Annotated in this window: 53 protein-coding genes (1 of these 53 only partly in view); 33 read left to right on the top strand and 20 right to left on the bottom strand. The window is 72.4% G+C overall.

What is annotated here, in order from left to right; genetic code table 11:
* On the top strand, positions 1 to 628 hold the 3' portion of the coding sequence (locus ACFXAE_RS01935) for an ArsR family transcriptional regulator (protein ID WP_384706648.1). It extends 404 nt beyond the left edge of the window; only the last 628 of its 1,032 coding nucleotides appear in the window; its start codon lies off the left edge, out of view; it ends in the stop codon at positions 626 to 628.
* A gap of 125 nt (positions 629 to 753) precedes the next feature.
* Here the strand turns inward: ACFXAE_RS01935 and ACFXAE_RS01930 are convergent, their stop codons facing one another.
* Complete coding sequence (locus tag ACFXAE_RS01930; RefSeq protein WP_384706646.1) at positions 754 to 1,317, bottom strand: hypothetical protein; 564 nt, start codon at positions 1,315 to 1,317, stop codon at positions 754 to 756.
* A gap of 283 nt (positions 1,318 to 1,600) precedes the next feature.
* On the opposite strand from ACFXAE_RS01930, the gene ACFXAE_RS01925 reads away from it, so the two are divergent.
* From ACFXAE_RS01925 to ACFXAE_RS01870, 12 genes are all read left to right on the top strand, one after another.
* Positions 1,601 to 2,455 (top strand): bifunctional methylenetetrahydrofolate dehydrogenase/methenyltetrahydrofolate cyclohydrolase, encoded by an 855-nt coding sequence (locus tag ACFXAE_RS01925; protein WP_384706644.1) that lies wholly within the window; start codon positions 1,601 to 1,603, stop codon positions 2,453 to 2,455.
* Positions 2,445 to 2,951: a DUF3017 domain-containing protein gene (locus tag ACFXAE_RS01920; RefSeq protein ID WP_384706642.1), complete on the top strand. Its 507-nt coding sequence runs from the start codon at positions 2,445 to 2,447 to the stop codon at positions 2,949 to 2,951. Before ACFXAE_RS01925 ends, ACFXAE_RS01920 begins: the two co-directional genes overlap by 11 nt.
* Positions 2,952 to 3,470: 519 nt before the next feature.
* Positions 3,471 to 4,652, top strand: coding sequence for a DUF2690 domain-containing protein (locus tag ACFXAE_RS01915; protein WP_384706640.1), 1,182 nt, complete (start codon positions 3,471 to 3,473; stop codon positions 4,650 to 4,652).
* A gap of 434 nt (positions 4,653 to 5,086) precedes the next feature.
* A complete protein-coding gene (locus ACFXAE_RS01910; RefSeq protein WP_085572355.1) occupies positions 5,087 to 6,076 on the top strand; it encodes a malate dehydrogenase in 990 nt (329 codons plus the stop codon).
* A 182-nt stretch (positions 6,077 to 6,258) separates the two neighbouring features.
* A complete protein-coding gene (locus tag ACFXAE_RS01905; RefSeq protein WP_384706638.1) occupies positions 6,259 to 7,980 on the top strand; it encodes a hypothetical protein in 1,722 nt (573 codons plus the stop codon).
* Between the two features lie 2 nt (positions 7,981 to 7,982).
* Positions 7,983 to 8,336, top strand: a complete 354-nt coding sequence (locus ACFXAE_RS01900) for a hypothetical protein (RefSeq protein WP_384706636.1) — start codon at positions 7,983 to 7,985, stop codon at positions 8,334 to 8,336.
* Positions 8,337 to 8,346: 10 nt separating this feature from the next.
* Positions 8,347 to 9,363 (top strand): hypothetical protein, encoded by a 1,017-nt coding sequence (locus ACFXAE_RS01895; protein ID WP_384706634.1) that lies wholly within the window; start codon positions 8,347 to 8,349, stop codon positions 9,361 to 9,363.
* 191 nt (positions 9,364 to 9,554) lie between these two features.
* Positions 9,555 to 11,075 (top strand): aldehyde dehydrogenase family protein, encoded by a 1,521-nt coding sequence (locus ACFXAE_RS01890; protein ID WP_384706632.1) that lies wholly within the window; start codon positions 9,555 to 9,557, stop codon positions 11,073 to 11,075.
* Positions 11,076 to 11,168: 93 nt separating this feature from the next.
* Positions 11,169 to 12,722, top strand: a complete 1,554-nt coding sequence (locus tag ACFXAE_RS01885; RefSeq protein ID WP_384706630.1) for a GMC family oxidoreductase — start codon at positions 11,169 to 11,171, stop codon at positions 12,720 to 12,722.
* Entirely contained in the window at positions 12,722 to 13,960 is a 1,239-nt protein-coding gene (locus tag ACFXAE_RS01880; protein WP_384706628.1) for a glycine betaine/L-proline ABC transporter ATP-binding protein, read from the top strand. Before ACFXAE_RS01885 ends, ACFXAE_RS01880 begins: the two co-directional genes overlap by 1 nt.
* Entirely contained in the window at positions 13,960 to 15,909 is a 1,950-nt protein-coding gene (locus ACFXAE_RS01875; RefSeq protein WP_384706626.1) for an ABC transporter permease, read from the top strand. Before ACFXAE_RS01880 ends, ACFXAE_RS01875 begins: the two co-directional genes overlap by 1 nt.
* Position 15,910: 1 nt before the next feature.
* Positions 15,911 to 16,861 (top strand): ABC transporter substrate-binding protein, encoded by a 951-nt coding sequence (locus ACFXAE_RS01870; protein WP_384706624.1) that lies wholly within the window; start codon positions 15,911 to 15,913, stop codon positions 16,859 to 16,861.
* 184 nt (positions 16,862 to 17,045) lie between these two features.
* On the opposite strand, the gene ACFXAE_RS01865 is transcribed toward ACFXAE_RS01870, so the two are convergent.
* Positions 17,046 to 17,546 carry a carboxymuconolactone decarboxylase family protein gene (locus ACFXAE_RS01865; protein WP_384706622.1) on the bottom strand — a complete coding sequence of 167 codons (501 nt, stop codon included), beginning with the start codon at positions 17,544 to 17,546 and terminating at the stop codon, positions 17,046 to 17,048.
* Between the two features lie 46 nt (positions 17,547 to 17,592).
* Between ACFXAE_RS01865 and ACFXAE_RS01860 the strand changes: the two genes are divergently transcribed.
* The 4 genes from ACFXAE_RS01860 (at position 17,593) to ACFXAE_RS01845 (ending at position 22,515) form a co-directional block, all read left to right on the top strand.
* Positions 17,593 to 18,978 (top strand): PLP-dependent aminotransferase family protein, encoded by a 1,386-nt coding sequence (locus ACFXAE_RS01860; protein WP_384706620.1) that lies wholly within the window; start codon positions 17,593 to 17,595, stop codon positions 18,976 to 18,978.
* Positions 18,979 to 19,242: 264 nt separating this feature from the next.
* A complete protein-coding gene (locus ACFXAE_RS01855; protein WP_384706618.1) occupies positions 19,243 to 19,590 on the top strand; it encodes a hypothetical protein in 348 nt (115 codons plus the stop codon).
* Positions 19,591 to 19,597: 7 nt separating this feature from the next.
* Entirely contained in the window at positions 19,598 to 20,782 is a 1,185-nt protein-coding gene (locus tag ACFXAE_RS01850; RefSeq protein WP_384706616.1) for a glutathionylspermidine synthase family protein, read from the top strand.
* A gap of 281 nt (positions 20,783 to 21,063) precedes the next feature.
* Positions 21,064 to 22,515, top strand: coding sequence for a glycine hydroxymethyltransferase (locus tag ACFXAE_RS01845; RefSeq protein WP_384706614.1), 1,452 nt, complete (start codon positions 21,064 to 21,066; stop codon positions 22,513 to 22,515).
* 69 nt (positions 22,516 to 22,584) lie between these two features.
* Here ACFXAE_RS01845 and ACFXAE_RS01840 read toward each other — a convergent pair whose 3' ends face one another.
* The 3 genes from ACFXAE_RS01840 to ACFXAE_RS01830 form a co-directional block, all read right to left on the bottom strand.
* The gene (locus ACFXAE_RS01840; protein ID WP_384706612.1) at positions 22,585 to 23,295 is read right to left on the bottom strand and encodes a hypothetical protein; all 711 of its coding nucleotides are present in this window, start codon (positions 23,293 to 23,295) and stop codon (positions 22,585 to 22,587) included.
* 185 nt (positions 23,296 to 23,480) lie between these two features.
* Positions 23,481 to 24,353 (bottom strand): hypothetical protein, encoded by an 873-nt coding sequence (locus ACFXAE_RS01835; RefSeq protein ID WP_384706610.1) that lies wholly within the window; start codon positions 24,351 to 24,353, stop codon positions 23,481 to 23,483.
* On the bottom strand, positions 24,346 to 24,906 hold the full coding sequence (locus ACFXAE_RS01830) for an RNA polymerase sigma factor (protein ID WP_384706608.1): 561 nt from the start codon (positions 24,904 to 24,906) through the stop codon (positions 24,346 to 24,348). Before ACFXAE_RS01830 ends, ACFXAE_RS01835 begins: the two co-directional genes overlap by 8 nt.
* Positions 24,907 to 25,037: 131 nt before the next feature.
* Between ACFXAE_RS01830 and trpS the strand changes: the two genes are divergently transcribed.
* A complete protein-coding gene (gene trpS / locus ACFXAE_RS01825; protein WP_384706606.1) occupies positions 25,038 to 26,051 on the top strand; it encodes a tryptophan--tRNA ligase in 1,014 nt (337 codons plus the stop codon).
* Positions 26,052 to 26,268: 217 nt separating this feature from the next.
* Complete coding sequence (locus tag ACFXAE_RS01820) at positions 26,269 to 26,847, top strand: 2'-5' RNA ligase family protein (RefSeq protein ID WP_384706604.1); 579 nt, start codon at positions 26,269 to 26,271, stop codon at positions 26,845 to 26,847.
* A 17-nt stretch (positions 26,848 to 26,864) separates the two neighbouring features.
* Here the strand turns inward: ACFXAE_RS01820 and ACFXAE_RS01815 are convergent, their stop codons facing one another.
* Both ACFXAE_RS01815 and ACFXAE_RS01810 read right to left on the bottom strand, forming a co-directional pair.
* Positions 26,865 to 27,620: a decaprenylphospho-beta-D-erythro-pentofuranosid-2-ulose 2-reductase gene (locus tag ACFXAE_RS01815; protein ID WP_384706602.1), complete on the bottom strand. Its 756-nt coding sequence runs from the start codon at positions 27,618 to 27,620 to the stop codon at positions 26,865 to 26,867.
* A 19-nt stretch (positions 27,621 to 27,639) separates the two neighbouring features.
* Positions 27,640 to 28,995 (bottom strand): FAD-binding protein, encoded by a 1,356-nt coding sequence (locus ACFXAE_RS01810; protein WP_384706600.1) that lies wholly within the window; start codon positions 28,993 to 28,995, stop codon positions 27,640 to 27,642.
* A 134-nt stretch (positions 28,996 to 29,129) separates the two neighbouring features.
* On the opposite strand from ACFXAE_RS01810, the gene ACFXAE_RS01805 reads away from it, so the two are divergent.
* From ACFXAE_RS01805 to ACFXAE_RS01795, 3 genes are all read left to right on the top strand, one after another.
* Positions 29,130 to 29,663 (top strand): phosphatase PAP2 family protein, encoded by a 534-nt coding sequence (locus ACFXAE_RS01805; protein WP_384706598.1) that lies wholly within the window; start codon positions 29,130 to 29,132, stop codon positions 29,661 to 29,663.
* Positions 29,660 to 30,595, top strand: a complete 936-nt coding sequence (locus ACFXAE_RS01800; protein ID WP_384706596.1) for a decaprenyl-phosphate phosphoribosyltransferase — start codon at positions 29,660 to 29,662, stop codon at positions 30,593 to 30,595. The genes ACFXAE_RS01805 and ACFXAE_RS01800 overlap by 4 nt, the downstream gene beginning before the upstream one ends.
* Positions 30,596 to 30,682: 87 nt before the next feature.
* Complete coding sequence (locus tag ACFXAE_RS01795; RefSeq protein WP_384706594.1) at positions 30,683 to 31,600, top strand: YihY/virulence factor BrkB family protein; 918 nt, start codon at positions 30,683 to 30,685, stop codon at positions 31,598 to 31,600.
* Here the strand turns inward: ACFXAE_RS01795 and ACFXAE_RS01790 are convergent.
* Positions 31,548 to 32,837: a D-alanyl-D-alanine carboxypeptidase family protein gene (locus tag ACFXAE_RS01790; RefSeq protein WP_384706592.1), complete on the bottom strand. Its 1,290-nt coding sequence runs from the start codon at positions 32,835 to 32,837 to the stop codon at positions 31,548 to 31,550. The two genes, ACFXAE_RS01795 and ACFXAE_RS01790, sit on opposite strands and share 53 nt — an antisense overlap.
* 172 nt (positions 32,838 to 33,009) lie before the next feature.
* Between ACFXAE_RS01790 and ACFXAE_RS01785 the strand changes: the two genes are divergently transcribed.
* From ACFXAE_RS01785 to ACFXAE_RS01775, 3 genes are all read left to right on the top strand, one after another.
* Positions 33,010 to 33,258: an SCO4848 family membrane protein gene (locus ACFXAE_RS01785; RefSeq protein ID WP_030829790.1), complete on the top strand. Its 249-nt coding sequence runs from the start codon at positions 33,010 to 33,012 to the stop codon at positions 33,256 to 33,258.
* A 24-nt stretch (positions 33,259 to 33,282) separates the two neighbouring features.
* On the top strand, positions 33,283 to 34,638 hold the full coding sequence (locus tag ACFXAE_RS01780; protein WP_384706590.1) for a metallophosphoesterase: 1,356 nt from the start codon (positions 33,283 to 33,285) through the stop codon (positions 34,636 to 34,638).
* An 86-nt stretch (positions 34,639 to 34,724) separates the two neighbouring features.
* Positions 34,725 to 35,192, top strand: coding sequence for a cysteine hydrolase family protein (locus ACFXAE_RS01775; RefSeq protein WP_384706588.1), 468 nt, complete (start codon positions 34,725 to 34,727; stop codon positions 35,190 to 35,192).
* Between the two features lie 7 nt (positions 35,193 to 35,199).
* Here the strand turns inward: ACFXAE_RS01775 and ACFXAE_RS01770 are convergent, their stop codons facing one another.
* On the bottom strand, positions 35,200 to 36,720 hold the full coding sequence (locus ACFXAE_RS01770) for a sensor histidine kinase (protein ID WP_384706586.1): 1,521 nt from the start codon (positions 36,718 to 36,720) through the stop codon (positions 35,200 to 35,202).
* Positions 36,720 to 37,445, bottom strand: a complete 726-nt coding sequence (locus tag ACFXAE_RS01765; RefSeq protein ID WP_384706584.1) for a response regulator transcription factor — start codon at positions 37,443 to 37,445, stop codon at positions 36,720 to 36,722. The genes ACFXAE_RS01770 and ACFXAE_RS01765 overlap by 1 nt, the downstream gene beginning before the upstream one ends.
* A 162-nt stretch (positions 37,446 to 37,607) precedes the next feature.
* Between ACFXAE_RS01765 and ACFXAE_RS01760 the strand changes: the two genes are divergently transcribed.
* Complete coding sequence (locus ACFXAE_RS01760; RefSeq protein WP_384706879.1) at positions 37,608 to 40,022, top strand: MMPL family transporter; 2,415 nt, start codon at positions 37,608 to 37,610, stop codon at positions 40,020 to 40,022.
* Here ACFXAE_RS01760 and ACFXAE_RS01755 read toward each other — a convergent pair.
* The 9 genes from ACFXAE_RS01755 to ACFXAE_RS01715 form a co-directional block, all read right to left on the bottom strand.
* Positions 40,015 to 40,788, bottom strand: coding sequence for a TetR/AcrR family transcriptional regulator (locus tag ACFXAE_RS01755; protein ID WP_384706582.1), 774 nt, complete (start codon positions 40,786 to 40,788; stop codon positions 40,015 to 40,017). The genes ACFXAE_RS01760 and ACFXAE_RS01755 overlap by 8 nt on opposite strands.
* A gap of 31 nt (positions 40,789 to 40,819) precedes the next feature.
* Positions 40,820 to 41,314: a thiol-disulfide oxidoreductase DCC family protein gene (locus tag ACFXAE_RS01750; protein ID WP_384706580.1), complete on the bottom strand. Its 495-nt coding sequence runs from the start codon at positions 41,312 to 41,314 to the stop codon at positions 40,820 to 40,822.
* A gap of 5 nt (positions 41,315 to 41,319) precedes the next feature.
* Entirely contained in the window at positions 41,320 to 41,727 is a 408-nt protein-coding gene (locus tag ACFXAE_RS01745) for a hypothetical protein (RefSeq protein ID WP_384706578.1), read from the bottom strand.
* Between the two features lie 126 nt (positions 41,728 to 41,853).
* Entirely contained in the window at positions 41,854 to 42,480 is a 627-nt protein-coding gene (locus ACFXAE_RS01740) for a Uma2 family endonuclease (RefSeq protein ID WP_384706576.1), read from the bottom strand.
* 155 nt (positions 42,481 to 42,635) lie between these two features.
* Positions 42,636 to 43,415 (bottom strand): succinate dehydrogenase iron-sulfur subunit, encoded by a 780-nt coding sequence (locus ACFXAE_RS01735; protein ID WP_384706574.1) that lies wholly within the window; start codon positions 43,413 to 43,415, stop codon positions 42,636 to 42,638.
* Complete coding sequence (sdhA, locus tag ACFXAE_RS01730; RefSeq protein ID WP_384706572.1) at positions 43,415 to 45,169, bottom strand: succinate dehydrogenase flavoprotein subunit; 1,755 nt, start codon at positions 45,167 to 45,169, stop codon at positions 43,415 to 43,417. The genes ACFXAE_RS01735 and sdhA overlap by 1 nt, the downstream gene beginning before the upstream one ends.
* 19 nt (positions 45,170 to 45,188) lie before the next feature.
* Positions 45,189 to 45,671, bottom strand: coding sequence for a succinate dehydrogenase hydrophobic membrane anchor subunit (locus tag ACFXAE_RS01725; RefSeq protein WP_217128035.1), 483 nt, complete (start codon positions 45,669 to 45,671; stop codon positions 45,189 to 45,191).
* 5 nt (positions 45,672 to 45,676) lie between these two features.
* Positions 45,677 to 46,057: a succinate dehydrogenase, cytochrome b556 subunit gene (sdhC, locus tag ACFXAE_RS01720; RefSeq protein ID WP_078903214.1), complete on the bottom strand. Its 381-nt coding sequence runs from the start codon at positions 46,055 to 46,057 to the stop codon at positions 45,677 to 45,679.
* 158 nt (positions 46,058 to 46,215) lie between these two features.
* Positions 46,216 to 46,851 carry a 2-oxo-4-hydroxy-4-carboxy-5-ureidoimidazoline decarboxylase gene (locus ACFXAE_RS01715; protein ID WP_384706877.1) on the bottom strand — a complete coding sequence of 212 codons (636 nt, stop codon included), beginning with the start codon at positions 46,849 to 46,851 and terminating at the stop codon, positions 46,216 to 46,218.
* Between the two features lie 287 nt (positions 46,852 to 47,138).
* On the opposite strand from ACFXAE_RS01715, the gene ACFXAE_RS01710 reads away from it, so the two are divergent.
* From ACFXAE_RS01710 to ACFXAE_RS01695, 4 genes are all read left to right on the top strand, one after another.
* Positions 47,139 to 48,719, top strand: coding sequence for a glycoside hydrolase family 20 protein (locus ACFXAE_RS01710; protein WP_384706875.1), 1,581 nt, complete (start codon positions 47,139 to 47,141; stop codon positions 48,717 to 48,719).
* Between the two features lie 111 nt (positions 48,720 to 48,830).
* Positions 48,831 to 49,337 (top strand): hypothetical protein, encoded by a 507-nt coding sequence (locus ACFXAE_RS01705; protein ID WP_384706570.1) that lies wholly within the window; start codon positions 48,831 to 48,833, stop codon positions 49,335 to 49,337.
* A gap of 106 nt (positions 49,338 to 49,443) precedes the next feature.
* Positions 49,444 to 50,004: a hypothetical protein gene (locus ACFXAE_RS01700; protein ID WP_384706568.1), complete on the top strand. Its 561-nt coding sequence runs from the start codon at positions 49,444 to 49,446 to the stop codon at positions 50,002 to 50,004.
* Positions 50,005 to 50,080: 76 nt separating this feature from the next.
* Positions 50,081 to 50,473, top strand: coding sequence for a hypothetical protein (locus ACFXAE_RS01695; protein ID WP_384706566.1), 393 nt, complete (start codon positions 50,081 to 50,083; stop codon positions 50,471 to 50,473).
* A gap of 125 nt (positions 50,474 to 50,598) precedes the next feature.
* On the opposite strand, the gene ACFXAE_RS01690 is transcribed toward ACFXAE_RS01695, so the two are convergent.
* A complete protein-coding gene (locus ACFXAE_RS01690; RefSeq protein ID WP_384706564.1) occupies positions 50,599 to 53,325 on the bottom strand; it encodes an FG-GAP-like repeat-containing protein in 2,727 nt (908 codons plus the stop codon).
* A 286-nt stretch (positions 53,326 to 53,611) separates the two neighbouring features.
* On the opposite strand from ACFXAE_RS01690, the gene ACFXAE_RS01685 reads away from it, so the two are divergent.
* From ACFXAE_RS01685 to ACFXAE_RS01675, 3 genes are all read left to right on the top strand, one after another.
* Complete coding sequence (locus ACFXAE_RS01685) at positions 53,612 to 54,040, top strand: hypothetical protein (protein ID WP_384706562.1); 429 nt, start codon at positions 53,612 to 53,614, stop codon at positions 54,038 to 54,040.
* Positions 54,041 to 54,393: 353 nt separating this feature from the next.
* Positions 54,394 to 55,011: an RNA polymerase sigma factor gene (locus ACFXAE_RS01680; protein WP_384706560.1), complete on the top strand. Its 618-nt coding sequence runs from the start codon at positions 54,394 to 54,396 to the stop codon at positions 55,009 to 55,011.
* Positions 55,012 to 55,246: 235 nt separating this feature from the next.
* Entirely contained in the window at positions 55,247 to 56,203 is a 957-nt protein-coding gene (locus tag ACFXAE_RS01675) for a hypothetical protein (RefSeq protein WP_384706558.1), read from the top strand.
* Positions 56,204 to 56,377 lie beyond the last annotated feature (174 nt).

The following is a 56,377-nucleotide window of genomic DNA, read 5'->3' as shown; positions in this document are numbered from 1 at the left end:
GATGCTCCACGCGTACTGCGAGGCTGTCGTCGTCCCGTACAAGGAGCAGGTGCAGGCCCGTATCGAGGGTGAGCGGGCAGTGCGCCGCCGCGGGCTGCTGGACGGAGGTGTGGAAGGCATGCTCGCCGGCCTCGGGCCGATGATGCGCTGGCGTCCTCCCGTCCTGGAGGTCAGGTATCCCAAGCAGGCGGCAGACCGCGACCTGTACCTGAACGGCCGTGGGATCACGCTCGTCCCCTCCTACTTCAACTGGGGAGAGCCGGTCGCCTTCGCGGATCCCGAGCTGCCGCCGGTGCTCCGGTACTCGCTGCTCCATGAACCGGCCGGGCCAGACGGTCCCGGTGACGCCGGCGGTCCGGGGCGGTCCCTGAGCAACCTGCTCGGGCGCGCTCGTGCGATCGCCCTGCACGCCGCGTCGACCGGTGCGACGACCGGTGAGATCGCGCGCGCCGCCGGCGTCTCGGCGTCCGCCGCGAGCAGACACGCCACCGCCCTGCGCGACGCGGGCCTCGTCACCACCGTCCGGAACGGGCCGTCCGTGCTGCACACCCTCACTCCGACGGGTGCCTCCGTGCTGCGCGCCGCGCTGCGGAAGGCGAACGAGGACACCACGGGCACTCCGGCCTGAGCCGGAGACGACCGTCATGCCGCTTTCGCCGTTCCCGGATCCGCTCGCCCCGGACGCACCAGGGCCGTGTCCCCCCGGATGGGTGGGACACGGCCCTGGTGGTGGTGTGCTCGGAGCGGTCGCCCTCAGTAGCGCGGGCGGTTGAACCAGGCGCTGCCCGCGGCGTTGCCGACGAACACGGCGATCAGGATCGCCAGCACCGTGTGGATCAGGCCCACGAGGATGAAGGGGTAGATGCCGAGGATGGCGGTGATGATGCCGAAGATCAGCGCGGTGATGCGGACGCCGTTGCCACCCTTGCCGAACTTGACGGCCAGCACGAGCGCGAACACGCCCCACGCCAGCGCGAACAGGGTCAGACCCCAGAGCAGGCCGGACGAGTAGTCGGCGAGCTGCTCGAACGCGGGATCCTCACTCAGCGTCGGGTCGTCCTTCGCGGCCTCCACGCCTACGGCACTGATCGCGAACAGCGCCACGCCGACGAGCTGCAGGGCCACGATGACCCACAGCAGCACGCGTGCCGTGCTCACCGTTCCCGGCATGGACGTCGGCACCGGGGCGCCGGGGTAGGCACCCACCGGCGGCGCCGCCGGGTAGCCGTACCCCTGCTGGGGCTGCTGCGGGTGGCCGTAGCCGGGCGGCTGACCCTGCGGGGCACCATAGGGGTTGTTCGGGTCGCCGAAACTCATGGCGGTTCTTCCTCCGTTGCGCTTGCGGGTGCGGGGACGACGCGAGACTCGGCGCGGAGGACGTTCTACAGATGCGGTTCGTCCCCCCGGTTCTGCCCGCGGCACTGTGCCCTCATCGTTCTTGACCGTTCCTTTCCTTGTCCAGGCGTAAGCCGTATGTGTTGTGCAAGTGCAACATCACGATCTTGGCCGGAAACGGGTGATACGTGATCCGAGGGCGCCGTGGCCGCCCGGAATGCGGGCGGATTGGAACCAGGGCCCGGTCATCCGCGAGGATGGGGCCATGACCGCCCAGATTCTCGATGGCAAGGCCACCGCAGCCGAGATCAAGTCCGATCTGACCGCCCGCGTGGCGGCGCTGAAGGAGAAGGGCGTCACGCCCGGCCTCGGCACCATCCTCGTCGGGGAGGACCCCGGCAGCCAGAAGTACGTCGCCGGGAAGCACCGCGACTGCGCCCAGGTGGGCATCGCCTCCATCCAGCGGGAACTGCCGGGTACGGCCACGCAGGAGGAGATCGAGGCGGTCGTCCGCGAGCTGAACGGGGACCCCGCCTGCACCGGTTACATCGTCCAGCTGCCGCTGCCCAAGGGCATCGACGAGAACCGCATCCTCGAACTGATGGACCCGGGCAAGGACGCCGACGGCCTCCACCCGATGAACCTCGGCCGTCTCGTGCTCAACGAGCCGGCCCCCCTGCCCTGCACCCCCAACGGCATCATCACCCTGCTGCGCCGCCACGGCGTGGAGATCAAGGGCGCCGAGGTCGTGGTCGTCGGGCGCGGCGTGACCATCGGGCGCCCGATGCCCCTGCTGCTGACCCGGCGCAGCGAGAACGCCACGGTGACCCAGTGCCACACCGGCACCCGCGACCTGGCGGCCCACCTCCGGCGCGCGGACATCATCGTGGCCGCCGCGGGCAGCGCCCATCTGATCCGCCCCGAGGACGTCAAGCCCGGTGCGGCCGTCCTCGACGTCGGTGTCTCCCGCAACGCCGAGGGCAAGATCATGGGCGACGTCCACCCGGGTGTGGCCGAGGTGGCCGGCTGGGTCGCCCCGAACCCCGGCGGCGTCGGTCCGATGACCCGGGCCCAGCTGCTGGTCAACGTGGTCGAGGCGGCGGAGCGCAGTGTCGGCTGAGCGCGGTACCCCGGACGTCCCGGACACCTCCGAGGAGCGGGAGCGGGCCGGGGAGATCACGGTCCGCGACCCCGTCAGCGCGCCCGACGCCGACGGCAGGCCGCGCCGCACCACCCGCCGGTTCCCCCTGTTCACCAGGGACACCGCGCGCCCCGAGGGCGGGGGCAGGGCGGCCCCCGGCGACGCCCCCGCGCCCGCCCGTCAGTGGCCGATCCTCTGCGTGCTGCTCACGGTCGGACTGGGGCTGCTGCTGACCGCGCTGGACCAGTTCCGGCTGGGCACGCTGCTGGTCGGCGTGGCCCTGCTGGCCGGGTCCGTGCTGCGCTGGCTGGTGCCGGACGTCGGCATGCTCGCGGTGCGCTCCCGCTTCACGGACATCGTCACGTACGGCGGGCTGGGCCTGGTGATCGTGCTGCTGGCGCTGATGATGCAGCCGAAGCCGCTGCTGGAGATCCCGTTCCTGAAGGACACACTGCACTTCACGGTCGACAGTTAGCCGGAGGCGACCCCGCGCGAACGGCGGCCCGTCCTCACCCCCGTGAGAGGACGGGCCGCCGCCGTGCACACACTCCTGCACGGCGAAGGGCCTGTTCAACGGCTGTCCGGCCGCTGTGGCACGGAAGTGACCGTTCCGCTACGCTCCCCGGAATCCCCGCACAGCCTTGCGACGCTTCCGTATGTGACCGACCGGTGTCGATGTATTGACAAACATGCGGTTGTACGACGAAGTGGTGGGACAGTGGACCGGCGTGAACAAACGGGACGGTCCGGGTGTCCCGCGTGCGGGTGCCCGGTTCCGTTCGGCCGAGGGGGGCGACCGATGGGACACTGGACCGCGAGTGAGCGGGCGTGCGACGGTGCCTGCCCGCGGCCCTGATGCTCCCGTGCGCCCCCGCCCCGGGAACTGAGACCCTGCCCGGCGGCATCCTCGTGGGTAGCCACAACGGGGACTCGGCAAGGGGCACCATGCACGAGGGAACAACCAGTACCAACCGGGGGGAAGAGGGGGGAAGCAATGCCTCGTTGGAAGGCCTTGCCGGATGAACTCGATCCGCAGATCAGGGAGTTCACGAGCCAGCTCAGGAGGGTCGTGGACCGTAGCGGCCTGAGCGTCGCGTCGGTCTCCGACCGCACGGGCTACAGCAAGACGTCCTGGGAGCGGTATCTGAACGGCCGGCTGCTCGCGCCCAAGGGCGCGATCGTGGCCCTGGCCGAGGTCACCGGGACCAATCCGATGCACCTCACCACCATGTGGGAGCTCGCCGAGCGTGCCTGGAGCCGCTCGGAGATGCGTCACGACATGACGATGGAGGCGATCCGGATCTCGCAGGCGCGCGCCGCGCTCAGCGAGGTCGCCGGCCCGTCCGCCGGCTCGGGCGGCAGACCCGCCCGCAAGGGCGGGGCCGCGGTCCGGCCGGGCGTCGCGGGGCCGGCCGGGGTCGTGCCGGGCGTGCCGCCGCAGCCGACCGCCTCGGACGTGCGCGACGCCACCGGTGGCGTGCGGGAGGACAGCGCGCGGGACGGTTCGTCCGGGACGAACTCCTGGGGGGTCGCCGCCCCCGCCGGGTCGCCGCAGCCGGGCCGTCGCGGTTCCGGGGTCGCGCCGCCTTTCGTGGGCGAGCGCACGCCGGGCGCGTACGGCGCGCCGCCCCCGGGTGCGTCCGGTCACGGACGCCCGGGCGGCTCCGGCCGTTCCGGCGGCAAGCGGCGGACGTCGACGTTCATCGCCGGAGCGGTGGGAGCGCTGGTGGTGATCGCCGCCGCGTTCTACGTCACCGGCACCGAGGGCGACAAGAAGGAGGACGAGGCCCGGAAGTCCCCCTCGCCCACCGCCACCGCCAGTGTCGACCTGCCCCCCGGCGTGAAGTGCAGCGGTGACAGTTGCGCGGGCAAGGACGCCGAGGCCATGGGGTGCAGCGGCGACCTGGTGACCACGACCCGGACCGCGACGGTCGGCGCCACCACGGTGGAGGTCCGTTACAGCGAGACCTGCGCCGCGGCCTGGGGACGCATCACGCAGGGTGCGCAGGGGGACGAGGTCGAGATCAGCGCGGGCACGGCGAAGAAGCAGAGCGACGGCATCACCGCCGCCGGTGACACGGTGGCGTACACCCCGATGATGCCGGTGGAGAACGCGACGGACGCGAAGGCCTGCGTGGTACTGGCCGCCACCGGTGAGAAGGGCTGCACCGAGTAGCGTCCCGCACATGGCCCGACACGCCACATGTATGGGTCCATATGGACTCATGCATGTGGGGAAAATGTGGGGATGCGCATGGTGCGGCAAAAGGCGGGCACGCGGAGAGTACCCCCACGGGAATCCGGCACGGTCGGTCCCCGACGGCGGCCGCCCCGCCCCCACCTCTCCCGGGCGGAGCGGCCGCCCTTCCTGTGTCCGCCCGGGCGCCCGCGTACCCGGGCCGTCACTCTGTGGGACGGGCCACAGGGAGCCCGGCGGTCCGCGCCCGTGGATGCGCGATAGCCTGACCGCTGGATCTCTCTTGACGCCAAGAGATCGATCATTCGAACCGATGATCGATCACCGTGGTGGACGCCGGTCACGAGCCGGAGCGGGATCCCGCACCCCGGGGCAGGGACCGCCCCACCGCCAGCTGTCATACGGAGAACGCCATGACCCGCACTCCCGTGAACGTCACCGTCACCGGCGCGGCCGGCCAGATCGGTTACGCCCTGCTCTTCCGCATCGCCTCCGGCCAGCTGCTCGGCGCGGACGTGCCGGTCAAGCTGCGCCTGCTGGAGATCACCCCGGCGCTCAAGGCCGCCGAGGGCACGGCCATGGAGCTGGACGACTGCGCGTTCCCGCTCCTGCAGGGCATCGACATCACGGACGACCCGAACGTGGCCTTCGACGGCGCCAACGTCGGCCTCCTCGTGGGCGCCCGCCCGCGCACCAAGGGCATGGAGCGCGGTGACCTCCTCGAGGCCAACGGCGGCATCTTCAAGCCGCAGGGCCAGGCCATCAACGCCCACGCCGCGGACGACATCAAGGTCCTGGTCGTTGGCAACCCGGCCAACACCAACGCCCTGATCGCCCAGGCCGCCGCCCCGGACGTACCCGCCGAGCGGTTCACCGCCATGACCCGCCTGGACCACAACCGCGCGCTGACCCAGCTCTCGAAGAAGACCGGCGTCCCGGTCTCCGAGATCAGGAAGCTGACGATCTGGGGCAACCACTCCGCCACCCAGTACCCCGACATCTTCCACGCCACGGTCGCCGGCAAGAACGCCGCCGAGGTCGTGAACGACGAGAAGTGGCTGGCCGAGGACTTCATCCCGACCGTCGCCAAGCGCGGTGCCGCGATCATCGAGGCCCGTGGCGCCTCCTCGGCCGCCTCCGCCGCCAACGCCGCCATCGACCACGTGTACACCTGGGTCAACGGCACCGCCGACGGCGACTGGGCCTCCATGGGCATCCCGTCGGACGGCTCCTACGGTGTCCCGGAGGGCCTGATCTCCTCCTTCCCGGTCACCGTGAAGGACGGGAAGTACGAGATCGTCCAGGGCCTGGAGATCAACGAGTTCTCCCGCGCCCGCATCGACGCCTCCGTCAAGGAGCTCGAGGAGGAGCGCGAGGCGGTCCGCGGCCTCGGCCTCATCTGATCGGGCCCGAGGCCTCCGCAGGGCCCCGCGCCGGTTCGTCCGGCGCGGGGCCCTGCGCGTGCCCGGGGCCCCGTACGTGACCCCACTCGGCAATCCGGTTCGCCGGGACGCCCGCTTCCCCTATGCTGATCCCCCGTCACTTTGAGTGTCAGCCGCGCCGATTCGCGCATCGGGGGATTCGCGTGAGCACTGCCCATGTGCCGAAGCAACCACAGCACACCGGCGCACCGGCGCCGTCCGACCCACCGCCCGCACCACCGCACGCCAGCGAGGCGTCCCGCCTGCTGTGCGCGGGCGTCTACCTGGACTCCGGCTACCGCGACCAGGTCATCGAGCAGCTGTACCTCAACGAGCAGCGCGTCGTCGCGCCCTCGCTCGGCTTCGACGCCGCCCGCGTCCTCGCGCACGCGCTGCGCGCCCGGCGCCAGGAGCTGCTGTGGGCGGCGGCCGTCCTCGGACTGTGGGTGGTGGGCGGACCGCTCAGCGGCGGCCTGCTCGCCTTCTTCCTGTGGCCCAGCCTGCTGCTCGCCGCCGCACCCCTGCTCCGCGGGCGGGCCGAGCAGCCGCCCTGGTACCGCTGGCTCGCCGCGTTCCTGGCGCGCTGGAGCGGCCGTGTGCTCACCGGGCTCGCCCTGCTGACGCTGGGGACGGTCGCCTTCGGCGGCGGCGCGGACGACGACTCCGGGTACGGATCCTCGTACGGGTCCGGCGGGGACGACGTGCTGGAATCGTTCACCGACACCTTCGCGACCCTGGCCGAACCGTGGCAGGCCTGGCTCGGGATCGGTGTGCTCGTCTGCATCGGCCTGTGCACGGCGGCCCAGCGCAACCAGTTCGCCCGCGCCCTCGCCGCCGAACTGTCCCCGCGGCGTTTCCCGGACGCCGCCGGCGACCCCGCCGAGCAGGCCGACGGACAGCGGTTCCGGCGGCTGATGCACCGCATCCGGCTGGAACAGCACACGCCGCTGGTCATGTACCACGAGGCGCGGCCGTTCTGCGGGGCGGGCGCGGCGTACGACACCTGGGTGCTCGCCGTGGAACTGCGGCCGGACGAGGAGAGCGAGCAGCAGCCGCTCAGCAACCGCGCGATCCTCGACCGGATCCGGCCCCTGCTGGAGCAGCTGCGCGTGCCCGCCGAGTACGCGGGCCCCGGAGTACGGGACCGGCTGCGCCGTCTGGAGATCGACGAGTGCGTGTTCCTGCCCGTCGAAGGACTCCTCGGCCGCGACCAGGCGCCCTACGGCCCGGTGGAGTTCGAGCAGCACCGGGGGCGGGCCGTCGAGGAGGGCGGCGAGAAGCGCCGGCACTTCCTGCGCATCCGCGTCGGCGGCTGGGAGGAGGAACTGGTCGTCACGGTCTTCGTGCGCGTCCACACGCAGGGCCGGATGCTCATGCTGGAGATCGCCCCGCACGTGCTGACACCGGTCCGCGCGGACTTCAAGGACGCCGACCGCACCTCGCACCGGTTCCGCAACGACAACCCGCTCGGCCGGACCGCCGGTGCCGCCGTCCTGGTGCCCGGCTCCGTGGGCCGCTCGCTGGTGACGCTCGGCCGGGGCGCGGTGTACGTGTGGCGGCTGCTGACCGGCGGATACGCGCACGCGCTGCCCGACGGTCCGGCCCTCTCGGTGCGGGAGCTGGCCTCGGCGCCCGCCGGTTCCACCTTCCAGGAGATGGACGTCGCCCGGTACCTCAGGAGTGTCCAGGACCGCATCGGGCGCGGGGTGCGGCTGGCCCTGGCCGAGGCCGGCTACGAGACCGGCGAGTTCGTGCAGAAGATCGTCAACATCAGCAACGGCGCGGTGCACATCGGCCGCGCCGACAACTCCTCGTTCGCCTTCGGTGACCACGCGCGCGCCGAGACCACGACCGGCGGCTCGCAGCCGCAGAAGGGATCCGATTAGCGATGGCACCCAACGAGCCGAACGTCAGCATCGGCCGCGCCGACAACTCCTCGTTCGCCTTCGGCGACCACGCCCGGGCCGAGACCCGCAACGCCGCCCCCGCGGTGCGCGACGAGTCCGCCGAGCAACTGCTGGCGGCCGTGCGGGAACTCCGCGGCGACCTGGCCCGGCTGCGGGAGAACGAGCAGGCCGCCCGGCTGGACGAGACCCTCGCCGAGACCGAGGAGGAGATCACCCGGACCGGAACGGCCGGTGAGGGCCGCCTCGGGCGGCTGCGGGAGGTGCTCACGGACGCGCAGAACATCGTGGCGCTGTTCGCGTCGGCGGGGGCCGTCGCCGGAATGCTGGGAATGTGAGAGGGACGCGATGAGCGGGGGACAGCGGTACTGGAACGAGGACACCCAGCGCTGGGAGGACGGCGGCGACGGCGCCGCACCGGTCACCCCGCCGCCCCCGCCGCGTCCGGAGTTCCTGCCGGCCGCTCCGGCCGCGCCGACGAGCGCGGCGCCCGCGCCGGACGACGTGTCGACGGGCGGTGTGCCGGCGGGCGGCGTACCGGGTCCTACCGCGGGTCACGGAGCCTGGTCCAGCCCCGAGCTGCCGCACGGCGCCGCCTGGCCGCCCGCCGAGCCGGTGCAGCCCGTCGGCCGGGGTCCCGGCCGACGGCTCCTGTGGGGCGTGCTGGGCGGGGCCGCCGCGGTCGGGGTCGCCGCGGCGCTGCTGCTGACGCTGGTCGTCGGGGACGACGCGGCGGACGGCGGGCCCGGCTCCCGCGACGACCACGCGGCCGGCTCCGGCCCGACACCGACCGGCGACGTGCCCCCCGGCCCGTCGGACGTGGGCACGGCCGCCGCCGAACCCACCGAGGGCGTCACGGACTCCCCCTCCGGCCAGGCGTCCGGACTCCCGGCCGACTACGAGCTCCACACCGACGCCGAGGGCTTCACCGTCGCCCGCCCGCTGGGCTGGACGCGCGAGGCCGTGCCCTCCCAGCACGGCCTGGACGTCGTCAACTACCGCAGCGCCGACGGTTACCGCCGCCTCCAGGTGTACGAGGTCGCGGAGTCCTCGCCCGAGGAGTCCTTCGACCTGTTCCTGTCCGACAGCACGCCGAAGGCCGACGGCTTCGAGAAGGTCGCCCTGGAGCCGGTCGACGAGGGCGGCGTCTCCGGGTTGCGGCTGGAGTACCGGGCCGACTCCCTGCGGGGCGAGCCGGACGTCGGCAGCTGGCACGTCCAGGACGTGCGCTTCCGCGCGCCGGGCGACGGCAAGGTGTACGCGATCGCCGCGTACGGCCCGCCCACCGACGGCATCGACCCCGAACTGCACCTGGCGCTGACGGCCGCCGCCCACTTCTGCCCCCCGAACACCACCTGCCAGTAGGCCCGAACCGGGGTTTCCCAACCGAACCCAAGCCTTTTGCCCCGTTTCACCCCCATGTTCCGTGACCCAGAGCACTTCCGGCCGTCGATTGCGCATGCACCGGTGGCCGAAGGGCAGGCGCACCCGGTCCCGTGGATGACATCCGTGTGATCCACGGGTGCTGAACAGGAACGGAAGGCGGAAGACCGATCATGGCGGACAGTACGGAACTCCAGGCGCGGGACACCATCCACGCGGGGGGCGAGTGGCGGGCGGCCGTCTCGGGGGCCACGCGCGAGATCCTCGACCCCGCGGACGCCCTGCCGTTCGCCGTGGTCGCGGAGGGCGACGAGCAGGACGCCGACCTCGCGGTGGCCGCCGCCCGCCGTGCCTTCGACGAGGGTCCGTGGCCGCACGCCCCCGTCGCCGAACGGGCCGCGCTGCTGCGCCGCGTCGCGGGCCTGCTTCTGCGGGACCGGGAGGAACTCGGCCTGCTGGAGAGCCGGGACGCGGGCAAGACCGTCGAGGAGGGGCGCGTCGACATCGACTGTGTCGCCGACGCCTTCCGCTACTTCGCCGACCTGGTCGCCGGAGAGGCGCCCGGACGCGTCGTCGACGCGGGCTCACCCGACGTCCACAGCGTCGTCGTGCACGAGCCGGTCGGCGTCTGCGCGCTGATCACGCCCTGGAACTACCCCCTGCTCCAGGCCAGTTGGAAGATCGCCCCCGCGCTCGCGGCCGGCAACACCTTCGTGGTCAAGCCCAGCGAGATCACCCCGCTCACCACGGTCGCCCTCATCGACCTGCTGACCGAGGCCGGACTGCCGGCCGGGGCCGCCAACATCGTCACCGGCCCCGGTCACACCGTCGGCGCCCGGCTCGCCGAGCACCCCGACGTCGACCTGGTCTCCTTCACCGGCGGCCTGATCAGCGGCACGAAGGTAGCCCAGGCAGCCGCTCCGGGCGTGAAGAAGGTCGCCCTCGAACTCGGCGGCAAGAACCCCAACGTCGTCTTCGCCGACGCCTGCGCCACCGACGAGGGCTTCGACACCGCCGTCGACCAGGCCCTCAACGCCGCCTTCATCCACAGCGGCCAGGTCTGCTCGGCGGGCGCCCGGCTCATCGTCGAGGAGTCGGTCCGGGACCGCTTCGTCACCGAACTCGCCCGCCGTGCCGGGAAGATCAGGCTCGGCCGGGGCACCGAGGACGGCGTCGAGTGCGGACCGCTGGTCTCCGAGCAGCAGCGCGCGAAGGTCGAGGCGTACGTCGAGTCCGCGCTCGAGGAGGGCGCGGTGCTGCGCTCCGGCGGCAAGCGTCCCGCACCGTCCGCCGAACGCCCCGAGCACGGCTACTTCTACGAGCCGACCGTCCTCGACCGCTGCCACCGCGAGATGAAGGTCGTACGCGAGGAGGTCTTCGGCCCGGTCCTCACCGTCGAGACCTTCCGCACCGAGGACGAGGCCGTCGCCCTCGCCAACGACACCGAGTACGGGCTGGCCGGCGCCGTATGGACCGCCGACGCGGGCCGCGCCCGCCGCGTGGCCGGACGGCTGCGCCACGGCACCGTGTGGATCAACGACTTCCACCCCTACCTCCCCCAGGCGGAGTGGGGCGGCTTCGGCAGGAGCGGAGTGGGCCGCGAACTCGGCCCGGCCGGTCTCGCCGAGTACCGCGAGACCAAGCACGTCTACCAGAACCTGGCGCCGAAGCCGGTGCGCTGGTTCGCGGGCTGAACCACGGACCGCCGGGCGGCGCCCCCTGCGCCGCCCTTCCCCGAAGTCGCCCTTCCCCCACCTGTCCCGAGTCCCCGGAGGAGTACCACCCAGATGCCCCCTCACACCCACGAACACGACCAGGAACACGATCACGCATACGACTACGTCGTCATAGGCGGCGGCACCGCGGGCTCCGTCATCGCCTCCCGGCTGACCGAGAACCCGGACGTCACCGTCGCCGTCATCGAGGGCGGCCCCAGCGACGTCGGCCGCGACGACGTGCTGACCCTGCGCCGCTGGATGGGCCTGCTCGGCGGCGAGCTGGACTACGACTACCCGACCACCGAACAGCCGCGCGGCAACTCGCACATCCGGCACAGCCGCGCCCGCGTCCTGGGCGGCTGCTCCTCCCACAACACGCTCATCGCCTTCAAACCGCTGCCGTCCGACTGGGACGAGTGGGAGCGGGCGGGGGCCAAGGGCTGGGGCGCGGTGTCCATGGAGGCGTACTACGCCCGGCTCAAGAACAACATCGTCCCGGTCGACGAGAAGGACCGGAACGCCATCGCCCGTGACTTCGTCGACGCGGCGCGGACCGCGCTCGGCGTGCCGCGCGTGGAGGGCTTCAACAAGAAGCCGTTCAGCGAGGGCGTCGGCTTCTTCGACCTCGCCTACCACCCGGAGAACAACAAGCGTTCGTCGGCGTCGGTGGCGTACCTGCACCCGGTGATGGACGAGCGCCCCAACCTGACGCTGATGCTGGAGACCTGGGCGTACCGGCTCGAACTGAACGGCACCCGCGCCGAGGGCGTCCACGTGCGCACCAAGGACGGCGAGGAGATCCTCGTCAGGGCACGCGACGAGGTCGTGCTGTGCGCCGGCGCCGTCGACTCCCCGCGGCTGCTCCTGCACTCCGGCATCGGTCCGCGTGAGGACCTCGAAGCACTCGGCATACCCGTGGCGCACGACCTGCCGGGTGTCGGCGAGAACCTGCTCGACCATCCCGAGTCGGTGATCGTCTGGGAGACGAACGGCCCCATCCCGGAGAACTCCGCGATGGACTCCGACGCCGGCCTGTTCGTGCGCCGCGACCCCGAACAGGCAGGCCCCGACCTGATGTTCCACTTCTACCAGATCCCGTTCACGGACCACCCGGAGCGACTGGGGTACGAACGGCCGCCGTACGGCGTGTCGATGACCCCGAACATCCCCAAGCCGAGGAGCCGGGGCCGGCTGTACCTCACCAGCGCCGATCCGTCCGTGAAACCGGCCCTGGACTTCCGGTACTTCACCGACGAGGACGACTACGACGGCCGTACCCTCGTCGACGGCATCCGCATCGCCCGCGAGATCGCGAAGACCGAACCGCTCGCCCACTGGCTCGAGCGCGAGGTGGCCCCGGGACCGGACGTCACCGGCGACGAGGAGCTCGGCGAGTACGCCCGCAAGGTCGCGCACACCGTCTACCACCCGGCGGGCACCTGCCGCATGGGCGCCGTGAACGACGAACAGGCCGTCGTCGACCCCGAGTTGAAGGTGCGCGGTCTGGAGGGCATCCGGATCGCGGACGCCTCCGTCTTCCCGACCATGACCGCCGTGAACCCGATGATCGGGGTCCTGATGGTCGGTGAGCGCGCCGTCGACCTGATCGGTGGTGGTGCGTGATGAGTACCGTGAGCACCGCTCCCGTCTTCTCCGTCGACGGACTGTGGAAGGTCTTCGGGCCGAAGGCCGACCGCGTCCCCGGCGACCCGGACCTCACCGCCCTCGACCCGGCCGAGCTGCGCTCCCGCACCGGTTGCACGGCCGCCGTCCGGGACGTCTCCTTCGACGTGCGCAAGGGCGAGGTCTTCGTCGTCATGGGTCTGTCCGGCTCGGGCAAGTCCACACTGGTGCGCTGTCTGACCCGGCTGATCGAGCCGACCGCCGGCACCATCGCCATCGACGGCGAGGACGTCCGCGCCATGGACAGGGCCCGGCTGCGCGCACTGCGCCGGCACCGTGCCGCCATGGTCTTCCAGCACTTCGGCCTGCTGCCGCACCGCACCGTCCTCGACAACGTCGCCTACGGCCTGGAGATCCAGGGCGTGGGGAAGGCGGAACGCCGGGAGCGGGCCGCCGAGGTGGTCGCCAAGGTCGGCCTGGAGGGCATGGAGCAGCGCAGACCCGCCCAGCTCTCCGGCGGCCAGCGCCAGCGTGTCGGCCTTGCCCGCGCGCTCGCCGTCGACCCCGAGGTCCTCCTCTTCGACGAGCCGTTCAGCGCGCTGGACCCGCTCATCCGGCGGGACATGCAGGAGGAGGTGGTGCGGCTGCACCGCGAGGAGGGCCGCACGATGGTCTTCATCACCCACGACCTCCAGGAAGCACTGAAGCTCGGCGACCGCATCGCCCTGATGCGCGACGGCCGCGTGGTCCAGCTCGGCACCCCCGAGGAGATCGTCGGCTCACCCGCCGACGACTACGTCCGCGCCTTCGTCCGCGACGTCCCCCGCGAACAGGTCCTGACGGTCCGCACGGCGATGCGCCCCGTCACCTCGGCGGAAGAGGCCGGCACGGGCCCGGCACTCCGCCCGGATGCCACGGTCTCGGAGGCCATCGAGGCAGTGGCCAGGGCAGGCACCCCGGCCCGGGTCATGGACGACGGCAGGTGCGTGGGGGTGGTGGACGCGGGCGCGCTGCTGGACGTGGTGGCAGGTGCCACAGTCGCGGGCGGTCGCGCCGACGCGGCTGCGGGCAACCGTGCCTCCCCCAGAGCCCGAAAGGGCCTGGGAGGTGCCCCCAGGGCGACGGGGGTCCCCCCGCTCGAGCGAAGCCGAGAGTGGGGGAGGGCGGGCGCAGCGGCACCGGCAAAGCGCCGCGAGCAAACAGCCACCCCCGCCACCACCGGCGAGGAGCCGGTGTGATGGCAACGCTCACCGCGACACCCCGGAAGGCGTCCCCGCCGGGCATCCTCACCCACCCGGCCGTACGCAAACTCGCCGCCCTCGCCCTGATCGCCGCGGTCCTCGTCCCCCTCGCCGCCGCCCGCTGGGCGAACGGCACCTGGCCCGAGGCCCTGACCGTCGACGTCTCCGGACCTCTCGCCGGAACCAGCGACTGGATCATCGACAACAGGGACACCCACCCCCTGTTCCTCCACTTCCTCGGCCACGTCAGCAACACCGTCGTCATCGCCGTACGCGCCGCCTACCTCGCCCTCCTCGCCGTCGGCTGGGCGGGAGTGACCGCCGTGTCCGCCCTGGTCGCCTGGCGCGTCGCCGGTCTCCGCCTGGCCCTCGGCACCGCCACCGCGTTCCTCGCCTGCGGCCTGCTCGGCATGTGGGTACCGACCATGCAGACGCTCGCGCTCATGGTCGTGGCGGTCGCCGCGTCCGTCCTCCTCGGCGCGCTGCTCGGCCTCGCCGCCGGCCTCTCCGACCGCATGGACCGCGTCCTGCGCCCGGTCCTCGACACCATGCAGGTCCTCCCGGCCTTCGCCTACCTCCTCCCCGTCGTCCTGGTCTTCGGCATCGGCGTTCCCGCGGCCGTCCTGGCCACCGTCGTCTACGCCGCCCCGCCCATGGCGCGCCTCACCGCGCTCGGTCTGCGCGGCGCCGACAAGGAGGTGCTGGAGGCGGTCGAGTCGCTCGGGACCACCGCACGCCAGCGCCTGCTGACCGCCCGCATCCCGCTGGCCCGCAGGGAACTCCTCCTCGGCCTCAACCAGACGATCATGATGGCGCTGTCCATGGCCGTCATCGCCTCCGTGATCGGCGCCGGCGGTCTCGGCGACCGGGTCTACCAGGCGCTGGCCTCGGTCGACGTCGGCGCCGCGCTCGCGGCCGGCATCCCGATCGTGCTGCTCGCCGTCGTCCTCGACCGGGTGACCGGCGCGGCCGGCGCGCGACTCGGACAGCCGCCCGCGCCGCACGCCCGCGCGCTGTGGGCGTACGCCCTGGTCGCCGCCGTGGCCGTCGCGGTCGCCGGACGTCTCGCGGACCGTCTGGAGTGGCCCGACGGATGGGCCGTCGGCATCGCCGAGCCGGTCAACCGGGCCGTCGACTGGATGACCGGCCACCTCTACTCCGGAGTCCCCGTCATCGGCGGCACCGCCGACTGGGCGGGCCACTTCACCACCTGGGTCCTCGACCCGCTCCGGGACGGCCTGCAGGGGCTGCCCTGGTGGTCGGTGCTCCTGATCGTCGCCGCCCCGGCCTGGCTGATCGGCACCTGGCGCACCGCGCTCACCGCCGTCCTGGCCATGACCGCGATCGGGGTGCTCGGCGTGTGGAAGCCGTCGCTGGACACGCTGTCGCAGGTTCTCGCCGCCGTCGCCGTGACGCTCGTCATCGGCTTCACGGCCGGCATCGCCGCCGCCCGCAGCGACCGCGTCGAGCGCCTGCTGCGTCCCGTCCTGGACGTGTTCCAGACGATGCCGCAGTTCGTGTACCTGATCCCGGTCGTCGCCCTGTTCGGCGTCGGCCGCGCCCCGGCCGTCGCCGCCGCGATCGTCTACGCGCTGCCCGCCGTCGTCCGCATCACCACCCAGGGTCTGCGCCAGGTCGACCCGGCCGCCCTGGAATCCGCCCGCTCGCTCGGCGCGACCAGCGCCCAGCAGCTGCGCCAGGTCCAGCTCCCGCTGGCCCGCCCCGCGCTGCTGCTCGCCGTCAACCAGGGCGTGGTCCTGGTCCTCGCCGTCGTCATCATCGGCGGCCTGGTCGGCGGCGGAGCGCTCGGCTACGACGTCGTCTTCGGCCTCGCCCAGGGCGACCTGGCGACCGGCCTGGTCGCCGGGGCCGCGATCGTCTGCCTGGGCCTGATGCTCGACCGGGTGACCCAGCCGACCGAACGCCGTACGGCGAAGGGAGCCTGAGATGACCCGCACGCGTGTGACGGCGGCCGTCGCCGTGCTGGCGCTGGCCACCGGCTGCGGCGCAGCCGACATGACCGAACAGGCGCACCCCTTCGCGAACGCCCGGGGCGCCAGGACGGTCACCCTGTCCGTGCAGTCCTGGGTCGGCGCGCAGGCCAACGTGGCCGTCGCCCAGTACCTGCTGGAGCACGAGCTCGGCTACCGCGTCGACACCGTCCAGGTCGACGAGGTGCCCGCGTGGGACGCGCTCAGCCAGGGCCGCGTCGACGCCATCCTGGAGGACTGGGGGCACCCCGAACAGGAGCAGCGGTACGTCGACGACAAGAAGACGATCGTGAACGGCGGCGACCTCGGTGTCACCGGGCACATCGGCTGGTTCGTGCCGACGTACTTCGCCGAGCAGCACCCCGACGTCACGGACTGGAAGAACCTCAACAAGTACGCCGAGCGGTTCCGCACCCCGGAGAGCGGCGGCAAGGGCCAGCTGATGGACGGCTCACCGTCCTACGTCACCAACGACAAGGCGCTGGTGAAGAACCTGAAGCTGGACTACCGGGTGGTGTTCGCCGGCTCCGAGGCCGCGCAGATCACCCAGATCAAGCAGTTCGCCAAGGAGAAGAAGCCCTTCCTGACCTACTGGTACACACCCCAGTGGCTGTCCGAGAAGGTGCCGATGACCGAGGTGGAGCTGCCCGCGTACGAGGAGGGCTGCGACGCCGACCCGGCGGAGGTCGCCTGCGCCTACCCGGTGACCCCGCTGCAGAAGTACCTCAACGCGGACTTCGCGCGGCACGGCGGCGAGGCGGCGGACTTCCTGAAGAAGTTCACGTGGACGACCGAGGACCAGAACGAGGTCTCCCTGATGATCGCCGAGCAGAAGCTGTCACCGCGGGAGGCGGCCGGGAAGTGGGTGGACAGCCACGCGTCCACATGGCGGAAGTGGCTGTCCTGACCTCCCGGTCCACCACTCGGCGGAGCCCGGGGGGAGCCGCCGGCCGGCCATCGGCCGGTTCCGGCCGTCGACGACGGTGATCAGCGCGACGAGGTGGGCGAGCCGGACGGCGTCGAAGTGCCCGGCCGCCCGCTCGTACACCTCCTCGGGCACGAACCGGCGCCGAGGCGGGGCGCACGAGCCGTCACCCGTGCTGTCCCGGCGTGTGGTGGCCCGGAGTCATCCGGCAGGTCACACCGAACCGGTTCCAGGCGTTGATCACCGTGATCGCGGCGATCAGCTGCGCCAGCTCCGGCTCCTCGAACCGCTTGGCGGCCCGCTCGTACACCTCGTCCGGCACGAAGCCGTCCGTCAGCACGGTGACGGCCTCGGTCAGCTCGATCGCCGCGAGCTCCTTCTCCGTGTAGAAGTGCCGCGACTCCTCCCACGCGCCGAGCTGGATGATCCGCTCGACGCTCTCGCCCGCCGCGAGCGCGTCCTTGGTGTGCATGTCCAGGCAGAACGCGCAGTGGTTGAGCTGGGAGGCGCGGATCTTGACCAGTTCGTACAGCTTGGTGTCGAGGCCCTTCCTGGCCGCGGAGTCCAGCCGGATCATCGCCTTGTACACCTCGGGGGCGTGCCGGGCCCACTCCAGCCGGACGGGCAGCTCGGCGGCGTACGTCGGGTTCGTTTCGGTGTTCGTCATGCCTCGACCCTAGGAGCAGAGCAGCCCAGGAGTATGGTCCATTTCCATGGCGGATCACTGGGCCACTTCCGGCATCGACCTCCACCTCGAACCGGCCGGCCCCGGCCTGCGCCGCGGCCTGACCGACGCCCTGCGCGAGGCCGTCCGCACCGGCCGGCTCACTCCCGGCACCCGGCTGCCCTCCTCCCGCTCCCTCGCCGCCGACCTGGGCATCGCCCGCAACACCGTCGCCGACGCCTACGCCGACCTGATCGCCGAGGGCTGGCTCACCGCACGGCAGGGCTCCGGCACCCGCGTCGCCGACCGCGCGGCCCCCACCCCGCCGACCCGCCGCCCCTCCCCGCGCCGAGCCCCCGGCCGGCTCCCGTACGACCTCGTCCCGGGCACCCCCGACCTCTCCTCCTTCCCCCGTGCCGAATGGCTCAGGGCCACCCGCCGCGCCCTCGCCGCCGCCCCGCACGACGCCCTCGGCTACGGCGACCCGCGTGGCCGCCCCGAACTGCGCACGGCCCTCGCGGACTACCTCGCCCGGGTGCGCGGCGTACGAACCGATCCCGACCGGATCGTCGTCTGCTCCGGCTTCGCCCACGGCCTCCGCCTCCTCTGCGAGGTCCTGCGCGCCCGCGGCGCCCGCACCCTCGCCGTGGAGTCCTACGGCCTGGACGTCCACTGGGACCTGGCCGTCCGCGCCGGCCTGACCACCACCCCGCTCCCCTTCGACTCCCTCGGCACCCGCGCACAGGACCCGGGCGACGCCGACGCGGTCCTGCTCAGCCCGGCCCACCAGTTCCCGCTGGGCGGCGCCCTGCGCCCCGAGCGGCGCACCGCCGTCGTCGACTGGGCGCGCCGCACCGGCGGACTGATCCTGGAGGACGACTACGACGGCGAGTTCCGCTACGACCGCCAGGCCGTCGGCGCGCTCCAGAACCTCGGCCCCGACCACGTGGCCTACCTCGGCACGGCCAGCAAGTCCCTCGCCCCCGGACTCCGCCTGGGCTGGATGGTCCTGCCCCCGTCCCTGGTCCCGGAGGTCGTGGCCCACGGCGGCGGCAGCTCCGTCAGCGCCCTCGAACAGCTCACCCTCGCCGAGTTCCTCACCTCCGGCGCCTACGACCGCCACGTCCGCGCCGCCCGCCTGCGCTACCGCCGCCGCCGCGACTCCCTGGTCGAGTCCCTCGCCGTCCGGGCCCCCGACGTCCGGATCACCGGCATCGCGGCCGGCCTGCACGCCGTCCTCCGACTACCGCCCGGCACCGAACGGTCCGTGGTCCAGGCCGCCACCTGGCAGAACCTCGCCGTCCTCGGCCTCTCCCGCTTCCGCCACCCCGCCACCGCCGCCGCGGCGGGCGACGCCCTGGTGGTCGGCTACGCCACCCCACCGGACCACGCCTGGGCGAGCACCCTGGACGCCCTGTGCAGGGCGTTGCCGTGACGCACCGGACGCGTGCGGGTGCCGTCGGCGGAGGGGACGCGGCCGGTGGCTTCCCGTCGGGGCCGCCCGGGGCGGACGGGTACAGGCCGTGCGGGGGCGCATGACGAGCCACGGAACCGGCCCATGCATGCAAAAGAGGGCGAAACGGCGGCGAGGGGAGGGGCGGAAGCGGGGGCTCCTACGCGGGCCGTCCAGGCGGTCTCTAGGCTGTCCGCCGCGAGCCGGGGAAGGTGACCCGGGGGAGTGCGAGGGGGAGTGAAGGGCATGGCGGAGTCACGGCGGCGGTTGCGGTCCAGCACGGTGGTGCTCGGCGGTATGGGCGTCCTTGCGGCGGCGCTGACCTCGTGCGGGTCGGATCCGGACCGGCGCTGCGTGGACCGGGACAGCTACGACTACACCAACGGCTACAAGGTCGTCGCCGACAAGAACTGCACGACCTCCGGGACGACCTCCGGTTCCCGCGGCAAGGGCGGCAAGTCCCGTGCCGACGCCGACTGGTACTACGACGCCGACGTCAGCGGCGGCTACGCCGACTACGGCACCTTCAGCCGCAGCGAGGCCGTCGACCGGGGCGGCTTCGGCTGCTCGGGCTCCGGCAGCAGCGGCGGCTGAGCGGGTCATGGAACGGCGTACGACCGAGCCCCGCCCCGGCTGGCAGGAGACCGTCGAGGAGCAGGGGCTGATCTATCCGCTCACCCGGTACCCGGACGGCTCCCTGCGACCCTACTGGGACGAGAGCGCCTACTACGTCTTCGGCCTGGGCGAGGTCGAGACGCTGGAGGAGGTCGTCGAGGAACTGCACGGCATGTGCCTCGCCGCCGCCGAGCACATCGTCACCACCGACCGCTTCGCCGACCTCGGCATCACCGACCCGCGCATCGCCCGCCTGGTCGCCGAGGCCTGGCACCGGCGTGCCGAACTCCCCTCCGTCTACGGGCGCTTCGACCTCCGTTACGACGGGACAGGTCCCGCGAAGCTGCTGGAGTACAACGCCGACACCCCGACCTCCCTGGTGGAGGCCGCCTCCCCCCAGTGGTTCTGGATGGAGGAGCGCTTCCCCGGCGCCGACCAGTGGAACTCCCTCCACGAACGCCTCGTCGACGCCTGGAAGAAGCAGGCCGCCCTCCTCCCGCCGGGCAGCCCCCTGTACTTCGCCCACTCCTCCGCCGACGAGTACGGCGAGGACCTCATGACCGTCGCCTACCTCAAGGAGACCGCCGAACAGGCCGGCCTCGACACCGAGTGGATCTCCATGGAGGAGATCGGCTGGGACCGCCTCTCCGGCCGCTTCGTCGACAACGGCCTCCGGTTCATCCGCAGCATCTTCAAGTTGTATCCCTGGGAGTGGCTCACCACCGACCGCTTCTCCGGTCATGTTCTCGCCACGCTCGACAACGGCGGTGGCACCGGCTCCACCCTGTGGATCGAGCCCGCCTGGAAGATGTTGCTGAGCAACAAGGCCCTCCTGGCGATCCTCTGGGAGCTCTACCCCGACCACCCCAACCTCCTCCCCGCCTACCTGGACGGCCCGAGGGAGCTGGCCGACACCACGGGCTGGGTCGCCAAGCCGCTGCTCGGCCGCGAGGGCGCCGGCGTGACCCTCCACGAGCCCGGCTCCGACCCCGTCCTGCGCGACGAACCCTGCTGCTACCAGCAGCTGGCCCCGCTGCCCACTTTCGACGGCAACCACGTCGTCCTGGGTACCTGGGTGGTCGAGAACGAGTCCGCGGGCCTGGGCATCAGGGAATCCTCCGGCTTGGTGACGGACGAATACGCCCGCTTCCTGCCCCACGTGATCCTGTAGTGCCCCACAGGGACGCGGGACCGTGACGTGTGCGGCTCCGCCGCGTGGGCGCGACCGGCCATGACGCACCCGCGGAGAGCCGCTGCGGCAACCCGCTCGCATGATGGACGTCGGACCACGGCACCCCGTGCCGTTGGGTAATGTGGCCGAGAGGCCGTGACTGGCGTGCTGGGATGGGACCGACCATCGGGAAGCGGCCCCCGGACCCCCGCGGGTCCGGAACATGTGCCGTGCGCCTGGGCCGTACCGTGAACGCCGAACGCCACGTCCGGAGGTCCCCCATGTCAGCCGAGCAGTCCCTCTCCACCGCTTCCACCGCCTTCCGCTCCGCCCTCGACGTGATCCGCGCCGTCGAGCCGCGCGTCGCCGACGCCATCGGCCAGGAGGTCGCCGACCAGCGCGAGATGCTCAAGCTGATCGCCTCCGAGAACTACGCCTCCCCGGCCACCCTCCTGGCGATGGGCAACTGGTTCAGCGACAAGTACGCCGAGGGCACCATCGGCCGCCGCTTCTACGCCGGCTGCCGCAACGTCGACACCGTCGAGTCGCTCGCCGCCGAGCACGCCAAGGAGCTCTTCGGCGCCCGCCACGCCTACGTCCAGCCGCACTCCGGCATCGACGCCAACCTCGTCGCCTTCTGGTCCGTCCTCGCCGACCGCGTCGAGGCCCCCTTCCTGGAGAAGACCGGCGCCCGCCAGGTCAACGACCTCTCCGAGGCCGACTGGGCCGAGCTCCGCCAGGCCTTCGGCAACCAGCGCATGCTCGGCATGTCCCTGGACGCCGGCGGCCACCTCACCCACGGCTTCCGCCCGAACATCTCCGGCAAGATGTTCGACCAGCGCTCCTACGGCACCGACCCGGCCACCGGCCTCATCGACTACGAGGCCCTGCGCGCCTCCGCCCGCGAGTTCAAGCCGCTGATCATCGTCGCCGGCTACTCCGCCTACCCCCGTCTCGTGAACTTCCGGATCATGCGGGAGATCGCCGACGAGGTCGGCGCCACGCTCATGGTCGACATGGCCCACTTCGCCGGTCTGGTCGCCGGCAAGGTCCTCACCGGCGACTTCGACCCGGTCCCGCACGCCCAGATCGTCACCACCACCACCCACAAGTCGCTGCGCGGCCCGCGCGGCGGCATGGTGCTGTGCGACGACTCCCTCAAGGACCAGGTCGACCGCGGCTGCCCGATGGTCCTCGGCGGCCCGCTCCCGCACGTCATGGCCGCCAAGGCCGTCGCCCTCGCCGAGGCCCGGCAGCCCGCCTTCCAGGACTACGCCCAGCGCATCGTCGACAACTCCCGCGCCCTCGCCGAAGGCCTGATGCGCCGCGGCGCCACCCTGGTCACCGGCGGTACCGACAACCACCTCAACCTGATCGACGTCGCCACCTCCTACGGCCTCACCGGCCGTCAGGCCGAGGCCGCCCTGCTCGACTCGGGCATCGTCACCAACCGCAACGCCATCCCGGCCGACCCCAACGGCGCCTGGTACACCTCCGGCATCCGCATCGGCACTCCCGCGCTGACCACGCGCGGTCTCGGCACGGCGGAGATGGACGAGGTCGCGGGCCTGATCGACCGGGTCCTGACGACGACCGAGCCCGGCACCACCAAGTCCGGCGCCCCTTCCAAGGCGGCCCACGTCCTCGACGCGAAGGTCGCCGACGAGATCTCCCGCCGCGCCACCGACCTCGTGGCCGGCTTCCCGCTCTACCCGGAGATCGACCTCGGCTGAGGCAGCCCGGTCCTGTTCGACGCGCCCTGCGGCGGTCCGGTCATGTACCGGGCCGCCGCGCGCCCGTTCTCAGGTGTCCAGCAGCTCCTGCCTCGGTCCCGGGTCGTCCTTCCGTCGGCGGATCAGCGGCAACCGCGTCACATACGGGCGCAGCACCAGGGCCAGCGCCGCTCCGGCCACGACCCCCGGTACTGCCCACCACCACCCCGTGCCGTCGCCCGCACCTGATGTGGCCCGTGCCGTCGAGTCCGCCGCCGCGCCCTGCTCCGTACCGGAGCCCGATGTGCCGGATCCGGCGGTGGAGTCGGCGGCCTCCGTCTCCCAGGGCGCCGGATAGATGTTGGAGGCCGAGCCCGTCCCTTTCATATGGCCCATCACGCCCAGCTCGTACAGCAGCTTGTGCAGGTCGGACGGGTGCTCGGCGCGGTGCCAGACGCCGTTCGGCGTCTCTGGGAGGTTTGCTGCTGTGTGTATCCACACATCCTTTTCGATGCTCCCGAGGAAGATCCGGTCCACACGCCAGGGCGCCACGTCGTGCACCATCCACGACACGTTGACCAACCGGACCGCGGCCGGGCCGGCCTCCGGCGGCTTGTTCCGGGTGCCCTTGTCGGGCGGGCCGAGCAGCCGCTCCAGCTCGCCGTACTCCGCGTCGGAGTAGTACAGGGAGGCGGTCTCCCGGCTCTCCGGCGAGACCACCAGCACGCTCGTCGGGCCCCCGGCGAGGGCCGGCGACGCTCCCCACATCATCAGGGCCAGCGCCGCTGCCAATGCGCCCACCCCCGCTGTCAGTTGTCGAACCCTGCCCTTCCACCCGCGCATCCGGACCCCCACTCGGCCGGTCGATCCCCGTGCGGCCCGACCATGAGCCGCCTGTCACTTCTGGTACACCGCCCGACCCGCCGGGGTTCCCCGTCGGGCCCTCCCGATTCCGAGGCCCTCCGCGGCCCTCCGAAGCCCGGCCGCTACCGGCCCACCTCCTCGACCTCCCCCGCGATCTCCAGCGCCCGCACCTTCGACGCCACCCCCTCCAGCCGCAGCGTCACCCCGTCCGCGGCCTCCCCCGAGGCGGCCCCACCGCCGTGCGGCCACAGCAGGGTCGGCCCCGCCGTACGCTCCTCCCGGGTGAACCGGTGACCGTCCGTGTCCACCAGCCAGAAGCCCAGCACATGCGGTCGCGGGAACCACAGGGCCGGATCCGGAACACCGCCCTCATGGCTTCCTCCGCCCAGCGACAGCCGCTCCGGCTGCTCACGCACGCTCTTGAGGAAGGTGATGTCCAGGCGGCCCGGGAACTCGTCCAGCCGGATCGTCCGCCCCTCCTCCCGCCAGCACAGGCTCACCAGGGACCGCCCTCGCGGCAGCCCGCTCACCGTCACCGCGTCCGGAGCGCCCAGCGCCTTCGGCACCAACGGCGTGAACCCGGCCCGCCGCTCCGCCTCACCGAGCGAGACCGACCTCCCGCAGCCCGGCACCTCCGCGCCCGGCGAGGGCACCGCCGACGGGTCGTACCGCACCTCGACCCCGCCGAAGTCGAACCAGTCGATCACCGCCGCCCGCACCGGAGGCGTCAGCGTCAGCACCGTCAGCAGTCCGCACAGGGCCGCGACCAGTGACCGCCACCGCGCCCGCGTCCAGCGCCGCGCCGCCCGCAGCCGCTCGCCGGCCCTCGTCGGCTCGACAGCCGGGACCGGCAGTTCCTCGGCGAGTATCTGCCCCAGCACCCGCTCGACCATCGACTCGGACCCTGCCGCCGAGTCCGCCCCGTCCAGCGCCCGCCCCAGCGCCCGCAACTCCTCCCGCAGCCGGGCGGCCTCACCGTCGTACCGCTCACTCACGCCTCTCACCCCCTTCCCCGGGCCGGAAGTCCGGCAGCAGGCGCTCCAGCTTGCGCAGGGCGCGGTTCAACCGCGATTTCACCGTGCCCCGGGGCCAGCCCAGGGCCTGGGCGGTCTCCCGCTCGTCCATCTCGAGCAGATAGCGGTAGGTGACGACCAGCCGATGCTCCTCGCCCAGCTTCTCCAGGGCGGCCACCAGTGCCCCGCGGCGCTCGGTCTCCAGCGTCGCGACCGCCGGATCGGCCGACTCCGGTATCACCGGTTCCACCTCCACGAACGCCGCCTCCCGGTCGGCGAGGGTGTTCCGGCGCACGGCGGCGCGCACTGTGTTCCTCGTCTCATTGGCCACGATCGACAGCAGCCACGGCCGGAACGCCATGCCGTCCCGGAACCGGCCCAGCGCGCAGTACGCCTTCACGAAGGCCTGCTGCACCACGTCCTCCGCGTCCGCCCCCGCCCCGAGCGCGGCGGCCGCCCTGAGCGCGATGCCCGTATGGGCCCGCACCAGCTCCGCGTACGCCTCTGGCTCTCCGGCGCGTACGCGTGCGATCACCGCGGCCTCATCGACGATGCGGCCCCCCTCCCGCGTCCTCACACTCTTGTTACACCGCCGGGGACGGATCGGTTCCCACCTGTTCCCGGTCCGTTCCGGACCGCCCCGCGGGACCTGAGAGAATGGTGGGCATGGCGACTGACCGACCCCGCGTGCTCTCCGGAATCCAGCCCACCGCAGGCTCGTTCCACCTCGGCAACTACCTCGGCGCCGTCCGCCAGTGGGTGGCCCTGCAGGAGACCCACGACGCGTTCTACATGGTCGTCGACCTGCACGCGATCACGGTTCCGCAGGACCCGAAGGAGCTGCGTGCCAACACCCGGCTGGCCGTCGCCCAGCTGCTGGCCGCCGGTCTCGACCCCGACCGCTGCACGCTCTTCGTGCAGAGTCACGTCCCCGAGCACGCCCAGCTCGCCTGGATCATGAACTGCCTCACCGGTTTCGGCGAGGCCTCCCGCATGACCCAGTTCAAGGACAAGTCCGCCAAGCAGGGCGCCGACCGCGCCTCGGTCGGCCTGTTCACGTACCCGGTCCTGCAGGTCGCGGACATCCTGCTCTACCAGGCCGACGAGGTGCCGGTGGGCGAGGACCAGCGCCAGCACATCGAGCTCACCCGCGACCTCGCCGAGCGGTTCAACGGCCGGTTCGGCGAGACGTTCACGATGCCGAAGCCGTACATCCTCAAGGAGACGGCGAAGATCTACGACCTCCAGGACCCGGCGGTCAAGATGAGCAAGTCGGCGTCCACGCCGAAGGGCCTCATCAACCTCCTGGACGAGCCGAAGGCCACCGCCAAGAAGGTGAAGAGCGCGGTCACCGACACCGACACGGTGGTCCGCTACGACGTCGTGGAGAAGCCCGGGGTGAGCAATCTCCTCACGATCTACTCGACCCTCACCGGAGCGGACGTCCCCGAGCTGGAGCAGAAGTACGAGGGCAAGGGCTACGGTGCGCTCAAGACGGACCTCGCCGAGGTCATGGTCGAGTTCGTGACCCCGTTCAAGGAGCGCACCCAGCAGTACCTGGACGACCCCGAGACGCTCGACTCGATCCTGGCCAAGGGTGCGGAGAAGGCGCGTGCCGTCGCAGCGGAGACCCTCTCCCAGGCGTACGACCGGGTCGGCTTCCTGCCCGCCAAGCACTGAACCGCCGAGCGCTGAACCGCCGAGCGCTGAACCGGCGCTGAACCGGCCCGCGGCCGCGATCCGCACCACCGCACAGCGCTGCACATCACTCCGGTTGCGCCTGCCCGCATCCGAGTCGTGGTCGTACAGTCGATAACCGGGTGACCGTTTCGGCGGTCACCCGGTGCTCACCGCAGCTTCACCGTCACGCTTCACCACCACAACGACAGGAGACGACGTGGGGACCGTAACGATCGGCGTGTCGATCGCGGTCCCGGAGCCTCACGGCAGCCGGCTTCAGCAGCTGCGCGCGGGCTTCGGCGACGCCGCGGCTCACGGTATTCCCACACACATCACCCTGCTGCCGCCGACGGAGGTCGGCGACACCGACCTGGCGGCCGTCGAGGCGCACCTCGGCGAGATCGCCGCGGCCGCCCGCCCGTTCCCCATGCGGCTGTCGGGCACCGGCACCTTCCGGCCGCTGACGCCGGTGGTGTACGTCCAGGTCGTCGAGGGCGGCGCGGCGTGCGGCTGGCTGCAGAAGCAGGTCCGCGACGCCTCCGGACCCGTCCCCCGCGAGCTGCAGTTCCCGTACCACCCGCATGTCACCGTGGCGCACGGGATCGACGAGGCGGCCATGGACCGCGCCTACGCCGACCTCGCCGACTACGAGGCCGAGTGGCCCTGCACCGGCTTCGCGCTCTACGAACAGGGCGCCGACGGGGTGTGGCGCAAGCTGCGCGAGTTCCCCTTCGGCTCCACGGTGGTGCCCCCGCAGCCCGGGAGCGTGGACAGGGGATCCGTCTCCGCCCGCTGAGCAGCCCCGGACGGCCCTCAGACCGGCAGCCGGCGGAACACCCCGCGCGGCAGATGCCGTAGCGCCGACATCACCATCCGCAGGGCGCCCGGCACCCACACGGTCTCCGCGCGGCGCCGCAGCCCCAGCTCGACGGCCGCCGCGACCGCCTCCGGCGTGGTGGCCAGCGGCGCCTCGGGAAGTCCGGCGGTCATCCGCGTACGGACGAAACCGGGGCGTACGACCATGACGTGCACCCCCGTGCCGTACAGGGCGTCGCCGAGGCCCTGGGCGAAGGCGTCCAGGCCGGCCTTGCTGGAGCCGTAGATGAAGTTCGCGCGGCGGGCCCGCTCGCCCGCCACGGAGGACAGCACCACCAGCGAGCCGTGGCCCTGCGCCTGGAGGGCGCTCGCGCACACCAGGCCCGCCGAGACCGCGCCGGTGTAGTTGGTCTGTGCGACCCGCACCGCGGCCTGCGGGTCCCGCTCGTCGTGCGCCTGGTCGCCCAGGGTGCCGAAGGCGAGCAGCACCATGTCGACGTCGCCCTCGGCGAAGACCTTGCCGAGCGCGTCCTCGTGGGCGGCGGGGTCGAGCGCGTCGAAGGCGACCGTGCGCACCTCGGCGCCGAGGCCGCGCAGCTGCCCGGCGGCCTCGTCCAGGCCGGGGGAGGGACGGCCGGCCAGCCACACCGTGCGGGTGCGGCGGGCGATCAGCCGCCGCGCGGTGGCCAGCGCGATCTCGGACGTACCGCCGAGGACGAGCAGGGACTGGGGGAGACCGAAGGCGTCCTTCATGACAGCTCCTAGAGGTTGCCTAGAGGTGGAGGCGGCGGGCCAGGTCGGAGACGAACACCCCGCGCGGGTCCAGTTCGGCGCGCAGCGCGCGGAAGTCGTCCAGGCGGGGGTACATGGCCGCGAGCAGCTCCGGGCGCAGCCGGGAGTCCTTGGCGAGGTAGACGCGCCCGCCGGCGCCGGCGACCTCCTCGTCGAGTTCGTCGAGGAAGCCGCCGAGACCGGGCAGTGACGCCGGGATGTCCAGGGCCAGGGTCCACCCCGGCACCGGGAAGGACAGCCAGCCCGGGTCGGCCTCCCCGAAGCGCTTGAGGACGGCGAGGAAGGACGGGCAGCGGCGCTCGGAGATCCGGCGCACGATCCGGCGCAGGGCGTCCTCCCGGCCGTGCCCGACGACGAACTGGTACTGCACGAAGCCGCCCCGGCCGTAGACGCGGTTCCAGTGCGGCACGCCGTCCAGGGGGTGGAAGAACGCGGGGATGCGCTGGAGTTGCCCCATCCGCGCGCGGGGGGCCTTGCGGTACCAGAGCTCGTTGAACAGGCCCACGGTGGTGCGGCTGAGCAGACCCTCGGGGACGAAGGGCGGGGCGGCCGGGAGCCGGGAGGTACGGAAGGAAAGCGGCTCCCCGCGCGCGCGTGAGCCCCGGGGCAGCGCGTCCAGGGGGGCGTGGTCACCGCGCGTGAGCACCGCGCGGCCGGTGGCCCGGCCGCGGGCCAGCAGATCGATCCAGGCGACCGAGTAGCGGTAGCGGTGGTCGGTGTCGGCGAGGCGGGCCATCAGGTCGTCGAGGTCGTCCGCGCGCTCGGTGTCGACGCGCATCAGCGAGGTCTCGACCGGCTGGAGCCGGACCGTCGCGGTGAGGATCACCCCGGTCAGGCCCATGCCGCCCGCGGTCGCCCCGAACAGCGGCGTGCCCGGCACGACCGTACGGATCCGCCCGTCGGCGGTGAGCAGTTCCAAGGACAGCACGTGGCGGGAGAAGGAGCCGGAGACATGGTGGTTCTTGCCGTGGATGTCGGCGCCGATCGCCCCGCCGACGGTCACATAGCGCGTGCCCGGCGTCACCGGCACGAACCAGCCGAGCGGCAGCAGCACCTCCATCAGCCGGTGCAGGGAGACGCCCGCGTCGCACAGCACGGTGCCGCCGTCGGCGTCGACCGCGTGCACGCGGTCCAGACCCGTCATGTCGAGCACGGCGCCGCCCGCGTTCTGCGCCGCGTCCCCGTACGCCCGTCCCAGCCCCCGCGCGATGCCCCCGCGCGACCCGCACTCGCGGACGGCCAGGGCGGCCTCCTCGTACGTCCGTGGGCGGATCAGCCGGGCGGCGGAGGGGGCGGTGCGGCCCCACCCCGTGACGGGAACGGTCTCGGCAGGCATGACGGTGACCGTATCGTCCCTATGTGACTTTTTAGTTTTGAAACGTCATTCCCGTCCCTGAAACGGGTGATTAATGGGATGTCGCTCCCTGAGGACGGGAATTCCGGCCCGCCGGGCGTGAACAGTGAGTCCCCATGGACGACCTCCACGATCTCCTCCGCCCCCTCGGTCTCCACGGCATGGACCACCGGATCGTCTCGGCCTTCAGAGCGTGCGGCGCGGACCCGCGCGTCGCCGGGGCCGCGCGAGCCCTGTCCCGGGCGGGGGAACACGGGGCGGTGTGGTTCGCCGCGGGGCTCGCCGGAGCCGTCGTCGACCGCCCCCGGCGCGGCGCCTGGCTGCGCGGCACCGCGCTCACCGCGGGCGCCCACGCCGCCGGCTCGGTCGTGAAGCGGGTCGTGCGCCGTCCGCGCCCCGCGCATGTCGAACCCCTGGTCGGCACGGTCGGCCGGTACTCCTTCCCCAGCTCGCACGCCACGTCCGCGGCGGCCGCCGCCGTCGCCTTCGGCGCGCTGGGCGCCCGCGCGGTGCCCCCGCTCGCCGCCGCCGTCTGTGTGTCCCGCCTGGTGGCCGGCGTCCACTACCCGTCGGACGTGGCGGCCGGCGCCGCCCTCGGAGCGCTCACGGCCCGCCTCGGCGCCCGCTGGATGACGGGAGGCCCCGCGTGACCCTCCTGCGCGAGCGCTCCGACCGCCGGCAGACCGTACCGTCCGACAGGGGCGGCCTGCTCAAGGGCCTGCTGCTGACCGCGCGGCCCAAACAGTGGGTCAAGAACGTCCTGGTGATCGCCGCCCCGGCCGCCGCCGGTGAGCTGTTCTCCGTCCGCGCCCTGACCCGGCTCGCCCTGGTCTTCGTCCTGTTCACCGCCTGCGCCGCCGCCGTCTACCTCGTCAACGACGCGCGTGACGCCGACGCCGACCGCGCCCACCCCGTCAAGTGCCGCCGCCCGGTCGCGGCCGGCCGGGTCCCCGTGCCGGCCGCCTACGCCGCCGGAATCGCCCTCGGCGTCCTCGCGCCCGCCGTCGCGGCCCGGCTGTGTCCCCCGGAGGCCGCCGCGCTGCTGACCGCCTACCTCGCCATGCAACTGGCGTACTGCGTCAGCCTCAAGCACGTCCTGGTCGTCGACCTCGTCGTCGTCACCACCGGCTTCGTGATGCGCGCGGTGATCGGCGGCCTCGCCCTCGGCATCCCCCTGTCCCGCTGGTTCCTCATCACCACCGGGTTCGGCGCGCTGTTCATGGTCGCCGCCAAGCGCTACTCCGAAGCCGTGCAGATGACCGGAAAAGCGGGCGCCACGCGCGCGTTGCTCACCGAATACACCACCGGCTACCTCCGCTTCGTCTGGCAGCTCGCCGCGGGCGTCGCCGTCCTCGGCTACTGCCTGTGGGCCCTGGAGGAGGGCGGCGTGCCGCACGCCAGCGTGCTGCCCTGGCGGCAGCTGTCCGTGGTCGCCTTCGTCCTCGCCGTCCTCAGATACGCCGTCTTCGCCGACCGCGGGACCGCCGGCGAACCCGAGGAGGTGGTGCTGGGCGACCGCGCGCTCGCCGTCATCGGCCTGGTCTGGGCGGTGATGTACGCCCTGGCGGTGGCCGACTGGTGAGAGCCCGTCCGGCACGGCACCGGCCACGGAGGCCCGGTTCCGGGGTATCAGGACATGGGGCTCTCACGAGGGGGACGGAGTCGGATCATGGACTGGCTGAAAAGGCTTCCGGTCGTCGGGCCGTGGGCGGCCCGGCTGATGCTCACGCACGCGTGGCGGTCGTACGAGCGCCTGGACCGGGTGCACTGGACGCGGCTGGCCGCCGCGATGACGTTCACCAGCTTCGTCGCGCTGTTCCCGCTGCTCACCGTGGCCGCCTCGATCGGCGCCGCCACACTCGGCCAGGAACAGCGGGACACCCTCCAGGACAGGATCGCCGACCAGGTGCCCGGCATCTCCGACCAGCTGAACATCGGGGGCCTGGTGGAGAACGCCGGCACCGTCGGGCTCATCGCCGGCGCCGCGCTGCTGTTCACCGGCATCAGCTGGGCCGGCTCCACGCGCGAATGCCTCCGCGCGGTGTGGGAGCTGCCCGACGAGGAGGAGAACCCCGTCCTGCGCAAGGGCAAGGACCTGGGCGTCCTCGGCGGCCTCGGCGGCGCGGTCCTGATCACCCTGGTCGCCTCCACCGTCGCCTCCGCGATGGTCGGCCGGATCAGCGACGCCATCGGGCTCGAGAAGGGCGGCTGGGGCGGGATCGTCCTGCACGTCGCGGCGTTCGCCGTCGCCGTCGGCGCCGACTTCCTGCTCCTGCTGTACGTCCTCACCCTGCTGCCCGGCGTCGAACCCGCCCGGCACCGTCTGATCGTCGCCGCGTTCACCGGCGCGGTCGGCTTCGAACTGCTGAAACTGCTGCTCAGCGGCTATATGCAGGGCGTGGCCACGAAGAGCATGTACGGCGCGTTCGGCGTCCCGGTGGCCTTGCTGCTGTGGATCAACTTCACCTCGAAACTGGTCCTGTTCTGCGCCGCCTGGACGGCGACGCGGAGCAAAGAGGACGAGGTGCCCGGACTCACGGACGCGAGCGGCGGCGCACCAGGTCCGGCAGCGGCCAGCGCCGGTTGACCAGGAAGGCGCCGCCCGCGAGCAGCACGACCACTCCGCCGGCGATGCCCAGCGCGACCCCGATGCCGTCGGTGCCGCCGCCCGCCGCGGCACTCGCCACCGGCTTCGCACCGGCCGCGACGGCACCGTCCCCGGTGCCCCCGGCCTCACCCGGGGAGGCGGACGAGCCCGGCTGGGGGCCGGCCTGCGTCGCGCTCTTCGGCCGCACCAGCTCACCCACCGGCTCGACCTTGCCGGCCGCCTTGAAGCCCCAGTCGAGGAGCCTCGCGGTCTCCTTGTAGACCCCGTTGCTCACGTTCTTCCGCGGGTTCATCACGGTGACCAGCAGCACCTTGCCGTCCCGCTCGGCGACACCGGTGAAGGTGGCACCGGCGTTGGTGGTGTTGCCGTTCTTCACACCGGCTATGCCCTGGTAGACCGGCACGTCGGTGTCGCCGGCCAGCAGCCGGTTGGTGTTCTGGATCTCGAAGGACCCGCGGACCTTCTTGCCCTTCTTGTTCTTCTTCGTCTCACCGGGGAACTGCGCCCTGACCGTCGAGGAGTACTCCCGGAAGTCCTTCTTCTGCAGCCCGGAACGGGCGATCAGCGTCAGGTCGTACGCGGAGGAGACCTGCTTCGGGGCGTCGTACCCGTCGGGGCTGACCACGTACGTGTCGAGCGCCTGGAGCTCCGCGGCGTGCGCGTTCATCTCCTCGACGGTGTCGTCGACACCGCCGTTCATCGCCGACAGCACGTGCACGGCGTCGTTGCCGGACATCAGGAAGACGCCACGCCACAGGTCCTCGACCGTGTACGTCTCGCCCTCCTTCACCCCGACCATGCTGGAGCCCGCACCGACCCCGGCCAGGTCGGAGACCTCCACCTTGTGCTCCGTCGTCTTCGGCCACTTCGGCAGCAGCGTGTCGGCGAACAGCATCTTCAGCGTGCTCGCCGGAGCCAGCCGCCAGTGCGCGTTGTGGGCGGCGAGCACGTCGCCGGTCTCGGCGTCGGCGACGATCCAGGAGCGGGCCGACAGCTCCTTCGGCAGCACCGGCACCCCGCTCGCGAGGTTGACCTGCGTCCCCGGCTGCCCCAGCCGGACGCCGCCCACCGTGGACGTCTTCGCCGGGGGCGTGGCCGACGGACTCGTCGACGGCTTCGGGGCCGCGAGCGCGACGGGCGCGGTCAGCGCGGCGGACAACAGGACGGCGGAGGCGACCAGCAGCGATCGCCGGACGGTGTTCTCGGGTGCGGGCACGACCGGAAACGTACATGCCATACCTGACGAAGTCCCGGGCAGGTCCCCACCCCGGGCAAGGATCCGGACACCGCCCGGCGATACTGGACGGACGCCGTGCTCTTCCGGGGGACAACCCCCGGACCCCCGGCCGACCGAGGGTGCCCGGCGCCGTGAGGAAAGGTCTCTTCTGGTGAAGCTCAGCCGCCCCGTTTCCTGGTTCCTGCTCGCCTTCGGGGTGTGGAGCTGGGTCATTTGGGTCACTTTCGTCAAGAACCTGGTCAAGGACAGCAGCGGACTCGCGTTCGAGGACGGGCACCCGACGGCGTACTTCTTCGTTCATCTGACGCTCGCCGTCGTCTCCTTCGTACTGGGGACGGTCATCGGGGGCATCGGGTTGCGCGGACTGCGCGCACTGAGCCGGACGTCACGCACGTCCTGACCGGGAACAGGGGAACTCCGCCTCGTGGCCATCGTTTTCGTACTTATCGCGCTACTGGTCGTGGCCGTCCTGGTGACGGGCAACTGGTACGTGTGGCGGCGTCTGTTCCGGGACACCACGAAGGGCCCGGGCGCGGTGCGCCGCGCGGGCGCCGTGGTGATCGTCGGCGGCTGGGCGCTGACCGTCGGGGCCTTCGTCGCCGGGCGCGGCGGGGCCCCCTTCTGGCTCAAGCAGGTCCTGGCCTGGCCCGGCTACCTGTGGCTGGCCCTGGCCCTGTACCTGCTGCTGGCGGTGCTCGCGGGCGAGCTGGTGCGCCCGGTGCTGCGGCGGATCCTGGAACGGCGGGCGAGGACGTCCCGGGCGTCGGCGCCCGTACCGGCGCGGCCGGAGCCGATAGCGGCGGGGCGGGGCGCGGGGCGCGGCCCGAACGGTGCGGCGGGTGCCGGCACGCCCGTGGACGGCCCGGCGGCCGACAGCGCCGCGTCCGGCCCGCAGGACTCACAGGACCCGCAGGACTCACAGGACCCGCAGGACTCACAGGGAGCGTCCGTCGGCCCCTCCCGGCGTCTGTTCGTCTCCCGTGTCGTCGGCGGAGCCGCCGCCGCGGCGGCTGTGGGGACCGTCGGCTACGGGACGTACGGCGTGCTGCGCGGGCCGCGCGTGAAGCGGGTCACCGTGCCGCTCGCCAAGCTTCCCCGCGCGGCGCACGGTTACCGCATCGCGGTGGTCAGCGACATCCACCTCGGGCCGGTGCTCGGGCGGGGCTTCGCGCAGACGGTCGTCGACACGATCAACTCGACCCAGCCGGACCTGATCGCGGTCGTCGGTGACCTGGTGGACGGGAGCGTGAAGGACCTCGGTCCGGCAGCTGCTCCGCTGGCGCAGCTGAGGGCACGTCACGGCTCGTTCTTCGTCACCGGAAACCACGAGTACTTCTCCGGTGCCGAGCAGTGGGTCGAGGAGGTGCAAAGGCTCGGGATGAACCCGTTGGAGAACGCCCGCACGGAGCTGCCGCACTTCGATCTGGCGGGGGTCAACGACGTGGCCGGCGAGGACGAGGGCCAGGGCCCGGACTACGCGAAGGCGCTCGGTGACCGGGACCGGGCGCGGGCGTGTGTCCTCCTCGCCCACCAGCCGGTGCAGATCCACGACGCCGTCGACCACGGTGTCGACCTCCAGCTCTCCGGCCACACCCACGGCGGTCAGCTCTTCCCCGGCAACCTGGTCGCCGGCCTCGCCAATCCCACCCTCGCGGGCCTCGACCGCTACGGCGACACCCAGCTCTACGTCAGCCGGGGCGCGGGGGCGTGGGGGCCGCCCACGCGGGTGGGCGCGCCGTCGGACATCACGGTGATCGAGCTGGCGTCGAGACAGGCCTGAAGGCCGCGCCACGGGCCCTCGGCCACCGTTCCCGGAGGGCGGGCACGGCGCTCGTCCTGATCGATCTGCAGCGGTGGACCGTCGACATGCCGTGGCGGCCGGCCGGCGGCGGCACGGTCGTCGAGGCGTGCGGAAGACCGCGCGACCACTTCACGGGTGGCCGGCGCCTCGACGGTCGTCCTGGTCCGGTGCGTACGCGCCGACGGGGCGGACGGCGGTCCGGACGCCGCCCCCGACCGGCTGGTCCCCGGCGTACGCCTCGCACCGGCGACCATCTGGTGACCAAGCACGGTCTCGACGCCTTCGAGGGCACCGGGCTGGACGACGTACTGCGCCGTGAGCAGGTCACCGAGATCGTGGTCGCCGGTCTTTCCACCGCGCACGGCGTCGCCTCGACGGCCGCGACGGCGTTGCGCCCGGGCTACGGCGTCGTCGTCGCCGAGGACGCCACCTCGGGCGTCGACGAGGCGCAGCACCGCGAGGCCCTCGACCGGCTGACCGCGCTCGGCGCGCGGACCGCCCGGGTCGCCGACCGCACGGCCGCCGGGGAGTGACCCGGCCTCATGCCGTGCGGCCCGACGAGGCGGGTGCCCGCGTCGGCTCCGGGGCGGTCGTCGTCCCGTCGTCCGGCGGGCACACTCCCGGCCGGGCCGGCAGCGCCACGGTCACCGCCAGCCCCTCGCCCGGCGCCGTCCGCACCGACACCTCACCCCCGTGCGCCCGCACCACACCCTGCACGATCGCCATGCCGAGACCGCTCCCCGTACCCCCGCCGGCGCGGAAGAAGCGGTCGAAGACGCGCGCCGCGTCCTCCGCCGAGAGCCCCGGCCCGTCGTCCGCCACGGACAGCCGCACCACCCCGTCCGCGCGGACCACCCCGAGCCGTACCGCGACGTCCGCCGGAGTGTGCGTACGCACATTGCCCAGCAGGTTCCCCAGGACCTGCCGCAGCCCCGCCTCGTCCGCGCGCACCAGCACCGAGCCGTTTGCGTCCACGGTCACCGACCGCTCCGGCTGCTGCACCCGCAGGTCCTCCGCCGCGTCCCGCACCAGCCGGCACACGTCCACGTTCCGCAGCCGCAGTTCGGGACGCTGGTCAAGACGGGCCAGCACCAGCAGCTCGTCGACCAGCCGCCCCATGCGGTCGGACTCCGCCAGCATCCGGTCCCAGGCCCGCCTGCGCTCCGTCGGCTCGCGCAGCATCCCCCGGTCGTACAGCTGGAGGTAGCCGCGTATCGCGGCCAGCGGCGTGCGCAGCTCGTGCGAGGCGTCGGCGACGAACCGCCGCAGCTGGGCCGCGCTGCGCTCGCGCGTGCGGTACGCCGACTCGACCTGCTGGAGCATCGAGTTGAGGGCGAGCCGCAGCTGCTCCACCTCGAGGATCGGGTCCCGGCTGGAGGGCACCCGCCGGGTCAGATCGCCCTCCGCGATCGCCGACGAGGTCTCCACCATGTCCTCCAGCGGCCGCATCCGCCGCCGCACGCTGAACATGGTCAGGCAGGCCAGCAGCAGCAACAGCAGCGTCCCGATGGCCAGGTCGAGCTTGACCGCCTTGGCGATGCCGTCGTGCACCGCCGCGGTGGAGCCGGCGATCAGGACGTACGTGCCGTCCGCGAGCCGGGTGGCGGTGACACGGTAGGTGGTGCCGCGCACGGTGACGTCGTGCGGTTCCGGGTCCTGGACCAGGGTGCGCACGTCGTCCACCGCGTCGGCCAGGTCGCGCTGCGCGTCGGTCGGTTCGAAGCCGAGGACGCCGACGGGTTCGCCCCGGGTGTTCACGGCGGCGAAGATCGAGTCCGGGTCGCCCTCCCGGTTCCAGTCCGGATCCACCCGGTCGCGGAAGAAGCTCAGCACGCTCAGCGAGTCGATCTGCCGCAGCGTCAGCTCCGTACCGCCCAGCGAGTCCCGGGTCCGGGTCACCTCCGTGTCGATCTGGTCCAGCAGGTAGTAGCGCATGCCCATCACGCTCACCACGGTGGCCGCCACGATGCCGAGGGCCAGCAGCACCACGTTCGCCAGGGTCAGCTGCCCGCGCAGCGAGTGGATGCCCCGCCCACGGCCCGGTTTCCGGATCGGGAGCATCACGTCAGGCCGTACCCGACGCCGCGCCGGGTGGTGATCATCGGCGGGCCCAGGGTGTCGAGTTTGCGCCGCAGATAGCTGATGTAGGTCTCGACGACGGTCGACTCGGCCGGTGTGTGCTCGTACTGCCAGACGTGGCGCAGCAGTTGCTCCTTCGGCACGATCCGGCCGCCGTTGCGCACCAGGAAGCGCAGCAGCGCGTACTCGGTGGGGGTGAGCTCGACCGAGCGGCCCGCGCGGCGCACCGAGTACGTCGTCTCGTCCAGCTCCAGGTCGCCGTGGCGCAGCGGTGCCCGCTGCGGGAGGACGTCGGCGGGGCGGGTGCGGCGCAGTACGGCGGTGATCCGGGCGACGACCTCGTCGATGTTGAACGGCTTGGTGATGTAGTCGTCGCCGAAGCCGAGCGCGCCGACGACCTCGGCGGGCGCGTCCCGCGCGGTGAGGAACACCAGCGCCAGCTCGGGCCGCCGGGACCGCAGTTCACGGCCGAGAGCACGGCCGTCGCCGTCCGGCAGCATCACGTCGAGGAGGGCGCAGTCGATGGGGGTTCCCCCGCGCGAGCGTGTTCGAGCGTGGGGGAGGGTGTGCTCGGTCAGCGCGAGCGCCTCGCGGACCGTGCCCGCGGTCATGACCTCGAAGCGGTGGTAGCGCAGGGCGATGGCGAGGACGTCCGCGATGCTCTCCTCGTCCTCCACGACCAGCACGGTGCCGGGAGCTGTCGTCATGCCCCCAGTATCGGCGGAACCGCCCTCCCCCGTACCGGTGTTCGCTTTGGAGTTCCTTGAGAGTCCCGCGCGAGCCGTATCCCCGCGCGGGTGCCGCCGTCGATCCTGCTGCCCAGGACCTGGGGGACCGACCGAGCGACGAAGGAGCTTGAAGTGGCGGCATTGGCACGCTGGTGCTATCGGCATCGGCTGGTGGTCCTGTTGCTGTGGGTGGGGGCGCTGTTCGGACTGGGGGTTTCGGCGAGCGGCGCGGGCACGAACTACGCGGAGGTCTTCTCGCTGCCGGACACGGACTCGAAGCGGGCGATCGACCTGATGCAGAGGGCGTTCCCGGAACGCGCCGGTGACACCGACACCGTGGTGTGGAAGGTCGACGAGGGCTCCGTGCGGGACGACTCCGTACGGTCCCGGATCGAGCCGGCGCTGGCGGAGATCGGTCGGATGAAGGGTGTCGGCGACGTCACCGGCCCCTACAGCGAGCAGGGCGCGGCGCAGATCAGCCGGGACGGGCGGACCGCCTACGCGCAGGTCACGTTCGCCGAGCAGGCGGACGCCGTGCCGAAGGAACTGGTCCAGGACGTCGTCGACACGGCGCAGGACGCCGCGCGCGACGGGCTCCGGTTGGAGCTGGGCGGGCAGGCCATCACGCGCGTCCAGGAGCCGCCGACGGGCACGGCCGAACTGGTCGGCATCCTGGCCGCCGCGGTCGTGCTGTTCGTGGCCTTCGGGTCGCTCTTCGCGATGCTGCTGCCGATCGTGGTCGCCGTCTTCGGTGTCGGCACCGGCATGTTCGGCACCCAGCTGCTCAGCCATGTCACCAACGTTCCCGAACTCGCCACGCTGCTCTCCACGCTGATCGGTCTCGGCGTCGGCATCGACTACGCCCTGTTCATCGTCACCCGGCACCGGCGCGGCATCCTGCGCGGCGCCGACCCGGAGGAGGCGGCGGTCACCGCCCTCAACACCTCCGGCCGGGCGGTGCTGTTCGCGGGCGGCACGGTGTGCATCGCGCTCGCCGGGATGCTGGTGACGAACCTGCGGTTCCTGGACGGCGTGGTCATCGGCACCACGCTCACCGTCGTCCTGAGCGTGCTCGCCGCCGTCACCCTGCTGCCCGCGCTGCTCGGCCTGCTCGGCCACCGGGTGCTCAGCCGCCGCCAGCGCCGCAGGCTCGCGGCCAAGGGCCCTCGGACCGAGTCGGTGAGCGGTCTCGCCGCGCGCTGGTCCGCCGGCGTCCAGCGCCGCCCGCGGTCCGTGGCCCTCCTGGCCGTGGTCCTGATGGCGGCGCTCGCGGTCCCGCTGCTGTCGCTGCGCCTCGGCACCGTGGACCAGGGCAACGACGACGCCTCCATGACCACCAGGAAGGCCTACGACCTGCTCGCCGAGGGCTTCGGGCCCGGCTTCAACGGACCGCTCCAGGTGGTCGTGGACGGTGAGGCGCCCGACGGCCTGGTGACGAGCCTGGAGGAGACCGAGGGCGTCGCCCAGGTCGCCGCCGTGCCGCCCGCGAACGGCGTCACCGTCATCCAGGTGGTCCCCACCACCTCCCCGCAGGCCGAGGAGACGGACCGGCTCATCGACACCCTGCGCGACGACGTCATCCCGGAGGCGGACGTCGAGGCCCATGTCGGCGGGGTGACCGCGGTGTCCAAGGACTTCGCGACGGTGACCGGCGAGCGGCTGCCGCTGTTCATCGGCACGATCATCGGCCTCGGCTTCCTGCTCCTGCTGCTCGCGTTCCGTTCCCTGGTGGTGCCGCTGACGGCCGCCGTGATGAACCTGCTCGCGGCGGCGGCCTCCTTCGGCGTCCTGGTGGCGATCTTCCAGTGGGGTCACGGCCTGGACCTGCTCGGCCTCGGCAAGGAGGGCCCCATCGCGTCCTTCCTGCCGATCATCATGCTGTCGCTGCTGTTCGGGCTCTCCATGGACTACCAGGTGTTCCTGGTGAGCCGGATGCACGAGGAGTGGGTGCACACCCGGGACAACGCCCGCGCGGTGCGCGTCGGCCTCGCGGAGACCAGCCGCGTCATCAACTCCGCGGCCCTGATCATGGTCTGCGTCTTCCTCGCCTTCGTGCTCAGCGGCGACTACGGTGCCGCCATGGCGGGTGTGGGGCTGGCCGCCGCGGTCGCCCTGGACGCGTTCATCCTGCGTACGGCACTGGTGCCGGCCGTGATGCACCTGCTCGGGAAGTCCAACTGGTGGCTGCCGGCCGGTCTGGAGAAGCGGCTGCCGCATCTGGCGGTGGAGCCGAAGGAGGACGCCCTGCCCGGGCCCGCCGAGGTCCCGGACCCGCCCGGTCCCTCCTCGGTGGTCCACGGCTTCGTCCGCACGGCCGACGGGGGACCGGTGGAGGGCGCCGCCGTCACCCTGCTGACCTCGGGCGGCCGTCAGCTGGACCGCGTGGTCTCCCTCGCCGACGGGGCGTACATCGTCTCCGTACCGGCCCCGGGCACCTATCTGCTCGCGGCCACGGCGGCTCTCCACGGCTCCCGCGCGACGCACGTCACCGTGACGGACGGTCCGCTGGTGCACGACGTGGAGCTCGTGCCCGGTGAGGTGGACGCCGTCAAGTGACGGTGCCGGGGCGCCCGTCGGCGGCGGGCGCCCCCTTCTCCTTCTTCGCCGGGTCGGGAAGCGCCTTCGTCATCCCGGGCAGGAACTCCGTGAACAGTTCGTGCACCTCGCGCACCAGCGGCCGCAGCACCCGGAAGCGGGCCAGGGCGATGCCCCGCGCGGTGATCCGGGCGCCGCGCTCGGCGAGCCGGTAGCTGCGCTCGCGGCCCTCGGTGCGGTCGAAGATCCAGTACAGGACGAGCCCCATCTGGGACAGCCACATCAACTCGGGCAGGATGTCCCGCAGCTCCTCCGGCACCTTGCTCTTCGTCCCGGCGAGCACCGCGCGGTGGACGCTGATCGCCTCCAGGCGCGCGTGCTCCGACTCGGGGGAGAAGGGGCTGAGCGGGCTGTCCGGGTCGGCGGCGTTCTTGAAGAACTGCACCGCGAACTCGTGGTACGGCGTGGCGATGTCCAGCCACGCCTTCAGCACGCCCGCGAGCCGGGCCTCCAGGTCGGTCTCCCGGGCCAGGACCTCCCGGACGGCCACCTGGTGCTCGGCGGCGATCCGGTCGTAGAAGCCCTGGATCAGGTGTTCCTTGCCCTCGAAGTAGTAGTACGCGTTGCCGACGGAGACCCCCGCCTCCTTGGCGATGGCCCGCATGGTCGTCTTGTCGTACCCGCGCTCCTGGAAGAGCCGCATGGCGGTCTCGAGGATCAGGGCGCGGGTCTGCTCGGACTTGCTGAGGGTGGCGCCGTCGTCGGGGCCGTCGTTCTTCGCGGGCACGGAAGGAGCCTAACGCCAGGGAAGGGCTGCCCTACGGGGCGGCGCAGGCGCCCGCGGCGCAGTTCGGCGGGGTGTGGCGCCAGCCGTCGCGCGGATCGTACGTCCAGCCGTCACCCCGGTGGTACACGCCTCCGCCCCACCCGGACACCGCCCCGCGCCACTTGGCGGCGGCCAGCACCGCGCCCTTGGCGAGCCGGGCGCCGACCGGGGTGCTCAGCCGGTGGGCCAGCGGCCGGTGCTCCCGCAGCGCCCACAGGGTGACGATCCAGGCGGCGGCGCCCCGGTAGACCTGCCCGGCGTCACCCACGACGGTGATCTCCTCCAGGGTGGGCCCGTGATCGAGGCCGGGGAACCGGGCCCGTGCCGCCTGTGACCCCGCCGGGACCAGTTCCAGGGGCACCAGCTGCGGCTGGCGCACCAGCCAGTCCCGTACGAAGGCGCACAGGGAGCACTCGGCGTCGTACAGCACGGTGAGCCGGCGGACCGGGACGCGCGCGGCGCCCCGGTCCTCGCGTGTGGCCGTCACGCCGCTCACGCCCCGGCCTGAGGGGCCGCCCAGCCCTGCGGCGGCACCGGCGGGACCTGCTCCCGCTCCATCACCCCGCGCCGCCGGATCCTGTTGAGCACGTACACGTTGCCCAGGTGCATCACGCCCAGCACCAGCAGCACCACGCCGAGCTTGGTCGACAGGGCCTCGAAGACGCCGCGGGTGTCGGTGATCGTGTCGTCGTCGCTCAGGTACAGCGCGACGAACCCGAGGTTGACGAGGTAGAAGCCGACCACCAGGAGGTGGTTGACGGCGTCGGCGAGCTTCTCGTTGCCGTGCAGCACGTCGGCGAGGAAGACCCGCCCGTTGCTGCTGAGCGTGCGGGCCACCCAGACGGTCAGTCCGATGCTGACGACGAGGTAGATGACGTAGGCGATGACCGTGCGGTCCATGTCCCCCAGCCCTTCTTGAACGCGTTCAAAACGCTGACAGGGGAGACTCTAGACCCTTCTTTTGAACGTGTTCAACTCGATGGCGGAGTGGGGTGCGTCACGGATCGGCCGCGCCCGGTGTGCGGCTCAGTCGGCCTTGCGGGGCTGCCCGGCGTCGAGGATCTCGGCCACGTCCAGGGTGACCTTGGCACCGATGGAGTCGGGGAGGGTGACCGACTGGCCGGGGGAGTGGAAGCGGTGGGTGGCGTACTCGCTCTCGACCGGATCGGTCAGGACGTGGAGGCGCTGGTGTGTGCGGTCGACGACGACGTAGACGGGGACCTTGGCCTCGGCGTAGGCGGCGACCTTGGTCTTCAGGTCGGTCTTCCAGTTGCTGGACGTCACTTCGAGGACCAGACGGAAGCAGACCGGGTCGTAGGAACCGTTCTCGACGTACCGGTCGCGGTAGTCGGCATCCACTACAGCCAGGTCGGGGATGGCGTAGTCCTCGGCGCCCGCTGGAAGCCACAGTCCGGCTCCCTGTAGTACCCGTGTCTCCGAACCGTGCAACCCTGCCGTCAGGAAGGGGATGCTCAGGCTGGTGAGGGCGTCGGCGTGCGGGCCGTCCGGTGGCGGGGTCACGAGGATCTGGCCTCCGATGATCTCGACGCGGTAGCCCGGAAGACGGTCCATGACGCGGTTCGCCTCAGCGATCAGCGGACGCTCGTCGTGGGACCGCTCGTAGTGGGGCCGCTCGACGGATGCTGCGGACATCGCGTGCCTCCTGGGGGCTGGTGTCGAGACCATCATCGTAGGGCGGAGGACGCCCTCACGTCCGTCTCGGTCGCGTTCACCCGGACGTGTGGCATATGCCAGAGGGCCCCGTCTCCGGCGGAGACGGGGCCCTCACGGACGTACGGCGACGTACCTCAGTAGCGGCGCGTGATCAGCGCGCGCTTCACTTCCGCGATCGCCTTCGTGACCTCGATGCCGCGCGGGCAGGCGTCCGTGCAGTTGAAGGTCGTGCGGCAGCGCCAGACGCCGTCGCGGTCGTTGAGGATCTCCAGGCGCTGCTCACCGGCCTCGTCGCGCGAGTCGAAGATGAAGCGGTGCGCGTTGACGATGGCCGCCGGGCCGAAGTACTGCCCGTCGTTCCAGAACACCGGGCACGAGGACGTGCACGCGGCGCACAGGATGCACTTGGTCGTGTCGTCGAAGCGCTCGCGGTCCTCGGCGGACTGGAGGCGCTCACGCGTCGGCTCGTTGGTGTCCTTCGTGATCAGGAAGGGCATCACGTCCCGGTACGCCTGGAAGAACGGCTCCATGTCCACGACCAGGTCCTTGAGGACCGTCAGGCCCTTGATGGCCTCGACCGTGATCGGCTTCTCGGGGTTGATGTCCTTGATCAGCGTCTTGCACGCCAGGCGGTTCTTGCCGTTGATCCGCATGGCGTCGGAGCCGCAGATGCCGTGGGCGCAGGAACGGCGGAAGGTCAGGGTGCCGTCCAGGTCCCACTTGATCTTGTGCAGTGCGTCGAGGACGCGCTCCTTGGGGTCGATCTCCAGCTGGAAGTCTTCCCAGACCGCCTCGGCCGAGACCTCCGGGTTGAACCGGCGGATCCGCATCGTGACGGTGATGTAGGGGGAGTCGGCGAAACCGGGCCCGGGGGAACCGGCCGCGTCCGCCTTGTCCAGAACAGGGGTAGCCATCAGTACTTACGCTCCATCGGCTGGTAGCGGGTCTGGACGACCGGCTTGTAGTCCAGACGGACGGTCTCGGTGCCGTCGGCGCCGACCTCGCGGTACGCCATCGTGTGGCGCATGAAGTTGACGTCGTCGCGGTTCGGGTAGTCCTCGCGGTAGTGACCGCCGCGGGACTCCTTGCGGGCCAGCGCGGAGACGGCCATGACCTCGGCCAGGTCGAGCAGGTTGCCCAGCTCGACGGCCTCGAGCAGGTCGGTGTTGAACCGCTTGCCCTTGTCCTGGATGGCGACGTTCTTGTAGCGCTCGCGCAGCTCGGCGATCTTCTCGACCGCCGTCTTGATCGTCTGCTCGGTGCGGAACACCATGACGTTGGCGTCCATGGTCTCCTGCAGCTCACGGCGGATGGTGGCCACCCGCTCGTTGCCGGTGGAGGACCGCAGCCGCTCGATCTGCTCGACGACCAGGGACTCCGGGTTCTCCGGCAGCTCGACGAAGTCGGCCTTCTGCGAGTACTCCGCCGCCGCGATACCGGCCCGCTTGCCGAACACGTTGATGTCCAGCAGCGAGTTGGTGCCCAGGCGGTTGGCGCCGTGCACCGACACGCAGGCGACCTCGCCGGCCGCGTACAGGCCCGGGACGACCGTGGTGTTGTCCGCGAGGACCTCGCCCTGGACGTTGGTCGGGATGCCGCCCATCGCGTAGTGGGCGGTGGGCTGGATCGGGATCGGGTCCGTGTAGGGCTCGATGCCGAGGTAGGTCCGCGCGAACTCCGTGATGTCGGGCAGCTTGGCGTCCAGCTGCTCCGGCGGGAGGTGGGTGAGGTCCAGGAAGACGTGGTCGCCCTCGGGACCGCAGCCGCGGCCCTCGCGGATCTCCGTGTAGATGGAGCGCGAGACGACGTCACGGGACGCGAGGTCCTTCATGACCGGCGCGTACTTCTCCATGAAGCGCTCGCCGTCCTTGTTGCGGAGGATGCCGCCCTCACCGCGGGCGCCCTCCGTCAGCAGGATGCCCATGCGCCAGATGCCGGTCGGGTGGAACTGGAAGAACTCCATGTCCTCCAGCGGCAGCCCCCGCCGGTACACGGCCGCCTGGCCGTCACCGGTCAGCGTGTGCGCGTTCGACGTCACCTTGAAGAACTTGCCGGTGCCGCCGGAGGCGTAGATCACGGCCTTCGCCTGGAAGACGTGGATCTCGCCGGTGGCCAGCTCGTACGCGACCACGCCGGCCGACTTCTTGACGCCGTCGACCTCGGTGATCAGCTGGTCCAGGACGTAGAACTCGTTGAAGAACTCCACGCCCTCCTTGACGCAGTTCTGGTACAGCGTCTGAAGGATCATGTGACCGGTGCGGTCGGCCGCGTAGCAGGAGCGGCGGACCGGGGCCTCGCCGTGGTTGCGGCTGTGACCGCCGAAGCGGCGCTGGTCGATGGTGCCGTCCGGGGTCCGGTTGAACGGCAGGCCCATCTTCTCCAGGTCGAGGACCGAGTCGATGGCCTCCTTCGCCAGGATCTCGGCGGCGTCCTGGTCGACCAGGTAGTCACCGCCCTTGACCGTGTCGAAGGTGTGCCACTCCCAGTTGTCCTCCTCCACGTTGGCCAGCGCGGCGGCCATGCCGCCCTGCGCGGCGCCCGTGTGGGAGCGGGTGGGGTAGAGCTTCGTCAGGACGGCCGTGCGGCTGCGCTTCGTCGACTCGATGGCCGCGCGCATGCCCGCGCCGCCGGCGCCGACGATGACGGTGTCGTACTTGTGGATCTTCATATCTCTCGCAGCCCCGTGCCTAGCGGATGTTCGGGTCGAAGGTGAAGATCACCAGCGTGCCCAGCAGGATGGTGAACACCGTGGCGGTGTAGAGCAGGCCCTTGAGCCACAGCCGGGTGTTCGGCCGCTCCGCGTAGTCGTTGATGACCGTGCGCAGGCCGTTGGCGCCGTGCAGCATCGCCAGCCACAGCATCAGCAGGTCCCAGACCTGCCAGAACGGCGAGGCCCAGCGGCCGGCCACGAAGGCGAAGCCGATCTTGGAGACGCCGCCGTCGAGGACCAGCTGGATCAGCAGGTGGCCGATGACGAGGACGACCAGGACGACGCCGGACAGGCGCATGAACAGCCAGGCGGCCATCTCGAAGTTGCCGCGCGTGCTCTTCGGGCTCTTCTTGGTCCGCTTGCGCGGGGGCTCGATGACCGGCGCGGGGTTGTCGACGGAGTAGAGCGAGGCGCCCTCGACGGGGCCGATGCCCGAGGCGGTGGTGTCAGTCGTGGACATGGGTGTCAGCTCCCGAACAGTTCACGAGCGGCGTGGCCGAGCACGGGGTAGATCGCCCCGATCATCAGCACGAGCCACAGGGCGACGACGGTCCAGAGCATCTGCTTCTGGTAGCGGGCGCCCTTGACCCAGAAGTCGACGGCGATGACACGCAGGCCGTTGAGCGCGTGGAACAGGATGGCGGCGACGAGGCCGTACTCCAGCAGCGCGACGATCGGCGTCTTGTACGTGGCCACGACGGTGTCGTAGGCCTCGGGGGACACTCGCACGAGGGCGGTGTCCAGCACGTGAACGAACAGGAAGAAGAAGATGAGGACGCCGGTGACTCGATGAGCCACCCAGGACCACATTCCTTCCCGGCCGCGGTACAGCGTTCCAGCCGGCACGGAAGTTTCCTCCGGGAGCGGGGTTCGGGGCCGCGCCGGCTTTCCTTGTCGGTCGGGCCCGGCCGGGTACGGTCCACCGGCCCCCAGCATGTTAGCGACGGTTGCCCGCGGCGCTTGCAGGGGGCCTGCCGGTGTGATCAAACTGGCACGCTTACGGGCTATCGCGGCGGCATCCGGGGTGGAGTGTCCGGTTGTGCACCGGGTGCGGCGCCGTCGTGGCCGGTCGCGCCCACGCGGCGGAGCCGCGGATCGTCACGGTCCCGCGCCCCCAGCATGCCGAGCAGCCGCTCCCTGGCCAGGCGCCGGAGCTGCTCGGCCGCCACGACTCGCTCGTCTTCCGGATCGTTCGCCAATCGTGACCGGATGTCCTCCAGGATCCGGTCCAGGGCCTCCTCCTCGGGGACGCCGTCCAGGCAGATGACGAACACGTGGCCGAACCTGGCCTCGTACGCCGTGTGGGCCGCGTTCAGGGCCGTGTGGGCGGCGGAGTAGGTGCCGTCGGGGAGGGCGGGGAGGGATTCCGCCGCCAGGGCCTCCGTCAGTTCCTCGGGGGAGAGGTCGTACGTCGCCTCGTCGGAGGCCGCCAGGAGGGACGGCGGGTCGGGGTAGGGGCGGTGGCCGGAGAGGCGCAGGGCCCAGCGCGGGCTGCGCAGGCAGGCCAGGAGGGCGCGCTCGGCGTCCTCGGCGGGAGCGGTGTTGAACCGCTCGAGCGCGGACGGGGCGCCGGGCGCGCCGCGGGACTGTCCGGGTATGGCGACTCGGCCGGGGAGGTCTGGGAGACGGTGCGCAGGCAGCGTGGTTCCTCGTGGGCGTCGCGTGTGTGTCGGTGGAAGATGCTGTGAGAGTTGTGACGTCACGTTATCGAGTGAGTCCGAGACGTGTCCGATCGGTACCCCGAATTCACCCGGACGGCAGAGTTTGAGAACGGCTCGCCGACGCCCTTCACCCGTTCGGGTCGTACGTTGGCTGGGTGAGTCAGCACGGACAGCACGAACAGCACGGGCAGCACAGGCGCCGCGCGGCGGCGGAGACGGTGCGGCGGCGACGGGTGCTGGTCGTGGCCGTCGCCGCGGGCGCGCTGATGGCCGCGTCCGGCGTGGGTCTCGGCCTCTGGGCGACCTCGGACGGCGACGGCGCGTCCGCGGGCTCGGCGGCGGCTTCCTCCGCGGAGAGCCCCGGCGGTTCCGGCGAGGCGGCCGGGACGAGGGGGGAGAGCCCGAGTCCGAGCCGCACCTACCCGCTCTCCGAGGCGCCGCGCACCATACCCGCCGTACGCGACCACACCGCGGAGCGCGGCCCCGGCTGGCGCCCCGCGCGGGGCCACCGGGTGGTCGTGGACGATCCCGCGCTGGCCGACGAGGGGCGCCTGATAGCCGGCGAGCTGGGACTGGCGTACGCGGGGGAGAAGGGCGACCGGCGGGCCGGGGACCTGCGGCTGGAGCTGAACCGGGACGCGGACGCGAACCCCGAGTCGTACACGATGACCGTGCGGGACGGGCGGGTGACCGTCAGCGCTCCCGGTGAGGCGGGCGCGTTCTACGGGACCCGCACCCTCAAGCAGGAGATCGAGGGGGCCGGCTCCGCCCCCGAGGGCGTGGTGCGCGACGAGCCCGCCAAGCAGCGGCGCGGGCTGATGCTGGACATCGCGCGCAAGCACTACACCGCCGGCTGGATAGAGGACCGGATCCGCGAACTCGGCGACCTGAAGTTCAACGAGATCGGCCTGCACTTCTCCGACGACCAGGGCTTCCGCATCGAGTCCGACTCGCACCCGGAGATCGTGTCCGCGGACCACCTCACCAAGGCACAGGTGAAGAGGATCGTCGACCTCGCGGAGAGCCGGCACCTCACCGTCGTCCCCGAGATCGACTCGCCCGGACACCTCGGCGCGGTCCTCGCCGCCCATCCGGACCTCCAGCTGCGCGACGTGAACGGCGGCGCCGTGCGCGGCGCGATCGACATCTCGAAACCCGGGTCCGCCCGGATCGTCGACGACCTGCTGAACGAGTACGCCGGGCTCTTCCCGGGCGGGCAGTGGCACCTGGGCGGCGACGAGTACCAGGCGCTGGTGGTCTCCGACCCCGAGGCGTCGTTCCCGGGCCTGGCCGCCGCCGCGCGGGAGAAGTACGGCTCCGGCGCGACCGTGGAGGACCTGACCACCGGCTGGCTGGGCGACCGGGCCGCCACGGTCCGCGCCCACGACCGCACGCCCCGCGCCTGGAACGACGGCTTCTTCCGGGACGGGTCGGTCCGGGCCGCGGAGGACATCCAGGTCGCCTACTGGACCGGCAAGGAGATCGGTGCCCGGCAGCCCGCGGAGTACCTGAGCGAGGGCCGCAGGGTCATCAACTACAACGACGAGTTCCTCTACTACGTGCTCGGGGAGCCCCTGACCTTCGTCTACCCGACGGGCGAACGGATCTACGAGCAGTGGACGCCGCTGGTGCTGCGCGGCACCACCGCCGTCCCGGAGCGGTACGACGACCAGATCCTCGGCGGCTCCCTCGCCGTCTGGGGCGACATCCCCCGGGCCCAGACCCAGGACCAGGTCGCGGACGGGATCCGGCTGCCGCTGCGGGCGACCGTGCAGAAACTCTGGGACCCGGACGAACCGGAACTGTCGTGGGCGCGGTTCCGGGACCTGGCGGACGAGCTGGACTGACCGCGCCCCGGGGCGCGGGGCGGATTGCCGCATACGGCTGCGGACCCCCGTACGACTGTGGTGGTGTTCTGGACGGGCCGAAGAACCGACACCGCGGGGGAACGCCGGCACATGGGCTACTGGGGGTATTTCGTCGTGGGCCGCGGGGAGCGGCCGCTCGCCGAACTGGACACGCTGGCCGGTGCGGCCGGGGACATGACGCTGCACACCTCGGCGCCCGGCGGCTGGCAGGTGTGGGAGTACCCGGGCGGCCAGGGCGACATCGGGAACATGAACGACCTGGCCCGGGAGAGCGGCGCGCCCGCGCTGTTCGGATACGTCATGGACAGCGACTGCGTGGTGGTGGAGGCGGCGTCACCGGAGAGCGGGGCGTGGACGACCTGCCTGGCGCGGTCCCGCATGGCCCGTCACCTCGAGGGGCAGCAGGAGGGGCTCACGCTGGAGGACTACTTCCTGGAGCCCTCCGACGCCGCCGAACGGGCCGTCTTCTGGGCCGAGGAGGCGGGACACACCGCCGCCGCCGAGGACCTGGTCGAGGTGCTGACCGCCGACCCCGACCCGATGGCCGAAAACCTCTTCTTCCGCCTCCTCGACCGGCTCGGCGTGGTGCCCCTGTGACACTCCCGGCCCGTCGCACGCAGTAAGGGGAAATGCGGGCTCCGTGAGGGATGGGGCACGTGAGGGCTCCGTCAGGGGTCCGCGAACACCCCTTGAGGAGGCGTGGATGAGTCTGGTGGAACTGATCGCACAGGCCGATGAGCGCGGGCTGGCCGCGAGCGGGCTGGCTTGTTTGGATCGGTGCGTGCCCTTGCTGGGCGGCGACGACGAGGTGCTGCGGCCGCTGTGGGCGAGCCTCGCCGAGGCCGCGCCCGCCGCTGACTGGGCACGGCGCCTCGAGCAGGCCCGCGGCACGCTGGACGCGGCGGCCGGCAGCGCGGACGAGGCCGTGGCGCTCGCGCACCGGATGCTCGCCGGTGTCCCTGCCGAGCGGTCCGCCGCCGGGCTGCGGGAGTGGGCCGACGACTGCTCCGTCGCCGCGCTGCGGATCCACCGGCTGCTGGACGGCGCCGCCGACGACTCCGGCCTCGCCGACGCCCGCCGTGACGGCCGGCCCGACGGCCTGTCACCGCTGCTCGCCGCCGAACTGCGCCGCCAGCTCACGGTCCTGGAACTCCTCGCCGCCCACGGCCCGGCGGGCCTGCGCGGAGCCCTCGAGGTCTCGACGGAGGGGCGCCGGGTCCTGCGTGCCGTGGTGTCCCGCCGCAGCCGCAGGGACATCCGGTGACCCGGGCCGGAGACGCGTCGGCAGTGACGAAACGCTCCGCCGGAGCGCTTACCAGGATGTGACGACTGCGACGACTGTGACCACACAGCAGGAGACCAGGCCCTCGGCCGCGACCAAGCCGGTCCGCTGGGCGGCGGACGCGGTGGCGGCGATGCGCGAGGGGGCACGGCTGCGCCTCGACTACTCGGCGCGCAGTCTGTGGAGCGTGGACCGGATGATCGAGGACATACGCCAGGAGGCGGCCCCGTTCGCCGCCGTGGAACTGGTGCTGCGCGGATTCGGCGCCTACGCCGGTGAGGTGATGGCCCGTCAGACCGGCGGCGAGTGGTGGTCATCCGGCGGCGACCACTGGGTCCGCACCCCCGACGGCCGCCTCTGGGACCCCATCGAGGAGGCCCGCCGCTGCTACGCGGGCGACGGCTCCCTCCGCCTGCTGTGCCGCGACGCGTCGGACGGCGCGCGGACCTGACGCGTGCGACGGCCGGCTCCGGCCGGGCACGGCCGCGTCGGAGACCTGTGCACGGACCTGACGCGTGCGACGGCCGGGGCCCCGCATGGCGCGCGGGACCCCGGCCGTCGTCGTACGGGTGCGGGTTACGGCGTCAGGGTCTGGCCCAGCCGGACGTCCGCCGCCAGGCCGAGGGTGCCCTTGCCGAAGACGTACGAGTCGCCGTAGCCGAGGCCCGAGCCGTTGCTCGGCAGGTACAGGAGCACGCCGTCCGAGGTGTCCTCGCCGTCCGCGCCGACCGTCAGGTCCGCGCGGCCGTAGCCGGACAGGTCCGTCAGGGACACCGCGGAACCGAACCGGTCACCGGACTCCGTGGAGCCGGCGATGCCGGAGGTGTCCTGCGAGAGGCCCACCGCGCCGGAGCCGGTCAGGCCAAAGGAGCCGCCGCGGAACAGGAGCGCCTGACCCGCGTCCTTGCGGTTGCCGCCGCTGCGGGTGAGGTCCTCGCCGGGGGCGCCGGCCAGGACGTCCGCGTAGCCGTCGCGGTCGTGGTCGCCGGCCGAGACCGAGCTGCCCAGCGCGTCCCCGGCCTCGCCGCCGCCGGGTACGCCGGTGGTGTTCTGGTGGATCGTCTTCATACCGGTGGTGGTGAACCCGGAGGACGTGCCCGGCACCATGGTGATCTGCCCGCCGGACATGCTGCCCGACTCGGAGGTGTACGGCTGGCCGATGACGATGTCGTCGTAGCCGTTGCCGTTGAAGTCGCCCGCGGTGACGGAACGTCCGCCCTTGACGGAGATCACGCCCATCTTGGCCAGTCCGGACGCGGAGCCCGCGAAGCGGACCACACGGCCGATGCCGCCGGTGTCGCGGTAGTTGAGGGCGATGTCCGCGTAACCGTCCCGGTTGAAGTCGCCGCTCGCGGCGTCCAGGTAGGAGACGGCACCGGTGGAGCCGGTGAGCGTGCCGTACTCGGTGGCGCCGCCGGTGTGACGGGCGTTCCAGTTGCCGCCCCGGCCGGTGCCGGCCGCGAACACGTCCGCCTTGCCGTCACCGTCGAAGTCGCCGACGGCGACCGTGGTGCCGAGCTTGGCGCCGGTCTGCGTGACACCCGTGGTCGTGTACGAGAAGCCGGTGTTCAGGTCCGGGCCGTACATCACCACGACGCCGCCGCGGTCGGTGTCGCCGTCGGTGTCGTTCTCGCCGGGCACGCCGATCGCGAGGTCCGCGTGGCCGTCGCCGTTGACGTCGCCCCAGGCGGTGGAGGTGCCGAAGCCGTCACCGGACTCGTTGGAGCCGGGGACGCCGGAACTGCTCTGGGTGAACGTCTTCTTCGCGCCGGTGACCGGGCCGTTCACACCGCCCGGGATCACCGTCACGCTGCCGCCGCTCGAGGCCTTCGGGGTGCCCGCGACCAGGTCGGCGAGGCCGTCCCGGTTGTGGTCCGAGGTGGCCAGGGCGTGCGAGATGCCCGGGGTCCTGGCGAGCGCGGCGATGAGCGACAGCTTCGGGTACAGGTTCGCGCCGGGGCAGGCCGTGTAGTTGGTGTCCCGGTGGCCGAGGACCCGCGGCAGGGTGACCGACTCACCCTTGTCGATCTTGTTGCCGCTGACACCGGCCTCCGTGCCGGAGGTCAGCGTGACCTTGCCGGTCGGGTCGATGCCGTACATGCCGAACTTCCAGGCGACGACCCGCGCGATGGAGTCCAGCGCGGCCCGGCTCGGGTGGGCGCTCTCGAAGTTGCCCAGGTACGAGATGCCGAGCGTGTCGGTGTTGAAGCCGACGTCGTGCGCGCCGACCACCGGCAGGTCCATGCCGCCGCTGCGGCCCTCGAAGATCTGCCCGCAGCGGTCGACGACGAAGTTGTAGCCGATGTCGTAGTAGCCGCGCGCGAAGTGCTCCTGCTGGATGGAGCGCATCCGGGCCCGCGAGTCGGCGCAGGACACGCTGTTGTCGCTGTCGACGCCGGTGTGGTGGATGACGGCGGCCTTGATCTCGGTGCCGTAGCTCGGCGTTCCGTCGTAGTCCGTGGACGCGCCCCACTCGGCCTGCGTGATGACCGGCGGCTTCACGACCGTCGACGGGCGGGGCTCGGGGACGGTGGGCGTCGGTTCGGGGGACGCGGTGTCCGTGGCCGTCTCCGAGGGGGTGCCGGTCGGCTCCGCGGACGCCGTGTCCGTGGGCGTGGCCGTCTCCGTGGCGGGCGGCTCCGACGGCGTTTGGGTGGTCTGCGTCTCCGCCGGCCCGGGGGGCTGCGTCTCCGTCGGCTCCGTGGTCACCGGTGCCGTGGTCTCCGCCAGGAACGCGGCCGGCTCCATGGCCGCGACCGTCGGCGCGCCCTCGGGTTCCGTGCCCGGGTCGAGGAGCTTGACGTCCATCCCGGCCGGCTGGCCGCCCGCCTGGGCGCCGTCGGCGTTCACCACGCGCACCTCGACGCCGTCGGAGTCGTCGGTCCACACCGACGCCGTACCGCCGCGGGTCGCCGCCCGCTCGCCCTCCGTGCCGTCGGCCTGGTTCGGCTCGTCCTCCAGCTTCTGCCAGCCGGACCACTCGCCGGTCTCCAGGTCCCGGGTGCGCACCTCGGGCGTGCCCTTGGCGTCCGCCTCCGGGTTGTCCCAGGTCACCAGCACCGCGCTGAAGCGCTCCGTGGTCTGCCGGTCGAGCCCTCGGCGGCCGGCGCCCCGGTTCTCCATCTCCAGTGTGTGGATGCTCGGCTCGCGGGCCTTCTCCCGCGGGTCGGCCGGCGCGGACGACGGACCGGCCACCGCGTACGTGACGACACCCGCGCCGCTGAGCACGACGGCTCCGACGGTCAGCCAGGCCCGCCGTTTCAGGCTGATCGGCTTGTACGCATGGGTCCTGCGAGGACTCAACTAACCCACCCCTAGAGGAAGTACATGGACACCACCTGTCCCACAGGTGGCACTCCTCCAGCGCCGAGCGCGGGCCAAACATCACACGCGGTGTCACCGGACCCGTACATCCCCCGAGGGGCCCTCACGGACGTACGAGAGAACGAAAGGTTGTATGCGTCCTGTGGGTCGTCTGTGTGGTGATCGCCACGTCCGTGACCCGTGATGGTCACGGTCCGACGGCCGCTTGGTTCTCAGGGGGATCCGAACGGGTGTCCCGACAGGCCGGGTTGAGGGGTGGTGCCGCATGGGGGCGGTGGACGGGCGGGTACCGGGTGCGGGACGGATGCGGCCGTGCGCGGCGGCCTTCGTCGCCCGCGCGACCGCCCGCGGCCGGCTTCCGCTGGACTACTCCGTGGCCAGCCTGCGCCTGGTCGACGCCCTGGTCGACGGGCTCCGCAAGGGCGGGGCGGACCGTGAGCGGGCGCACGACACGCTGTTCGGCCTCGGCGCCTACGTCGGAGAGGTGCTCGTGCGCCGTGCGGGCGGGGTGTGGGTGGACCTCGACGAGCGGCAGCGCGCGTACTTCGGCCAGCCGGTCGGGGTCCGGATGCCCGACGGCCGGATCTGGAACCCGGTCGGCAAGGTGCACAACCGGTTCGAGGCGGGCGGCCCGCAGGAATCGCTGCAGACCTTCTACCTGGTGCTGCACGGGCGGGCCCGGCGAGCCGCCTGACCACCGGGCGGAGCGGCATGGGGATTCCCGCCGTGGGCAAGCGCGACGGACGCGGGGAGCGGTCCGGGCGGGGGAGCGGTCCGGGTGGGGGCAAGGGTCCGGATGGGGGCAACGGTCCGGACGGGGAGCGGCGGCCCGGGACGCCGGCCCGCCCGGGGACGGCCCCGCGCCGGCGGCCCGCGGTGGACCCGGACCGCGCCGGCCCGCTCGCATGTGCCGCATGAGGTGTGTGACGAGCTGTGACACTTTCGTGGCGCCGGACGCTGATGACCGTGGGGGTGTGGGCACCGTCGGACGTGCTCACGCCAAGCGATAGCGATGCGCCACGCGCTCGGTACGGACGAGGACAGTTCTTGGGCCACGGAGGGGAACCCCGCCGCGCACAGGCGTACGACGGGGAGCTGGGCGCGGCCGTCGCGCGGGCCCAGAAGGGGGAAGAGGCCGCCTTCGCCGTGGCCTACCGGCTCGTACAGCCCGGCCTGCTCGCCTATGTGCGCGGGCTCGTCGGGGACGACGCCGAGGACGTGATGTCGGACGCCTGGCTGGAGATAGCCCGCGACCTGGGAAGGTTCAAGGGCGACGGGGCCGGGTTCCGGGGCTGGACGGCGACCATAGCCCGGCACCGGGCGCTGGACCATCTGCGCCGGCAGCGGGTGCGGCCCCGGCCGTCGACGCTGGAACAGGACGTCCTGGACCTGCCCGGACCGCAGAGCACCTATGACCAGGCCATGGAGGCCATGTCCACCGAGTACGCCCTCGAACTGGTCGGCGGGCTGCCGCGCGACCAGGCCGAGGCCGTGCTGCTGCGTGTGGTCGTCGGCCTCGACGGCCCCGCCGCCGCCCGTGTCCTCGGCAAGCGGCCGGGCGCGGTACGGACGGCCGCGTACCGGGGTCTGAAGCGTCTGGCGAAGCAGCTCGGCGTCGAGAGTGTGACGGATGAGGCGTCGCGGACGCTGGGTGAGTCGACATGAACGTCGGCCGGGGCGGCGGACACGGCGGGCGGCGCGGCGACGTGCGACCCGGACCGTCCGCACCCGGCGGTCCACGACGGCCCCCGGGGCCGCCGGCTGAACGGGCCGGACATGCGGAACGTATCCGTCGGTCCGGGCGATAACGGCCACGCGTCCGGCCCGCACGTGCGTGGCGGGTCGGACGGGCCGCGTCGGCAGCGTGTATCAGGTGGAACGAGCAGGAACGGGATCGGACATGGGTGAACGGCAGAACGACGGCGGGCCGGCCGGCCGTCGGCGTGTGCACCCTGAGGGCGCGCCGTCCGGGCACATCGGTCCGGATCCCGTCACCGGTGGGCGCCGGATCGTCGACACCGCCGACCTGGAGGCGCTGCTCGCCGCCGCGCTGATCCGGCGCGGCGTGGACGCCGGGGCCGAGCAGCGGGCCGTCGCCGCGTTCCTGGCCGCCCGGGAGGCGGGGGCGCACGGCGCGCGCACCCGGCGCCGGGACGACTGGCGGACCCGGGAGAGCCGGTTCGGCCGCCACTCGCTGAAGGCCACGCTCTCCGTGGTGGTCGCCGGTCTCACCCTGAGCGGGGTCGCGGTCGCCGGCATCGGTGCGACGGGCTCCTCCACGGACGGTCCGGCGCAGGACGGCAGGCGTACCCACACCCCCTCGTCCGGCGCCACCGGTCCGTCCGCCGGAGGCTCCGCGGGCCCGGGCCCGGGCGCCGGCGCCGGCACCGGCCGGCCGGGCCTCCCGGGGGCCGCCCGGGAGACCGAGGCCCACTGCCGCGCCTACGAAAAGGTCCAGGGGCGTGGCAAGGCGCTGGACTCGACGGCCTGGGAGCGGCTGACGGAGGCGGCGGGCGGCGCGGCGAACGTCGACGCCTACTGCGCCGAGCGGCTGGAAGGTGCGGCGGGGGCCGAGGAGCGGCCCGCCGACACCCGGGAGCCGGAGAAGAAGGACGACCATCCGGCAGGCCGGTCCGGAAACGCCCCCTCCGGCGTCCCGAGCGGCAACGCCACGCGCACCGCGGGCGATGGCTCGGGCAGCGGTTCGGGCACCGCGAGCACGGGCGATGGCTCGGGCACTGCGGGCTCGGGCACCGCGGGCACGGGCGATGGCTCGGGCACTACGGGCAGCGGCTCGGACGGCGGCACGGGCGGCGGCACGGGGAAGCCCGAGAACCCGGGCGCCGAGCGCCCGTAGCCGTACTCGTGTGACCCGCGGTCGCCCATTCGCCGCCCGCCCGCCCGTTCGGCGACGGCGGTGACGGCGGCGGTGACGGGTGCCCGCACCCGCCCTCGCCGGATGCACGTGGGCGGCGGATCGCGTGATCCGCCGCCCCCGTCACCACTCCGTCAGAGGTCCGTGCCCTACGGG

The organism is Streptomyces sp. NPDC059454 (assembly GCF_042749965.1).
Taxonomy (GTDB): Bacteria; Actinomycetota; Actinomycetes; order Streptomycetales; family Streptomycetaceae; genus Streptomyces.
Note: the sequence above shows the minus strand (reverse complement) of the source record. Positions and strands in the feature narration are given on the sequence as shown.

What these genes read in the sequence shown, in the direction of transcription:
- ACFXAE_RS01685 (WP_384706562.1), top strand. Translation starts at nt 53,612, where the DNA reads ATGGGGGCGGTGGACGGGCGGGTACCGGGTGCGGGACGGATGCGGCCG.
- ACFXAE_RS01915 (WP_384706640.1), top strand. Translation starts at nt 3,471, where the DNA reads ATGCCTCGTTGGAAGGCCTTGCCGGATGAACTCGATCCGCAGATCAGG.
- ACFXAE_RS01725 (WP_217128035.1), bottom strand. Translation starts at nt 45,671, where the DNA reads ATGTCCACGACTGACACCACCGCCTCGGGCATCGGCCCCGTCGAGGGC.
- ACFXAE_RS01805 (WP_384706598.1), top strand. Translation starts at nt 29,130, where the DNA reads ATGGACGACCTCCACGATCTCCTCCGCCCCCTCGGTCTCCACGGCATG.
- ACFXAE_RS01855 (WP_384706618.1), top strand. Translation starts at nt 19,243, where the DNA reads ATGGCGGAGTCACGGCGGCGGTTGCGGTCCAGCACGGTGGTGCTCGGC.
- ACFXAE_RS01740 (WP_384706576.1), bottom strand. Translation starts at nt 42,480, where the DNA reads ATGTCCGCAGCATCCGTCGAGCGGCCCCACTACGAGCGGTCCCACGAC.
- ACFXAE_RS01735 (WP_384706574.1), bottom strand. Translation starts at nt 43,415, where the DNA reads ATGGCTACCCCTGTTCTGGACAAGGCGGACGCGGCCGGTTCCCCCGGG.
- ACFXAE_RS01675 (WP_384706558.1), top strand. Translation starts at nt 55,247, where the DNA reads ATGGGTGAACGGCAGAACGACGGCGGGCCGGCCGGCCGTCGGCGTGTG.
- ACFXAE_RS01865 (WP_384706622.1), bottom strand. Translation starts at nt 17,546, where the DNA reads ATGACGAACACCGAAACGAACCCGACGTACGCCGCCGAGCTGCCCGTC.
- ACFXAE_RS01870 (WP_384706624.1), top strand. Translation starts at nt 15,911, where the DNA reads ATGACCCGCACGCGTGTGACGGCGGCCGTCGCCGTGCTGGCGCTGGCC.
- ACFXAE_RS01850 (WP_384706616.1), top strand. Translation starts at nt 19,598, where the DNA reads ATGGAACGGCGTACGACCGAGCCCCGCCCCGGCTGGCAGGAGACCGTC.
- ACFXAE_RS01810 (WP_384706600.1), bottom strand. Translation starts at nt 28,995, where the DNA reads ATGCCTGCCGAGACCGTTCCCGTCACGGGGTGGGGCCGCACCGCCCCC.
- ACFXAE_RS01710 (WP_384706875.1), top strand. Translation starts at nt 47,139, where the DNA reads ATGGCCGCGTCCGGCGTGGGTCTCGGCCTCTGGGCGACCTCGGACGGC.
- ACFXAE_RS01930 (WP_384706646.1), bottom strand. Translation starts at nt 1,317, where the DNA reads ATGAGTTTCGGCGACCCGAACAACCCCTATGGTGCCCCGCAGGGTCAG.
- ACFXAE_RS01925 (WP_384706644.1), top strand. Translation starts at nt 1,601, where the DNA reads ATGACCGCCCAGATTCTCGATGGCAAGGCCACCGCAGCCGAGATCAAG.
- ACFXAE_RS01900 (WP_384706636.1), top strand. Translation starts at nt 7,983, where the DNA reads ATGGCACCCAACGAGCCGAACGTCAGCATCGGCCGCGCCGACAACTCC.
- ACFXAE_RS01775 (WP_384706588.1), top strand. Translation starts at nt 34,725, where the DNA reads ATGCCGTGGCGGCCGGCCGGCGGCGGCACGGTCGTCGAGGCGTGCGGA.
- ACFXAE_RS01895 (WP_384706634.1), top strand. Translation starts at nt 8,347, where the DNA reads ATGAGCGGGGGACAGCGGTACTGGAACGAGGACACCCAGCGCTGGGAG.
- ACFXAE_RS01880 (WP_384706628.1), top strand. Translation starts at nt 12,722, where the DNA reads ATGAGTACCGTGAGCACCGCTCCCGTCTTCTCCGTCGACGGACTGTGG.
- ACFXAE_RS01875 (WP_384706626.1), top strand. Translation starts at nt 13,960, where the DNA reads ATGGCAACGCTCACCGCGACACCCCGGAAGGCGTCCCCGCCGGGCATC.
- ACFXAE_RS01700 (WP_384706568.1), top strand. Translation starts at nt 49,444, where the DNA reads ATGAGTCTGGTGGAACTGATCGCACAGGCCGATGAGCGCGGGCTGGCC.
- ACFXAE_RS01890 (WP_384706632.1), top strand. Translation starts at nt 9,555, where the DNA reads ATGGCGGACAGTACGGAACTCCAGGCGCGGGACACCATCCACGCGGGG.
- ACFXAE_RS01910 (WP_085572355.1), top strand. Translation starts at nt 5,087, where the DNA reads ATGACCCGCACTCCCGTGAACGTCACCGTCACCGGCGCGGCCGGCCAG.
- sdhA (WP_384706572.1), bottom strand. Translation starts at nt 45,169, where the DNA reads ATGAAGATCCACAAGTACGACACCGTCATCGTCGGCGCCGGCGGCGCG.
- ACFXAE_RS01795 (WP_384706594.1), top strand. Translation starts at nt 30,683, where the DNA reads ATGGACTGGCTGAAAAGGCTTCCGGTCGTCGGGCCGTGGGCGGCCCGG.
- ACFXAE_RS01745 (WP_384706578.1), bottom strand. Translation starts at nt 41,727, where the DNA reads ATGGACCGCACGGTCATCGCCTACGTCATCTACCTCGTCGTCAGCATC.
- ACFXAE_RS01770 (WP_384706586.1), bottom strand. Translation starts at nt 36,720, where the DNA reads ATGCTCCCGATCCGGAAACCGGGCCGTGGGCGGGGCATCCACTCGCTG.
- ACFXAE_RS01860 (WP_384706620.1), top strand. Translation starts at nt 17,593, where the DNA reads ATGGCGGATCACTGGGCCACTTCCGGCATCGACCTCCACCTCGAACCG.
- ACFXAE_RS01705 (WP_384706570.1), top strand. Translation starts at nt 48,831, where the DNA reads ATGGGCTACTGGGGGTATTTCGTCGTGGGCCGCGGGGAGCGGCCGCTC.
- ACFXAE_RS01845 (WP_384706614.1), top strand. Translation starts at nt 21,064, where the DNA reads ATGTCAGCCGAGCAGTCCCTCTCCACCGCTTCCACCGCCTTCCGCTCC.
- ACFXAE_RS01885 (WP_384706630.1), top strand. Translation starts at nt 11,169, where the DNA reads ATGCCCCCTCACACCCACGAACACGACCAGGAACACGATCACGCATAC.
- ACFXAE_RS01765 (WP_384706584.1), bottom strand. Translation starts at nt 37,445, where the DNA reads ATGACGACAGCTCCCGGCACCGTGCTGGTCGTGGAGGACGAGGAGAGC.
- trpS (WP_384706606.1), top strand. Translation starts at nt 25,038, where the DNA reads ATGGCGACTGACCGACCCCGCGTGCTCTCCGGAATCCAGCCCACCGCA.
- ACFXAE_RS01815 (WP_384706602.1), bottom strand. Translation starts at nt 27,620, where the DNA reads ATGAAGGACGCCTTCGGTCTCCCCCAGTCCCTGCTCGTCCTCGGCGGT.